General features: G+C 60.0%; 57 protein-coding genes (2 of these 57 running past the window's edge). 30 read left to right on the top strand and 27 right to left on the bottom strand.

Annotated features, from left to right (window positions below):
• From AB3G35_RS22735 to AB3G35_RS22700, 8 genes are all read right to left on the bottom strand, one after another.
• Nucleotides 1–16 carry the 5' portion of a cyclopropane-fatty-acyl-phospholipid synthase family protein gene (locus tag AB3G35_RS22735; protein ID WP_016781761.1) on the bottom strand. 1,256 nt of this gene lie to the left of the window's left edge, so the window shows 16 of its 1,272 coding nt (coding positions 1–16); it begins with the start codon at nucleotides 14–16; its stop codon lies beyond the left edge, outside the window.
• Complete coding sequence (locus tag AB3G35_RS22730; RefSeq protein WP_169846220.1) at nucleotides 3–803, bottom strand: DUF1365 domain-containing protein; 801 nt, start codon at nucleotides 801–803, stop codon at nucleotides 3–5. The genes AB3G35_RS22735 and AB3G35_RS22730 overlap by 14 nt, the downstream gene beginning before the upstream one ends.
• A complete protein-coding gene (locus AB3G35_RS22725; protein ID WP_095040399.1) occupies nucleotides 800–2,047 on the bottom strand; it encodes an NAD(P)/FAD-dependent oxidoreductase in 1,248 nt (415 codons plus the stop codon). Before AB3G35_RS22725 ends, AB3G35_RS22730 begins: the two co-directional genes overlap by 4 nt.
• The gene (locus AB3G35_RS22720) at nucleotides 2,044–2,814 is read right to left on the bottom strand and encodes an SDR family oxidoreductase (protein ID WP_086798682.1); all 771 of its coding nucleotides are present in this window, start codon (nucleotides 2,812–2,814) and stop codon (nucleotides 2,044–2,046) included. Before AB3G35_RS22720 ends, AB3G35_RS22725 begins: the two co-directional genes overlap by 4 nt.
• Complete coding sequence (gene phrB, locus AB3G35_RS22715; RefSeq protein ID WP_369782155.1) at nucleotides 2,807–4,252, bottom strand: deoxyribodipyrimidine photo-lyase; 1,446 nt, start codon at nucleotides 4,250–4,252, stop codon at nucleotides 2,807–2,809. The genes AB3G35_RS22720 and phrB overlap by 8 nt, the downstream gene beginning before the upstream one ends.
• Before the next feature lie 8 nt (nucleotides 4,253–4,260).
• Complete coding sequence (locus tag AB3G35_RS22710) at nucleotides 4,261–5,199, bottom strand: MerR family transcriptional regulator (protein ID WP_369782154.1); 939 nt, start codon at nucleotides 5,197–5,199, stop codon at nucleotides 4,261–4,263.
• A 2-nt stretch (nucleotides 5,200–5,201) separates the two neighbouring features.
• Nucleotides 5,202–6,170: a YbgA family protein gene (locus AB3G35_RS22705; protein WP_369782153.1), complete on the bottom strand. Its 969-nt coding sequence runs from the start codon at nucleotides 6,168–6,170 to the stop codon at nucleotides 5,202–5,204.
• Nucleotides 6,171–6,456: 286 nt separating this feature from the next.
• Nucleotides 6,457–7,443, bottom strand: a complete 987-nt coding sequence (locus AB3G35_RS22700; RefSeq protein WP_016781768.1) for an NAD(P)/FAD-dependent oxidoreductase — start codon at nucleotides 7,441–7,443, stop codon at nucleotides 6,457–6,459.
• A 192-nt stretch (nucleotides 7,444–7,635) separates the two neighbouring features.
• Here AB3G35_RS22700 and AB3G35_RS22695 point away from each other — a divergent pair, with 192 nt between their 5' ends.
• Complete coding sequence (locus tag AB3G35_RS22695) at nucleotides 7,636–8,544, top strand: TIGR01777 family oxidoreductase (RefSeq protein WP_016781769.1); 909 nt, start codon at nucleotides 7,636–7,638, stop codon at nucleotides 8,542–8,544.
• Nucleotides 8,545–8,552: 8 nt separating this feature from the next.
• Nucleotides 8,553–9,578 (top strand): ferrochelatase, encoded by a 1,026-nt coding sequence (gene hemH, locus AB3G35_RS22690; protein WP_169845213.1) that lies wholly within the window; start codon nucleotides 8,553–8,555, stop codon nucleotides 9,576–9,578.
• A gap of 130 nt (nucleotides 9,579–9,708) precedes the next feature.
• On the opposite strand, the gene AB3G35_RS22685 is transcribed toward hemH, so the two are convergent.
• Nucleotides 9,709–10,986, bottom strand: a complete 1,278-nt coding sequence (locus AB3G35_RS22685; protein ID WP_016781771.1) for a uracil-xanthine permease family protein — start codon at nucleotides 10,984–10,986, stop codon at nucleotides 9,709–9,711.
• A 1-nt stretch (nucleotide 10,987) separates the two neighbouring features.
• Entirely contained in the window at nucleotides 10,988–11,626 is a 639-nt protein-coding gene (gene upp, locus AB3G35_RS22680; RefSeq protein WP_016781772.1) for a uracil phosphoribosyltransferase, read from the bottom strand.
• Between the two features lie 165 nt (nucleotides 11,627–11,791).
• Between upp and AB3G35_RS22675 the strand changes: the two genes are divergently transcribed.
• Together AB3G35_RS22675 and AB3G35_RS22670 are read left to right on the top strand one after the other, a co-directional pair.
• Complete coding sequence (locus AB3G35_RS22675) at nucleotides 11,792–12,349, top strand: hypoxanthine-guanine phosphoribosyltransferase (protein ID WP_016781773.1); 558 nt, start codon at nucleotides 11,792–11,794, stop codon at nucleotides 12,347–12,349.
• A gap of 64 nt (nucleotides 12,350–12,413) precedes the next feature.
• Entirely contained in the window at nucleotides 12,414–13,355 is a 942-nt protein-coding gene (locus AB3G35_RS22670) for an AEC family transporter (RefSeq protein ID WP_086798674.1), read from the top strand.
• Here AB3G35_RS22670 and AB3G35_RS22665 read toward each other — a convergent pair.
• The 5 genes from AB3G35_RS22665 to gatC form a co-directional block, all read right to left on the bottom strand.
• Entirely contained in the window at nucleotides 13,352–14,392 is a 1,041-nt protein-coding gene (locus AB3G35_RS22665) for a calcium/sodium antiporter (RefSeq protein WP_029611532.1), read from the bottom strand. The two genes, AB3G35_RS22670 and AB3G35_RS22665, sit on opposite strands and share 4 nt — an antisense overlap.
• A gap of 50 nt (nucleotides 14,393–14,442) precedes the next feature.
• Entirely contained in the window at nucleotides 14,443–14,814 is a 372-nt protein-coding gene (locus AB3G35_RS22660) for a septal ring lytic transglycosylase RlpA family protein (RefSeq protein WP_016781776.1), read from the bottom strand.
• 137 nt (nucleotides 14,815–14,951) lie between these two features.
• Nucleotides 14,952–16,397, bottom strand: coding sequence for an Asp-tRNA(Asn)/Glu-tRNA(Gln) amidotransferase subunit GatB (gatB, locus tag AB3G35_RS22655; protein ID WP_016781777.1), 1,446 nt, complete (start codon nucleotides 16,395–16,397; stop codon nucleotides 14,952–14,954).
• Nucleotides 16,398–16,407: 10 nt separating this feature from the next.
• Nucleotides 16,408–17,859: an Asp-tRNA(Asn)/Glu-tRNA(Gln) amidotransferase subunit GatA gene (gene gatA / locus AB3G35_RS22650; RefSeq protein WP_083369631.1), complete on the bottom strand. Its 1,452-nt coding sequence runs from the start codon at nucleotides 17,857–17,859 to the stop codon at nucleotides 16,408–16,410.
• Between the two features lie 15 nt (nucleotides 17,860–17,874).
• Nucleotides 17,875–18,162 carry an Asp-tRNA(Asn)/Glu-tRNA(Gln) amidotransferase subunit GatC gene (gene gatC / locus AB3G35_RS22645; protein ID WP_016781778.1) on the bottom strand — a complete coding sequence of 96 codons (288 nt, stop codon included), beginning with the start codon at nucleotides 18,160–18,162 and terminating at the stop codon, nucleotides 17,875–17,877.
• 210 nt (nucleotides 18,163–18,372) lie between these two features.
• Between gatC and mreB the strand changes: the two genes are divergently transcribed.
• From mreB to tldD, 8 genes are all read left to right on the top strand, one after another.
• Nucleotides 18,373–19,410 carry a rod shape-determining protein MreB gene (gene mreB / locus AB3G35_RS22640; protein WP_002555108.1) on the top strand — a complete coding sequence of 346 codons (1,038 nt, stop codon included), beginning with the start codon at nucleotides 18,373–18,375 and terminating at the stop codon, nucleotides 19,408–19,410.
• Between the two features lie 143 nt (nucleotides 19,411–19,553).
• Nucleotides 19,554–20,618 carry a rod shape-determining protein MreC gene (gene mreC, locus AB3G35_RS22635; RefSeq protein ID WP_086798672.1) on the top strand — a complete coding sequence of 355 codons (1,065 nt, stop codon included), beginning with the start codon at nucleotides 19,554–19,556 and terminating at the stop codon, nucleotides 20,616–20,618.
• Nucleotides 20,619–21,107: a rod shape-determining protein MreD gene (gene mreD, locus AB3G35_RS22630; RefSeq protein WP_016781780.1), complete on the top strand. Its 489-nt coding sequence runs from the start codon at nucleotides 20,619–20,621 to the stop codon at nucleotides 21,105–21,107. It abuts the gene before it with no gap.
• A 51-nt stretch (nucleotides 21,108–21,158) separates the two neighbouring features.
• Entirely contained in the window at nucleotides 21,159–21,764 is a 606-nt protein-coding gene (locus AB3G35_RS22625) for a nucleoside triphosphate pyrophosphatase (protein ID WP_086798670.1), read from the top strand.
• A gap of 56 nt (nucleotides 21,765–21,820) precedes the next feature.
• The gene (gene rng, locus AB3G35_RS22620; RefSeq protein WP_016781782.1) at nucleotides 21,821–23,278 is read left to right on the top strand and encodes a ribonuclease G; all 1,458 of its coding nucleotides are present in this window, start codon (nucleotides 21,821–21,823) and stop codon (nucleotides 23,276–23,278) included.
• A 75-nt stretch (nucleotides 23,279–23,353) separates the two neighbouring features.
• Nucleotides 23,354–27,166, top strand: a complete 3,813-nt coding sequence (locus AB3G35_RS22615; protein WP_369782152.1) for a YhdP family protein — start codon at nucleotides 23,354–23,356, stop codon at nucleotides 27,164–27,166.
• A 153-nt stretch (nucleotides 27,167–27,319) separates the two neighbouring features.
• Nucleotides 27,320–28,147, top strand: coding sequence for a carbon-nitrogen hydrolase family protein (locus tag AB3G35_RS22610; protein WP_134049646.1), 828 nt, complete (start codon nucleotides 27,320–27,322; stop codon nucleotides 28,145–28,147).
• 155 nt (nucleotides 28,148–28,302) lie between these two features.
• Nucleotides 28,303–29,745 (top strand): metalloprotease TldD, encoded by a 1,443-nt coding sequence (gene tldD / locus AB3G35_RS22605; RefSeq protein ID WP_016781785.1) that lies wholly within the window; start codon nucleotides 28,303–28,305, stop codon nucleotides 29,743–29,745.
• Nucleotides 29,746–29,792: 47 nt separating this feature from the next.
• Here the strand turns inward: tldD and yjgA are convergent, their stop codons facing one another.
• The gene (yjgA, locus tag AB3G35_RS22600; RefSeq protein ID WP_016781786.1) at nucleotides 29,793–30,314 is read right to left on the bottom strand and encodes a ribosome biogenesis factor YjgA; all 522 of its coding nucleotides are present in this window, start codon (nucleotides 30,312–30,314) and stop codon (nucleotides 29,793–29,795) included.
• A 107-nt stretch (nucleotides 30,315–30,421) separates the two neighbouring features.
• Between yjgA and pmbA the strand changes: the two genes are divergently transcribed.
• The 6 genes from pmbA (at nucleotide 30,422) to AB3G35_RS22570 (ending at nucleotide 35,687) form a co-directional block, all read left to right on the top strand.
• Complete coding sequence (gene pmbA, locus AB3G35_RS22595; RefSeq protein WP_016781787.1) at nucleotides 30,422–31,768, top strand: metalloprotease PmbA; 1,347 nt, start codon at nucleotides 30,422–30,424, stop codon at nucleotides 31,766–31,768.
• A gap of 142 nt (nucleotides 31,769–31,910) precedes the next feature.
• Nucleotides 31,911–32,306, top strand: a complete 396-nt coding sequence (locus AB3G35_RS22590) for a hypothetical protein (RefSeq protein WP_016781788.1) — start codon at nucleotides 31,911–31,913, stop codon at nucleotides 32,304–32,306.
• Nucleotides 32,299–33,675, top strand: coding sequence for an aspartate ammonia-lyase (locus AB3G35_RS22585; RefSeq protein WP_086798663.1), 1,377 nt, complete (start codon nucleotides 32,299–32,301; stop codon nucleotides 33,673–33,675). Before AB3G35_RS22590 ends, AB3G35_RS22585 begins: the two co-directional genes overlap by 8 nt.
• A gap of 28 nt (nucleotides 33,676–33,703) precedes the next feature.
• Nucleotides 33,704–34,153: a DUF2753 family protein gene (locus AB3G35_RS22580; RefSeq protein WP_369782151.1), complete on the top strand. Its 450-nt coding sequence runs from the start codon at nucleotides 33,704–33,706 to the stop codon at nucleotides 34,151–34,153.
• Nucleotide 34,154: 1 nt separating this feature from the next.
• Entirely contained in the window at nucleotides 34,155–34,766 is a 612-nt protein-coding gene (locus AB3G35_RS22575; RefSeq protein WP_016781791.1) for a superoxide dismutase, read from the top strand.
• A 27-nt stretch (nucleotides 34,767–34,793) separates the two neighbouring features.
• On the top strand, nucleotides 34,794–35,687 hold the full coding sequence (locus AB3G35_RS22570) for a ZIP family metal transporter (protein WP_083369629.1): 894 nt from the start codon (nucleotides 34,794–34,796) through the stop codon (nucleotides 35,685–35,687).
• A gap of 281 nt (nucleotides 35,688–35,968) precedes the next feature.
• Here the strand turns inward: AB3G35_RS22570 and AB3G35_RS22565 are convergent, their stop codons facing one another.
• From AB3G35_RS22565 to AB3G35_RS22520, 10 genes are all read right to left on the bottom strand, one after another.
• A complete protein-coding gene (locus AB3G35_RS22565; RefSeq protein ID WP_016781793.1) occupies nucleotides 35,969–36,241 on the bottom strand; it encodes an HPr family phosphocarrier protein in 273 nt (90 codons plus the stop codon).
• 15 nt (nucleotides 36,242–36,256) lie between these two features.
• Nucleotides 36,257–37,114, bottom strand: a complete 858-nt coding sequence (gene rapZ, locus AB3G35_RS22560; protein WP_016781794.1) for an RNase adapter RapZ — start codon at nucleotides 37,112–37,114, stop codon at nucleotides 36,257–36,259.
• A gap of 2 nt (nucleotides 37,115–37,116) precedes the next feature.
• The gene (gene ptsN, locus AB3G35_RS22555; protein ID WP_016781795.1) at nucleotides 37,117–37,581 is read right to left on the bottom strand and encodes a PTS IIA-like nitrogen regulatory protein PtsN; all 465 of its coding nucleotides are present in this window, start codon (nucleotides 37,579–37,581) and stop codon (nucleotides 37,117–37,119) included.
• 12 nt (nucleotides 37,582–37,593) lie between these two features.
• The gene (gene hpf, locus AB3G35_RS22550; RefSeq protein WP_016781796.1) at nucleotides 37,594–37,902 is read right to left on the bottom strand and encodes a ribosome hibernation-promoting factor, HPF/YfiA family; all 309 of its coding nucleotides are present in this window, start codon (nucleotides 37,900–37,902) and stop codon (nucleotides 37,594–37,596) included.
• Between the two features lie 75 nt (nucleotides 37,903–37,977).
• Entirely contained in the window at nucleotides 37,978–39,471 is a 1,494-nt protein-coding gene (locus AB3G35_RS22545) for an RNA polymerase factor sigma-54 (RefSeq protein ID WP_029611533.1), read from the bottom strand.
• A gap of 237 nt (nucleotides 39,472–39,708) precedes the next feature.
• Nucleotides 39,709–40,434 (bottom strand): LPS export ABC transporter ATP-binding protein, encoded by a 726-nt coding sequence (gene lptB / locus AB3G35_RS22540; protein WP_016781798.1) that lies wholly within the window; start codon nucleotides 40,432–40,434, stop codon nucleotides 39,709–39,711.
• Nucleotides 40,434–40,979, bottom strand: a complete 546-nt coding sequence (gene lptA / locus AB3G35_RS22535) for a lipopolysaccharide transport periplasmic protein LptA (RefSeq protein WP_016781799.1) — start codon at nucleotides 40,977–40,979, stop codon at nucleotides 40,434–40,436. Before lptA ends, lptB begins: the two co-directional genes overlap by 1 nt.
• The gene (gene lptC, locus AB3G35_RS22530; RefSeq protein ID WP_016781800.1) at nucleotides 40,966–41,538 is read right to left on the bottom strand and encodes an LPS export ABC transporter periplasmic protein LptC; all 573 of its coding nucleotides are present in this window, start codon (nucleotides 41,536–41,538) and stop codon (nucleotides 40,966–40,968) included. Before lptC ends, lptA begins: the two co-directional genes overlap by 14 nt.
• Before the next feature lie 8 nt (nucleotides 41,539–41,546).
• Nucleotides 41,547–42,071, bottom strand: coding sequence for an HAD family hydrolase (locus AB3G35_RS22525; RefSeq protein WP_016781801.1), 525 nt, complete (start codon nucleotides 42,069–42,071; stop codon nucleotides 41,547–41,549).
• The gene (locus AB3G35_RS22520; protein WP_016781802.1) at nucleotides 42,071–43,045 is read right to left on the bottom strand and encodes a KpsF/GutQ family sugar-phosphate isomerase; all 975 of its coding nucleotides are present in this window, start codon (nucleotides 43,043–43,045) and stop codon (nucleotides 42,071–42,073) included. Before AB3G35_RS22520 ends, AB3G35_RS22525 begins: the two co-directional genes overlap by 1 nt.
• Before the next feature lie 292 nt (nucleotides 43,046–43,337).
• Between AB3G35_RS22520 and AB3G35_RS22515 the strand changes: the two genes are divergently transcribed.
• From AB3G35_RS22515 to hisC, 10 genes are all read left to right on the top strand, one after another.
• Nucleotides 43,338–44,147, top strand: coding sequence for an ATP-binding cassette domain-containing protein (locus tag AB3G35_RS22515; RefSeq protein WP_016781803.1), 810 nt, complete (start codon nucleotides 43,338–43,340; stop codon nucleotides 44,145–44,147).
• Complete coding sequence (gene mlaE, locus AB3G35_RS22510; protein ID WP_029611534.1) at nucleotides 44,147–44,944, top strand: lipid asymmetry maintenance ABC transporter permease subunit MlaE; 798 nt, start codon at nucleotides 44,147–44,149, stop codon at nucleotides 44,942–44,944. Before AB3G35_RS22515 ends, mlaE begins: the two co-directional genes overlap by 1 nt.
• Nucleotides 44,944–45,411, top strand: coding sequence for an outer membrane lipid asymmetry maintenance protein MlaD (gene mlaD / locus AB3G35_RS22505; RefSeq protein WP_016781805.1), 468 nt, complete (start codon nucleotides 44,944–44,946; stop codon nucleotides 45,409–45,411). Before mlaE ends, mlaD begins: the two co-directional genes overlap by 1 nt.
• 11 nt (nucleotides 45,412–45,422) lie before the next feature.
• Nucleotides 45,423–46,082: a phospholipid-binding protein MlaC gene (locus tag AB3G35_RS22500; RefSeq protein ID WP_016781806.1), complete on the top strand. Its 660-nt coding sequence runs from the start codon at nucleotides 45,423–45,425 to the stop codon at nucleotides 46,080–46,082.
• On the top strand, nucleotides 46,079–46,384 hold the full coding sequence (locus AB3G35_RS22495; RefSeq protein WP_016781807.1) for a lipid asymmetry maintenance protein MlaB: 306 nt from the start codon (nucleotides 46,079–46,081) through the stop codon (nucleotides 46,382–46,384). Before AB3G35_RS22500 ends, AB3G35_RS22495 begins: the two co-directional genes overlap by 4 nt.
• 114 nt (nucleotides 46,385–46,498) lie before the next feature.
• Entirely contained in the window at nucleotides 46,499–46,738 is a 240-nt protein-coding gene (locus AB3G35_RS22490) for a BolA family protein (RefSeq protein ID WP_003439919.1), read from the top strand.
• Between the two features lie 31 nt (nucleotides 46,739–46,769).
• Nucleotides 46,770–48,035 (top strand): UDP-N-acetylglucosamine 1-carboxyvinyltransferase, encoded by a 1,266-nt coding sequence (gene murA / locus AB3G35_RS22485; protein ID WP_016781808.1) that lies wholly within the window; start codon nucleotides 46,770–46,772, stop codon nucleotides 48,033–48,035.
• 181 nt (nucleotides 48,036–48,216) lie between these two features.
• A complete protein-coding gene (gene hisG, locus AB3G35_RS22480) occupies nucleotides 48,217–48,852 on the top strand; it encodes an ATP phosphoribosyltransferase (RefSeq protein WP_016781809.1) in 636 nt (211 codons plus the stop codon).
• Nucleotides 48,853–49,000: 148 nt separating this feature from the next.
• Nucleotides 49,001–50,326: a histidinol dehydrogenase gene (gene hisD / locus AB3G35_RS22475; RefSeq protein ID WP_106115787.1), complete on the top strand. Its 1,326-nt coding sequence runs from the start codon at nucleotides 49,001–49,003 to the stop codon at nucleotides 50,324–50,326.
• 2 nt (nucleotides 50,327–50,328) lie between these two features.
• The gene (hisC, locus tag AB3G35_RS22470; protein WP_106115786.1) at nucleotides 50,329–51,384 is read left to right on the top strand and encodes a histidinol-phosphate transaminase; all 1,056 of its coding nucleotides are present in this window, start codon (nucleotides 50,329–50,331) and stop codon (nucleotides 51,382–51,384) included.
• Between the two features lie 126 nt (nucleotides 51,385–51,510).
• Here hisC and algW read toward each other — a convergent pair whose 3' ends face one another.
• On the bottom strand, nucleotides 51,511–52,668 hold the full coding sequence (gene algW / locus AB3G35_RS22465) for a Do family serine endopeptidase AlgW (protein WP_083369628.1): 1,158 nt from the start codon (nucleotides 52,666–52,668) through the stop codon (nucleotides 51,511–51,513).
• Nucleotides 52,669–52,768: 100 nt separating this feature from the next.
• On the opposite strand from algW, the gene AB3G35_RS22460 reads away from it, so the two are divergent.
• Complete coding sequence (locus tag AB3G35_RS22460; RefSeq protein ID WP_083369627.1) at nucleotides 52,769–53,527, top strand: Nif3-like dinuclear metal center hexameric protein; 759 nt, start codon at nucleotides 52,769–52,771, stop codon at nucleotides 53,525–53,527.
• A 247-nt stretch (nucleotides 53,528–53,774) separates the two neighbouring features.
• Nucleotides 53,775–54,660, top strand: partial view of a sulfate adenylyltransferase subunit CysD gene (gene cysD, locus AB3G35_RS22455; RefSeq protein ID WP_003439932.1) — the 5' portion only. The gene runs 32 nt beyond the window's last position; 886 of the gene's 918 nt are visible here — the first part of the coding sequence; its start codon is at nucleotides 53,775–53,777; the stop codon falls past the right edge of the window.

Raw genomic sequence — 54,660 nt, 5'->3', positions numbered from 1 at the left:
GGCTAGGGCTCTTCATGGCGTTGATCCTTGGGTTGCAGGGCGGCAATGCGAAAGGCGCCGTCGGCGGCCTGGTGGGAAAAAATCGGGGTGCGCTTAAGAAACAGGCGCAAGGCTTGCCAGTAGATGGCCAGACAAGTTTTGGCGGTCATCCACGGGAACTGCCGCAAGTAGCGATGCAGGCCCGGGCGGTCCAGCACTGTGCGCTGCAGGTTGAGGGTGGCGTCGAACAGTTTGAGGTCGCCCTGCCAGTCCGCCATATGCACCCCGAGCCGGGCCTGGGGCGGGCTGAAACTCATGCGGTATTCCAGATCCCGTGGCAGAAACGGCGACACATGGAAGGCCTTGGCCACGGCAACGTGGGCAAAACCGTCTCCCTTGGCGGGAAGCACATAGTGATAACGTTCGCGCCAAGGGGTATTGGTGACTTCGCACAGGACGGCGGCCAGTTTTCCGTCAGCTTCGTAGCAATAGAAGAAACTCACCGGGTTGAAGGACAGCCCCCAGCTACGGGCTTGTGTGAGCAAGCAGATCGGGCCTTGCGGGGAATAACCCAAAGCGCTGGAAACTTGCTGGCGCACCGCATCAATCAGGCGCATGCCGGTTGCGGTGAAGGTTTTCAGGTAATCGGTTTCGCGAAAGGAGAAGGGCGCAAAGCGGCTTTTTCCTGCCAGCGGTGAAAGCCCCAGTACAGCGTCTTGCTCATCCAGATCCAGATATAACAGGCCGATCTGATAGCGAAAGGCATGGGGCTTTGGGGCAAAGCGTCGATGGCCGATCCAGCCGCTGTACAGGGCGCTGTTCATAATGGCTGGCCAAAGGCCTGGGCCACGCGCAAGGCGCTGACCACGCCGTCTTCATGAAAACCGTTGGCCCAATAGGCGCCACAAAAGTAGCTGTGTTGCGCGCCCAGCAGTTCTTGCCAGCGCGCTTGTGCGGCAATGGCGGCCAAACTGTATTGCGGGTGGGCATAGGTGTAGCTGGCCAGCACCTTGAGTGGATCAATGGCCGGGGTTTGGTTGAGGCTGACGCAGAATGTGGTCTCGCTCTGAATCCCTTGCAGGATGTTCATATCGTAGGTCACGGCCGCCCGTTTTTGCCCTTCGCCACCGAGGCGATAATTCCAGCTGGCCCAGGCCAGTTTTCGGTCGGGCAGCAAGCGGGTATCGGTATGCAGCACCACATCATTGTCGGCGTAGGGCATGGCCCCCAGGATCTGTTGTTCTGCGGCTGTAGGTTTTGCCAGCAACCTGAGGGCCTGGTCGCTGTGGCAGGCAAAGATCACCTTGTCGAAGGATTCAGTACCGCCAACGCTATGCACCAGAACGCCTTCGGCATTGCGCGCGACCTGGATCACCGGGCAGTTGAGACGAATCCTGTCGGCAAAGCCTGCGCTCAAGGGTTTGATGTAAGCACTGGAGCCACCCTCAATCACACGCCATTGCGGGCGATTGCTGACGCTGAGCAAACCGTGATTCTTGAAAAAACGCACAAAGAATTGCAACGGGAAGGCGAGCATGTCGGCCAGGGACATGGACCAGATAGCAGCCCCCATCGGCACAATGTAGTGCTCGATAAAGCGCGAGCCATAGCCGCGTTGCTGCAGGTAGTCGCCCAACCGGGTATCGCTGGCAATACGTTGCTCGTCCAGGTCGCGAATGGCTTCGCGATTGAAGCGCAGGATATCGCGCAACATGCCCCAGAACCTCGGCGACAGCAGGTTGCTGCGCTGGGCAAACAGGCTGTTGAGGGTGTTGCCGTTGTATTCGAGGTTGCTGTCTGTGTCGTGGACGGAAAAGCTCATTTCAGTGGCTTTGGAGCGCACCCCCAATTGATCCATCAACTTGATGAAGTTGGGGTAAGTCCAGTCGTTGAATACGATAAAGCCGGTGTCCACAGCATAAGCCTGGCCTTTGACGCTTACATTGACGGTATGGGTATGGCCGCCGACCCAGTCGCTGGCCTCGAACACGCTGATATCGTGTTCTTTATGCAGCAAGTAGCCGCAGGTCAGCCCTGAAATCCCGCTGCCAATGATCGCGATTTTCATGATGGCTTACCGTCGGATGTGCGTGCCAGACGCTTGCCGAGCGCCACTTGCAAACGTTTTGGCAGGTTGGCCAGCAGCCGCAGGATGGCAATGAACGGTGTGGGAAAGGCGATTTCCAGCGGGCGTTTTTCCAGTCGCTGGCAAATATGCTGCGCCGCTTTTTGCGCTGGCCAGCGCATGGGCATCGGGAAGTCGTTGTGTTCGGTCAAGGGCGTGTCAACAAAGCCCGGGCTGACGAGGGTCACGTCAATGTTCTCCTGGGCCAGATCGATACGCAGCGATTCAAGCAAGTAGCGCAGCCCCGCTTTCGATGCTCCATAAGCCCCGGCCCGGGGCAGTGGCCAATAGGTGACCGAACTGACCACGCCCACCAGATGCGGCTGTAAGCCTGCGCGCAACAGTGGCAGTGCGCTCTCAAGGCAATAGCTGCTGGCCAGCAGGTTGGTGCGCACCACGCGTTCGACCAGTGCCGCGTCGAACTGGCGGGCGTCGACATACTCACAGGTGCCGGCATTGAGGATTACGGTATCCAGCGCGCCCCAGGCCTGGGCGATGCGTTTGCCGATCTCGCGTACCTGTACGCTGTCGGTCAGGTCGCCGGGCACCAGCAAGACTTGTCCGGGGTAACGATCGGACAAGACTCTCAAGGGCTCCAGGGTGCGAGCGGTCAACGCCAGCCGGGCGCCGCCGCTGAGCAATACCTCGGCCATCTGCGCGCCAATGCCGCTGCTGGCGCCCGTAAGCCAGATCCGCCGCCGATCAACCATGGCTGGCCTCCAGCATTTGCCGTGACGGCAGGTTTTTGAATGCACTCAAGGCCCGGTCGCGGCTTTGGCTCAGGTTGACGATGGGCGCCGGGTAATTGGCCACGCCAAACAGACCACCCAGGGAGGCAGGGTTATGGACCTGTTTTTTGTTCAGGTCTTTCAGCTCGGGTAACCAGTGCTTGATGAATTTGCCCTCGGGATCGAAGCGCTCTGACTGGGTGACCGGGTTGAAAATACGGAAGTACGGCACGGAATCGGTACCCGTCGATGAACTCCACTGCCAGCCGCCGTTGTTGGCGGCCAGATCGCCGTCGATCAGGTGCTGCATAAAGAAGCGTTCGCCTTCGCGCCAGTCGATCAACAGGTTCTTGGTCAGGAACATCGCCACCACCATGCGCAGGCGATTGTGCATCCAGCCGGTTTCCAGCAGCTGCCTGATGGCCGCGTCGATAATCGGGAAGCCGGTGCGCCCCTGTTTCCAGGCGCTCAGTTCATCCGGCGCGTTGCGCCAAGGCAGGTATTCGGTTTCCGGGCGAAAGGCGCGATGACGTGAGACCCGTGGGTAGCCCACCAGGATATGTTTATAAAACTCGCGCCACAGCAGCTCGGTGATCCAGGTAAAGACCCCCGGGCTGCCGCTTTCAAACTCGCCGTTGTTGCTGTGCAATGCTGCGTGCAGGCACTGGCGGGGGGACAGCACGCCTGCTGCAAGGTAGGGCGAAAGCTGGCTGGTGCCGGGTTTGGCGGGCAGGTCGCGTTCGTCCTGGTAATAGTGGATTTGCTCGTCGGCAAACTGTGCCAGGCGCTGGTGAGCCTGATCTTCGCCTGCCGGCCACAGTGCTCGCAGTGATTCGCTGGGCACTGTGAAACCGCTGACAGACTCGGGTATGGCGTCGCTCTCAATATTCAGCAAAGACTGCTTCTCAGGCTTGGCAACCTGCTTGGGCAAGGCCATATGCAGGCGGTTGTAGCAGATCCGGCGAAACTGGCTGAAGACCTGGAAGTACGAACCCGACTGCGTGAGGATGCTGCCCGGCTGGAACAGCAACTGGTCGAGGTAGCTGTGAAACTCGATGCCCTGGGCTTCAAGCGCCCGGGCCACCGCCTGGTCGCGGCGGGTTTCGTGGATGCCGTATTCCTGATTGGTGTGAACCGCCTCGACACTGTGTTGCCGGCACAGCTCAAGAAGCACCGCAGGGGCCTGGTCCCAGGTGGGCGCGGTACGAATCAGCAAAGGAATATTGAGCTGTTGCAGGCTGTCGCTCAGGGTGCGCAGGTTGCGCAGCCAGAAGTCGACCTTGCACGGCGCATCGTCATGGGCCAGCCATTGCTCGGGGCTGATCAGGTACACGGCCAGGGTGGGGCCGCGTTTGGCGGCGGCGCTCAGGGCGGTGTTGTCGTCGTGGCGCAAGTCGGTGCGCAGCCAGATCAGTTGCATGTCATTTCCTAGCGATAAAGGCCGAGTTGGCTGAGGCGTTGATGGGCCTCTACCGGGTCGTGGGCCAGATACAATCCTGCGATCTCGGTTGTAGTTACGGACAACTGGTCGAAGTGGATGCATACCGTTGGTCCGGCGATCAGGGTCGGGCAGTCGATATCCTGCAACAGCCGGGGCAATTGCTGGGTATTAAGGGTTTTACTGGAGTACAGCACCACGGCGCGGGGCTGCAAATGCTCGACAGCCAGGCCCAGTTCGCCGCCGGGTACAGAGGCGTCGAAGACTTCGACCGGGCAGTGGCTGCTGCTGATCAGCAAGGCGGTCAGCCACAGTTGTGGCTCGAAGGGCAGGTCCGAATGATTGATCAGCAGCACCGGCGCGCCCTTGAGCGAGCGGTTGTTGTGATAAATCCGCGCGCCCAGTTTGCTGCGCAGCCAGGAGTGGAAAAACACCCGCTCCAATTGCGCACCGAACTGCCCTTGCCAGCGTTGTTCCAGCTCGTTCAAAAGGGGCAGCAGCAGTTGCTCGCAGAGCGGGCGGGCAGGGTAGAGCGACATTGCCTGGTTGAAACAGTCATCGAGGCGGCGTTCGGCCAGCTCACTGATGGCTTCAATCATGGTTTGCCGCCACGCCTGCCAGTCGCTGTCAGGAGCCGGGGCCAGTGCAGCTGGCGCGTTGAGCAACGGCTTGATCTGGCTGACCGACACGCCACGGTTGAGCCACAACAAAATCTGCTGGATACGCTGGATATGTTCGGTCGAGAACAGGCGATGGCCCTTGGCCGTGCGGTGCGGCACGATCAGGCCGTAGCGGCGTTCCCAGGCACGCAGGGTCACGGCATTCACGCCGGTGATGCGTGACACTTCGCGGATCGGCAACCAGCCTTCGGCCAGCGCCTGGCTGTAGTCCGTATCAGGGGTGTTGGACATGATCAGGTCATCATTCATGGTCAGATGGCATTACGCAGGCTGAGGTCTTCCGGATGCGGCTGCAGGTAAACCTGGCGCGAGATATAAGCGTGCGGGTGCAGGCGAAAGTGATGCTTGAGCAGGGTCAGCGGCACGACCAGTGGCACGATGCCGCGCAGGTACTGGCCAATCAGTTGCTGGACTTCCTGCTTGTCTTGCGCACTGATGGATTGCTTGAGGTAGCCGCTGATATGTTGCAGCACGTTGGTGTGGGTGCGGCGGGTGGCGCATTTTTTCAGGGCTTTCATCAGCTCGCTGAAGTAGTGCGGGGCAATGGCTCGCGGGTCTTGCTTGCCGAGGTTGCCGAGCAGAGCGCCGAGGGTTTTGTATTGCACCGGGTGATGGGCCATCAGTTGGTATTTGTAGCGAGCATGGAACTCGGTCAGTGAGCGGCGGGTGATGCCCTGTTTGAGCAATGCCTGCCAGGCGCTGTAGGCGTAAACCCGGGTCATGAAGTTTTCGCGCAGCACCGGGTCGTTCAAACGGCCGTCTTCTTCCACCGGCAAGTCGGGGTTGGCGTCGCAGAAGGCCCGGGCGTAGATACCACGCCCGGCAAGCTCGGCAGGGCGGCCGCCATCCTGATACACCTTGACCCGCTCCAGTCCGCAGGACGGTGACTTCTGCATAAAAATGTAGCCACAGATGTCAGTGTGCACGGCGGCCATTTCCATACCGTAGTCGTGCAACGGGCGGGTTACGTTCAAGGTGCTGTCGACAGTGCCTACCGCCTGGGGCGCTGCTGGGTCGCCAACCAGGCGCACTGGCTGGCGCGGAATGCCAAGGCCGATGGCAACCTCGGGGCACAGCGGGACAAACTCGAAGTGCTGGCTTAACGCCTGGCTGCACAACCGCGATTCTTTATGCCCGCCGTTGAAGCGCACCTCAGCCCCCAGCAAGCAGGCGCTGATGGCGATTTTCGGTTTGTGTTGAGCGGATGCGGTGCTGGCCATGTGACGAACCTCCAAGAATTACTTGTACATCTTTCTGTTGATGTACAACTTGAGTTCATCATATGCCGGATGTTGTACAAGTCAAATTTCTTGTACAGGTATTTGCAGGATTATTAATTCCCCGTAGCAGCTGCCGAAGGAACGAGGCTGCGTTCGGCGGCGAAGCCGTCGCGAAAGCTGAAAACGATATCTGTCTGACACACTGCACAACCGGACTTTACGACGGCTGCGCCGCCGAACGCAGCCTCGTTCCTTCGGCAGCTGCTACGGCAAGTTTTGTGTCAATTCAATCCAGATGCTCGATCAGCCGCCGCGCTGCCTCCTGGCCGCTGAGCCAGGCGCCTTCGACGCGGCCTGACAGGCACCAGTCGCCGCAGGCATACAGGCCCAGGTCGGAGTCCGCCAGTGCGCCCCATTCATGTGCCGCCGCAGGCCGGGCGTAAAGCCAGCGGTGGGCCAGGCTGAAAATCGGTGCGGGGGTCGGGAAGTGCATCAATTCGGCAAAGGCACCGTGCAAATGCTCGATGACCGATTCCTTGGTGCGGTCGAGGTTCTGTTTGCTCCAGGCGCTGGTCGCATGCAACACCCAGGTGTCGGGCTGGCTGTCACGCCCGGGTTTGCTGCGGTTGCGGGCCAGCCAGTCGAGCGGGCTGCCTTGTACAAAACAACCTTCCATCGGCGTATCGAGGGGGGACTCGAAGGCCAGGGCAACAGCCCACGCAGGCTCCATTTTTACCCCAGCAGCGGTACTGGCCAGTTTGGGCGCGCTGGACAGCAGGGAGGTGGCCTGTGGCGCCGGTGTGGCGATGATGACGTGGCTGAAGGGGCCGTGCTCCTCGCCTTCGGCATCGAGCAGGTGCCAGTGTTTTTCACCCCGGATCAGGTCGGTGATCTGGCAGGTAAAGCTGATCGGCAACTGGCCCAGCAAGCCGCGGGTAATGGCGCTCATGCGCGGCGTGCCCACCCAGCGGGTCTGTTCGTCCGGGGAGGGGGTCAGCTGGCCATTTTTATAGTGGTACAGATGGGGTTCCCACTCGACGGCCCAGCCGTTGGCCTGCCATTGCTGGACTTCATCGACAAAACGGCGGTCGCGAGCGGTGAAATACTGAGCCCCCAGGTCCAGTACCCCGACATCGCTGCGCTTGCTCGACATGCGTCCGCCGCTGCCACGGCTTTTATCGAACAGATGAATCACATGCCCCGCCTTGTGCAGGAAATTTGCTGCTGCCAGCCCGGCTATGCCGGCACCGATAATTGCGATGGGTACAGTCATTAGGGCCCCCGATCTCTGTTTGCACAGACTACGCCGTCGGCAATACCTGTACAATTCTGATTTTTAGTATAAGTTTTAGCGTTTCTTCCGGATCCATGTGGCCTATTCTTAAGTTAGCTCAACGACTGGTTAAAGGTCTTTCTATAAAAATAGACCAGTGCTACCGATAAAACTCCTTGCGAGGATCAACTCATGCACATTTTGCTGACCGGCGGTACAGGCTTGATCGGGCGTCAGCTCTGTCGTCACTGGCTGGCGCAGGGCCATCGACTCAGTGTGTGGAGTCGGCGCCCTGAGCAAGTGGCCCGATTGTGTGGTGCCCAGGTGAAGGGAGTCGCACTGCTTGAAGAACTTGGCGAGGAGCCGATCGATGCCGTGGTCAACCTCGCCGGTGCGCCCATTGCTGACCGGCCCTGGACGCGCAGCCGCAAGGCGTTGTTGTGGAGCAGCCGCATTACCCTGACTGAAACCCTGGTGGCCTGGCTACAAAGCCGCGAGCAAAAGCCTGCTGTACTGGTGTCCGGTTCGGCCGTGGGCTGGTATGGCGACGGCGGCGAGCGTGAGCTGACAGAAGAATCGCCACCCGTGAGTGAAGATTTCGCCAGTCACTTGTGTATCGCCTGGGAAGAAACCGCACAGCGTGTTGAGGCCTTGGGCATGCGTGTGGTGCTGGTGCGCACGGGGCTGGTGCTGGCAGCCGAAGGCGGCTTTTTGTCGCGCCTGTTATTGCCTTTCAAGCTGGCGTTGGGCGGGCCGATAGGCAATGGTCGGCAATGGATGCCGTGGATTCATATCAAGGATCAAATCGCCCTGATTGATTTTCTTGTGCATGAGAATGCCGCCAGCGGTCCTTATAATGCCTGCGCGCCGCAGCCGGTACGCAATGCCGAGTTTGCCCGGACCCTGGGTCAGGTGTTGCACCGCCCGGCGTTTATGCCCATGCCCGCTTTTGTATTGCGCGTGCTGCTGGGCGAAATGTCCGGTTTGTTGCTGGGTGGCCAGCGAGCGAGACCTGCAAGGTTGCTGGCAGCCGGTTTTACTTTTCAGTTCACCGATTTGCGTGCGGCGCTCGATGATGTGGCCCGCCCGCCCCTGAAATAGGAAGTTGCATGACCGACCACGCGCTGTTGCTGGTTAACCTGGGTTCGCCGGCATCTACTTCGGTAGCGGATGTACGCAGTTACTTGAACCAGTTTTTGATGGACCCCTATGTAATCGATCTGCCGTGGCCGGTGCGACGCTTGCTGGTGTCGCTGATCCTGATCAAGCGGCCCGAACAGTCAGCCCATGCCTATGCCTCGATCTGGTGGAAGGAGGGGTCGCCACTGGTGGAACTCAGCCGCCGCTTGCAGCAGGCCATGACCAAGGAGTGGACCCAGGGGCCGGTGGAACTGGCCATGCGCTACGGCGAGCCATCGATCGAAACCGTGCTCACCCGCCTGGCTGCGCAGGGGATTAAAAAGGTCACGCTGGCGCCGCTTTATCCGCAGTTTGCCGACAGCACCGTGACCACGGTGATTGAAGAGGCCAAGCGGGTGGTAAAGGCCAAAAAACTGCCGGTTCAGTTCTCCATCCTGCAGCCATTCTACGACCAGCCCGAGTACCTCGATGCGCTGGTGGCCAGTGCCAAACCGCATCTGGAGCAGGATTACGATCACTTGCTGCTGAGCTTTCACGGCTTGCCCGAGCGGCATTTGCACAAGCTGGACCCCACCGGTAACCACTGCTTCAAGAATGAAGATTGTTGCCAGAACGCTTCGCCTGCGGTGCTTGCTACCTGTTATCGGGCACAGTGCCTGCGCACGGCCCAGGCCTTTGCCGAGCGCATGGGCCTGCCGGAGGGCAAGTGGTCGGTGGCGTTCCAGTCCCGTCTGGGGCGGGCCAAGTGGATCGAACCCTACACCGAGGCGCGGCTGGATGCGTTGGCCAAGCAAGGGGTGAAGAAGATTCTGGTGATGTGCCCGGCGTTTGTGGCCGATTGCATCGAAACCCTGGAAGAGATCGGCGATCGCGGACGCGAGCAGTTTATCGAGGCGGGGGGCGAGGAGTTGGTGCTGGTGCCGTGTCTTAATGACCACCCGCAGTGGGCGCAGGCGTTGAACACGTTGTGTGAGAGGGCGCCGCTGGCGCTGTAGGGCTAAACCTGAAACCCACTTGTGGGAGCGGGCTTGCTCGCGATGCAGACAACGCGGTCTATCTATTGGATAGAGGTGATGCCATCGCGAGCAAGCCCGCTCCCACGGGGATTACAGGTGGTTCATGGGCTCAGATAACCGGCCCGTCACCTTTTTTCTTGTGCTTCCAGCTGTCATTGCCCGGCAGGATCAGGTTCAGCGCAATCGCCACAATGGCGCACAGCGCGATGCCTTTGAGACCGAAGTCCTCAGGCCCCATCCCTGTACCGATCAGTACGCCGCCAATCCCGAATACCAGGGTCACCGAGACGATCACCAGGTTGCGTGCTTCGCTCAGGTCGACTTGATGGCGGATCAGGGTGTTCATGCCCACCGCTGCAATCGAACCGAACAGCAGGCACAGAATCCCGCCCATCACCGGCACCGGAATGCTTTGCAGCAGTGCGCCGAACTTGCCGATAAATGCCAGGCTGATGGCAAAGATTGCCGCCCAGGTCATGATTTTCGGGTTGTAGTTCTTGGTCAGCATCACTGCGCCCGTCACTTCGGCGTAGGTGGTGTTGGGTGGTCCGCCCAGCATGCCAGCAGCCGTGGTGGCGATACCGTCACCGAACAGCGTGCGGTGCAGGCCCGGGTTTTTCAGGTAGTCACGACCGGTCACGCTGCCTACGGCAATCACGCCGCCGATATGTTCAATGGCCGGGGCCAGTGCCACGGGGACGATAAACAGAATCGCCTGCCAGTTGAACTCGGGCGCGGTGAAGTGCGGCAGGGCAAACCACGGTGCGGCAGCGATCTTGGCAGTGTCGACAACACCGAAGTAGAACGCCATGCCAAAACCTACCAGCACACCGGCAATGATCGGCACCAGACGGAAAATCCCTTTGCCGAATACGGCCACGATCAGGGTGGTCAGCAGTGCTGGCATCGAGATCAGCATGGCCGTCTGATAGTGAATCAGCTCGGTGCCATCTTCAGCGCGGCCCATGGCCATATGCGCCGCAATCGGCGCCATCGCCAGGCCGATCGAGATAATCACCGGGCCAATCACCACGGGTGGCAGCAGGCGGTCAATAAAACCGGTGCCCTTGAGCTTTACCGCGAAACCGAGAAAGGTGTACACGAAACCGGCTGCCATCACGCCGCCCATGGTCGCAGCCAGGCCGAACTGGCCCTTGGCGAGAATGATCGGGGTAATGAAAGCGAAACTCGAAGCCAGAAAGACCGGCACCTGGCGCCGGGTCACGATCTGGAACAGCAGAGTCCCGAGACCCGCCGTGAACAGCGCAACGTTAGGGTCCAGGCCTGTAATCAAAGGCATCAACACCAACGCGCCAAAGGCCACGAAGAGCATCTGCGCGCCAGAGATGATCTGGCGCCAGAGCGGGTCGTTGAACTCGTCCTGCATGTTAAATGTCCTTTTGCTTGGTGCCGAAGATCTTGTCGCCGGCATCGCCCAGGCCCGGAATGATGTAGCCGTGCTCGTTCAAACGCTCATCAATGGAAGCGGTGTAGATGGTCACGTCCGGGTGAGCGGCTTCAACCGCAGCAATCCCTTCTGGCGCGGCAACCAGCACCATCGCGCGGATTTCCTTGCAGCCGGCTTTTTTCAGCAGATCAATGGTGGCAACCATCGACGAGCCGGTGGCCAGCATCGGGTCGATAATCATCGCCAGACGCTCGTTGATTTCCGGAACCAGTTTTTCCAGGTAGGTGTGGGCCTGGAGGGTTTCTTCGTTGCGGGCAATGCCGACAGCGCTGACTTTGGCGCCCGGGATCAGGCTCAGGACACCTTCAAGCATGCCGATACCGGCGCGCAGGATCGGTACGACGGTAATTTTCTTACCGGCGATTTTTTCAACTTGAACAGTGCCGCACCAACCGTCGATATTGTAGGTTTCGAGGGTCAGGTCACTGGTGGCTTCATAGGTCAGCAACGCGCCGACTTCCTGAGCGAGCTCGCGGAAATTCTTCGTGCTAATGTCAGCACGGCGCATCAGGCCGAGTTTGTGACGGATCAGCGGGTGGCGTATCTCACGGATAGGCATAGGGAAAAAACTCCGGGGGCAGGCAAAAAAACCGGCCTAGATTAATCTAATCCGGGGTGATGTCCTACAGACATTACTGCACGTTAGTCCATAAATGCTTGATCTGAGCCAAGCGGATGCGTACCTTTGCCCGCTTTTCTTGCACAACCCCCCCTGGAGAGCGTCATGTCTGCTGATCTCGAGCATATCCGTCAAATCATGCGAGAGGCTGACTGCCTGTACACCGAAGCTGAAGTCGAGGCGGCCATTGCCCGCGTTGGCGCGCAAATCACGGCTGAAATGGCCGAGACCAATCCAGTGGTATTTTGTGTGATGAACGGCGGCCTGATTTTCTCCGGCAAGCTGCTGACCCATCTGCAATTTCCGCTTGAAGCGTCGTATTTGCACGCGACGCGCTATCGCAATGAAACCACGGGCGGTGACCTGTTCTGGAAAGCCAAGCCGGAAGTGTCATTTATCGACCGTCATGTGCTGATCATCGATGACATCCTCGATGAAGGTCACACCCTGAGCGCGATTGTTGATTTCTGCAAACACGCCGGTGCCCGTCAGGTGCATACCGCGGTGTTGATCGACAAGGAACATGAGCGCAAGGCGCGTCCTGACCTGAAGGCCGACTACATGGGCTTGCCGTGCGTTGACCGTTACGTGTTTGGCTATGGCATGGACTACAAAGGCTACTGGCGTAATGCTGCCGGTATTTATGCCGTCAAAGGTATGTAAAAAATATCGTTGAAGCTTTCTTCCAGAGAGCTTCAACCCGCTGTTCCCCCACGAGTGGGCTGACATGCTGGCTATTTTCCTTCAGACGCTCACGATTACCGCCCCGGTGTTTGCCATGCTGTTTTTAGGCGTGGTGCTCAAGCGTGTGGGCTGGATCAACGACAACTTTATCCATACTGCGTCGGCACTGGTGTTTAACGTCACCATGCCGGCGTTGTTGTTTCTGGGTATTTTGCACGCCGACCTCAGGGCGGCCTTGCAGCCCAAGGTACTGGCGTATTTTGTCGTGGCGACCTTGCTCAGCTTTGCGCTGGCGTGGGGCTGGTCGATCTGGCGCTGCCCGCGGGAAGATCGCGGCATCTACACCCAGGGCGCCTTTCGCGGCAATAACGGGGTGGTCGGCCTGGCCCTGGCAGCCAGCATGTACGGCGACTACGGGATTTCGCTGGGGGCGGTGCTCGCCGGGCTGGTGATTTTGCTCTACAACACCCTGTCGACCATTGTGCTGGCGGTGTACAGCCCGGTGATCAAGTCCGATCCGTGGAGCATCTGCAAAAGTGTGGTCAAGAACCCGCTGATCATCAGTGTGCTGGCGGCCGTGCCGTTTGCGGTGTTCAAGATCGGCCTGCCTGGCTGGTTGCAGGCATCGGGCGAGTACCTGGCAGCGATGACCCTGCCGTTGGCACTGATTTGCATCGGCGGCACGCTGTCATTGGCCAGCCTGCGCAAAAGTGGCGATATGGCACTGAGCGCCAGCCTGGTGAAAATGGTCAGCATGCCGTTGCTGGCAACCCTGGGTGCCTGGCTGTGCGGCTTTCGCGGGCCGGAGTTGGGGATTCTGTTCCTGTACTTCGCCAGCCCCACGGCGGCGGCCAGTTATGTCATGGCCCGGGCGGCCAATGGCAATCACGAGTTGGCAGCTGCAATCATCGTGATCACCACCTTGATGGCGGCGCTCACCACCAATCTCGGCATCTTTGTGCTGCAGTGGGGTGGCTGGATCTAGTGCTGCCTACGCCACGCACGCAAGGTGCTGAGCAGCAGGAACAGCAGCAGCGCCGGCAGTACAAAGAACAGCATCAAATGCTCAAGCTTGCCCGCTAGCGGCATCCCGGTGGTAAACGACACCACATGCAGGCCATAGGCCAGGTACAGTCCCAGAAAGAGCAACCCTTCGCCCCGGGTGACGCGGTAGCCGGTGTAGAACACCGGCAGGCACAGTGCCGCGACTCCCAGCATCACCGGCAGATCGAACGCCAGGGCATTGGGTGATACCGACAGGGGCGCAGGTGCTACCAGGGCGGTCAGCCCGAGCACGCCCAGCAGGTTGAATACATTGCTGCCGATCACATTGCCCACGGCAATTTCGCGCTGGCCGCGAAAGGCGGCGATCAGCGAGGTAGCCAACTGCGGCAGCGACGTGCTGACAGCAATGATGGTCAGGCCGATGATCCGCTCCGACAGCCCCAGCTCGGTGGCGAGCGTGACTGCGGCGCCGAGCAACAGGTGCCCGGCAAGCCCCAGCAGCAGCAGGGCGGCCAGCATCAGTACGAGGTTGTGCAGCCAGGAGGTGCGCGGCAGGTCGTGGCGGGGGTGATGATGGCCGCTGTGGCGCGACTGGCGCAGCAGCAGGGCCAGGTAAACCAGCAGGCCGCCCAGCAGGACGACGCCGTCCAGGCGGTCGAGCTGCTTGTTCAGGGCCAGGGCAAACACCAGGCCGCTGGCGAGGATCATCAGCGGGATGTCCAGGCGCACCAGTTGGCGGGACACCCGCAAGGGGATGATCAGTGCCGAAAGGCCCAGGGTGACCAGAATATTGAAGATATTGCTGCCGATTACGCTGCCTACGGCAATGTCTGCCGTGTCATTGAGGGCGGCCTGCAGGCTGACGGTCAGTTGCGGTGCGCTGCTGCCCACGGCCACGAGGGTCAAGCCGATCAATAGCGGGCGCACCTTCAGGTTGGCGGCCATGCGCACGGCGCAACGCACCAGCAGTTCGGCCCCGGCGACCAGCAGCGCGAGGCCGCAGAGCAGTTGCAGCAGGTTCCACGGTGACAGCGTGCTCAAAGCCAAAATGGCGACCACTCCCTCAATTAATCATTCATGCCCTGGACCCGCACTTTGGCCGTGCCGCTGCGCAGCATGCCCAGTTGCTCGGCGGCCTGGCGGGAAAGATCTATCAGGCGGCCACGGGTGTGCGGTCCGCGATCATTGATGCGCACCACGACAGATTTGTTGTTGCTCAGGTTGGTGACCAGGACGCGCGTGCCGAAGGGTAGCTGACGATGGGCGGCCGTGAGGCCGTGCTGGTCGAAAGGCTCGCCACTGGCGGTACGTTTACCGTGGTGACGGGCGCCGTAATAAGAGGCGGTGCCGGTTTGATCATAGCCGCGGGGGTCTATGTCATGGCTGGCGCAGCCGGCGAGCAAGCTGAGCAGGGCGCAGGCGCCGAGTAGCCGCTTCATGGGGGGATCCTTATGTTGCGGGAAAAAACCACAAAACCCTGTGGGAGCGGGCTTGCTCGCGATGCGGGCGGCGCGGTGTTTCAGTAAGGTCCGCATCGATCCCATCGCGAGCAAGCCCGCTCCCACAGGTGTGTGGCTTAGCCTTCGAGCTTGCTCTTGAGCAATTCGTTGACCTGTTGCGGGTTGGCTTTGCCTTTGGAGGCTTTCATCGCCTGGCCCACGAAGAAGCCGAACATCTTGCCGCGCTTGGCTTCGTCTGCCGCACGGTATTGCTCGACCTGCTCGGCGTTGGCCGCCAGCATTTCATCCAGCACCTTTTCAATGGCGCCGCTGTCGGTCACTTGCTTGAGGCCACGTTTTTCAATGACTTCGTCGGCAGTGCCTTCGCCATTGGCCATCGCTTCAAGCACTACCTTGGCGATTTTGCCGGAGATGGTGTTGTCCTTGATGCGCTGCAGCATGCCGCCCAATTGCTCGGCGCTGACCGGCGACTGGTCGATGTCCAGGCCTTGCTTGTTAAGCAGGCTGCCCAGCTCAACCATCACCCAGTTGGCCGCCAGCTTGGCGTCGCCACTGATGCTCACGACTTTTTCGAAGTAGTCCGCCTGTTCGCGGCTCGAAGCCAGAACGCTGGCGTCGTAGGCCGACAGGCCGAACTGCGACTGGAAACGCTCGCGCTTTTGCGGTGGCAGTTCCGGCAGGGTGGCGCGCACGTCTTCGATGAACGAGTCCTCGATCACCACCGGCAGCAGGTCAGGGTCGGGGAAGTAACGGTAGTCGTTGGCTTCCTCCTTGCTGCGCATGGCGCGGGTTTCGTCTTTGTTCGGGTCGTACAGGCGAGTTTGCTGGATGACCTTGCCACCGTCTTCGATCAGCTCGATCTGGCGCTGGATTTCGCTGTTGATCGCCTTCTCGATAAAACGGAACGAGTTGACGTTCTTGATCTCGCAGCGCGTGCCGAACTCGGCCTGACCCACCGGGCGTACCGACACGTTGCAGTCGCAACGCAGCGAGCCTTCGGCCATATTGCCGTCACAGATGCCCAGGTAGCGTACCAGGGCGTGCATGGCCTTGACGTAGGCCACGGCCTCCTTGGCGCTGCGCATGTCCGGCTCGGAAACGATTTCCAGCAGCGGGGTGCCCGCGCGGTTCAGGTCGATGCCGGTGGAGCCGCTGAAGTCTTCGTGCAGGCTTTTGCCGGCGTCTTCTTCAAGGTGCGCACGGGTAATGCCGACACGTTTGACCGTGCCATCTTCCAGGGTGATGTCCAGGTGGCCCTTGCCGACAATCGGCAGCTCCATCTGGCTGATCTGGTAGCCCTTGGGCAGGTCGGGGTAGAAGTAGTTCTTGCGGGCGAACACGTTGTGCTGGCCGATTTCGGCGTCAACGGCCACGCCGAACATGACGGCCATGCGCACGGCTTCCTGGTTCAGCACCGGCAGTACGCCGGGCATGCCCAGGTCTACCAGGCTGGCCTGGGTGTTCGGTTCAGCGCCAAACGTGGTGGCACTACCGGAGAAAATCTTCGATTGGGTGGCGAGCTGGGAGTGAATTTCCAGTCCGATCACAACTTCCCATTGCATGTGTTTCTCCTCAGAAGCCGGCAGGTGAGCGCGTGTGCCAGTCAGTGTGCAACTGATACTGGTGAGCGACGTTGAGCAAGCGACCTTCCTGGAAGTAAGGCGCAAGCAGCTGCACGCCTACTGGCAAGCCATCGACAAAACCGGCTGGCATCGACAGGCCCGGCAGGCCCGCGAGGTTGGCGGTAATGGTGTAGACGTCTTCCAGGTAGGCCGAAACCGGGTCGCTGTTTTTAGCGCCGATTTTCCAGGCCGGGTTAGGCGTGGTTGGGCCGAGGATGATGTCGACTTCGTTGAACGCAGTCATGAAGTCGTTTTTGATCAGGCGACGGATTTTTTGCGCTTGCAGGTAGTAAGCGTCGTAGTAACCCGCCGACAGGGCGTAGGCACCGACCAGGATCCGGCGCTGTACTTCCGGGCCAAAGCCTTCGGCGCGCGAACGCTTGTACAGGTCGGTGAGGTCTTTCGGGTTTTCGCAGCGGTGGCCGAAGCGCACGCCGTCGAAACGCGACAGGTTGGACGAGGCCTCGGCAGGTGCGATGACGTAGTACGCAGGGATCGCGTGCTGCATGTTCGGCAGGCTGATCGGCTTGATCACGGCACCGAGCTTCTCCAGCTCTTTGATGCTGTTGTGGATCAGCTCGGCGATGCGCGCGTCGAGGCCTTCGCTGAAGAACTCCGCAGGCACGCCGATACGCAGGCCTTGCAGCGAACCGTTGAGGTTGGCGCTGAAGTCCGGTACGGGCTCGTCAATGCTGGTGGAGTCTTGTGGGTCGAAACCGGCCATGCCCTGCAGCAGGATGGCGCAATCTTCGGCAGTACGCGCTAACGGTCCAGCCTGGTCGAGGCTGGACGCGTAAGCGATCATGCCCCAGCGCGAAACGCGACCGTATGTCGGTTTCAGGCCTGTGAGGTTGGTCAGGGCTGCCGGCTGTCGGATAGATCCGCCAGTGTCGGTGCCCGTTGCCGCAGGCAACAGACGGGCGGCAACGGCTGCAGCCGAACCACCCGACGAACCGCCGGGTACGTGCTCAAGATTCCACGGGTTTTTGACCGCGCCGTAGTAGCTCGATTCGTTGGCCGAGCCCATCGCGAACTCGTCCATGTTGGTCTTGCCCAGGCTTACGGCGCCGGCTGCGGCCAGCTTGGCAACCACAGTGGCGTCGTAGGGTGCCTTGAAGTTGTCGAGCATCTTCGAGGCACAGCTGGTGCGCACGCCCAAGGTGCAGAACAGGTCCTTGTGAGCGATCGGCGCGCCCAGCAGGGCCCCGGTTTCACCGTTGGCGCGACGTGCGTCAGCGGCCCTTGCCTGCTCTAGCGCAAGGTCTTCGGTGAGGGTGATGAAGCTGTTGAGCTGAGGATCGAGCTGGGCGATACGCGCCAGCAGGGTCTTGGTCAGCTCTTCGGAAGAAAACTTTTTATCGGCGAGTCCGCGGGCGATCTCGGCCAGAGTCAATTGATGCATGCAGGCTCTTTCCCTTTACTCGATGACTTTCGGAACCAGATAAAGGCCGTTTTCGACCGCTGGTGCGATGGACTGATAAGCCTCGCGATGATTGCTTTCAGTCACGACGTCGGCACGCAGGCGCTGGCTGGCTTCCAGTGGGTGGGCCAGAGGCTCGATACCGGTAGTGTCAACGGCCTGCATCTGATCAATCAGCCCCAAAATGCTGTTAAGGGCTTCGGTGGTGCGTGGAATATCGGCATCATTGAGGCCAAGACGGGCCAAATGTGCGATTTTTTCCACGTCGGAGCGGTCTAGCGCCATGGGATTCTCCAGTGGAAAACAGGACGGATGCTATCCGTGTGTTAGATTGTCGGAACACTACCGCATTTCTACGGTCATATGGCCGCGATTATGGGAGTTGGTGCTCAGAAAAGCGCCCAATTTAACATATTGGCGCCTTGCCCAAAATCCCTGTCGTTGTTAGAGTTTGCCGCACTTTTTTACCCACGCGTTGCCTAGGGTCCCTTTCCCATGTTCAAGAAACTGCGTGGCATGTTTTCCAGCGATCTTTCCATCGACCTGGGCACTGCCAACACCCTTATTTACGTGCGTGAGCGCGGTATTGTCCTGAATGAACCATCGGTTGTGGCCATTCGGACACACGGTAACCAGAAAAGTGTCGTTGCCGTCGGCACCGAGGCCAAGCGCATGCTCGGCCGTACACCGGGCAACATTGCTGCCATTCGTCCGATGAAGGACGGCGTTATTGCCGATTTCAGCGTTTGCGAAAAAATGCTGCAGTACTTCATCAACAAGGTGCATGAAAACAGTTTCCTGCAGCCAAGCCCGCGAGTGCTGATTTGCGTGCCTTGCAAATCGACTCAGGTAGAGCGTCGCGCCATCCGTGAATCGGCACTCGGTGCCGGTGCGCGTGAAGTGTTCCTGATCGAAGAACCAATGGCTGCGGCCATCGGTGCGGGCCTGCCGGTTGAAGAAGCCCGCGGTTCGATGGTGGTCGATATCGGTGGCGGTACCACAGAAATCGCACTCATCTCCCTCAACGGTGTGGTTTACGCTGAATCCGTTCGGGTTGGCGGCGACCGTTTCGACGAGGCGATCATCACTTATGTGCGTCGCAACTACGGCAGCCTGATCGGCGAGTCGACGGCGGAGCGCATCAAGCAGGAAATCGGTACAGCCTACCCGGGCGGTGAAGTGCGTGAAGTCGACGTGCGCGGCCGTAACCTGGCAGAAGGCGTGCCGCGTGCCTTCACCCTGAACTCCAATGAAGTGCTCGAGGCTCTGCAAGAGTCCCTGGCAACCATCGTTCAGGCCGTGAAAAGTGCGCTGGAGCAGTCCCCGCCAGAGCTGGCTTCGGACATCGCCGAGCGTGGCCTGGTACTGACCGGTGGTGGCGCCTTGCTGCGTGACCTCGACAAGCTGCTGGCCCAGGAAACCGGCCTGCCGGTGATTGTTGCCGAAGACCCGCTGACCTGCGTTGCGCGTGGCGGTGGCCGTGCGCTGGAAATGATGGATAAACACACGATGGATCTGCTCTCCAGCGAATAAGATCGCCGGGTGCAGTCCTTTGGTTATCATCAAAAGGTAGCACTTTGCAGTGCTGCCTTTTGGCGTTTATCTTTTGTCAATCTTCATCCAGGCCGCTTGAAGCCGCATGAATAAATTGAACACTTGCCCCGGAGGAGCGGCTTATTAAACCGCTCTTTTCCAAAGGCCCCTCATTGGGCGTGCGCTTTCTGGTGCTGGTCGTGCTATCGGTCACGCTGATGGTAGTGGACGCTCGCTTCACGTTGCTCAAGCCCGTGCGCAGTCAAATGTCGCTGGTGCTGATGCAGTCCTACTGGATCACCGATTTGCCGCAGCGCTTGTGGCAGGGCGTGGCCAGTCAGTTCGGCAGCCGTACCGAACTGGTGGCCGAGAACGAAAAACTCAAGACCGAAAACCTTCTGCTTCAAGGCCGCATGCAAAAGCTGGCCGCCTTGACCGAGCAGAACGTGCGCCTGCGCGAGTTGCTCAACTCTTCTGCGCTGGTCAACGAAAAGGTTGAAGTGGCCGAGTTGATCGGCATGGACCCCAACCCCTTCACTCATCGCATCATCATCAACAAGGGTGAGCGCGATGGCGTTGTATTGGGGCAGCCGGTGCTTGATGCACGCGGGCTGATGGGCCAGGTGGTCGAGTTGATGCCCTACACCTCGCGTGTGTTGCTGCTGACCGATACCACCCACAGTATTCCGGTACAGGTGAACCGTAATGGCTTGCGGGCGATTGCCAGCGGTACAGGCAACCCTGAAAGCCTTGAATTGCGTCATGTCGCCGACACGGCCGATATCAAGGTGGGCGACCTGCTGGTCAGCTCGGGTCTGGGGCAGCGTTTCCCTGCCGGTTACCCGGTGGCAACGGTCAAGGAAGTGATTCACGACTCCGGCCAGCCTTTTGCCATTGTGCGCGCCGTGCCGACCGCAGCCCTGAACCGCAGCCGCTACCTGTTGCTGGTATTCAGTGACAGCCGCACTCCTGAAGAGCGGGCCAACGACGCGGCCAAGGCGCAACAGGCCGAGCAGAATGGTGAACCGGCGCCGATCATTCCGGCCACCGTGCCCAAGCCGGCGCCAACGGTTGCCCCGGCGGCCGTCCCTGCCGTTCCTGCACCTGCGGTGACCGAACCCAAGGCCGTTAAAAAGCCTGTGCCAGCTGCAACCCCTGCCGCCAAGCCGCCAGCCGCCGTGCCGGCCACTACCCGGGAGAGGCAATAAATGGCGAGTACCCGTTCGCGTAACGGCTGGATGATCTGGCTGACGTTTGCCATCGGCCTGTTGCTCAGCATTTCACCGATGCCACAGTTCATGGAAATCCTGCGCCCGCTCTGGCTGGCCTTGTTGCTGGCCTTCTGGGCCTTGTACATGCCGCATAAAGTGGGCATGGTCACCGCGTTTTGCCTGGGCCTGGCCGAAGATGTGCTGTATGGCACGCTGCTGGGGCAGAATGCCCTGACGCTGACCCTGATCACTTTCCTGGTTCTGTCCCTTCAGCAACGCCTGCGGGTGTTCCCGATGTGGCAGCAATGCCTGGTGTTGTTGGTGATCTTCGGTCTGGCCCAGCTTGCCCAGTTGTGGCTCAGTGCCTTGACTGGCAATCGCCAGCCGACCCTGGCGCTGGTATTGCCGGGCGTGGTCAGTGCCTTGCTGTGGCCGTGGATCAGCTACGGGCTGCGCGGGCTGTGCCGACGTTTCAAAATCAATTAACTGGATACGAGCCATTTCCTGGTTTGTTCACCTCGACAGGGAGATGTCTTGATGACTTCACTTTATCTGGCTTCCGGCTCACCGCGGCGGCGTGAGCTGCTGACGCAAATCGGCGTGCCGTTTGAAACGGTCAGTGCCGCCATTGACGAAACGCCCCTGCCGAATGAATCCCCGGTGGCCTATGTCGAGCGTCTGGCGCTCGAAAAGGCCCGGGCCGGGCACCAACACTTGTCAAACACTCCACCCAACGGCGCGTTCTGCGTGCTGGGTGCCGACACGGCCGTGGTGCTGGATGAACGCATTCTGGGCAAACCGGTCGACGAGGCCGATGCCTTGGCTATGCTCATGGCGCTGTCCGGGCGCGAGCATGAGGTGTTGACTGCCATCGCGATCATGGACGCCGGGCGCTGCGAAACCCGCGTGGTGCGCAGCCAGGTGCGCTTTCGTAACATCAGTACACAAGAAGCCCGCCTGTACTGGGCCAGCGGCGAACCCCAGGACAAGGCCGGTGGTTATGCTATCCAGGGGCTGGCCGCGGTGTTTGTCGCGGGGCTCAATGGCAGCTATTCCGCTGTAGTGGGGCTGCCCGTGTGCGAAACCGCAGAACTGCTCGGGCATTTCGGCATACCCTGTTGGCAAAACCTTACCGTGCGCTGAATACGGCACCTACGAGACGTGGCACTACTGTGATGACGCCTGAACGAGACCCAGCCATGAGTGAAGAGATCCTGATCAACATCACGCCGATGGAATCGCGCGTGGCGGTGGTAGAGAACGGTGTTCTGCAAGAGGTGCATGTCGAGCGTACCCAGCGCCGGGGCATTGTCGGCAATATCTACAAAGGCAAGATTGTCAGGGTTTTGCCCGGTATGCAGGCTGCCTTTGTCGATATTGGCCTGGATCGTGCGGCTTTTATCCATGCCTCCGAAATTTCCCTGCGTGAAGGCCAGGCCGTTGAGAGCATCGGTACCCTGGTGCATGAAGGCCAGAGCCTGGTGGTGCAAGTCACCAAAGACCCGATTGGTTCCAAAGGCGCACGCCTGACCACGCAACTGTCGATTCCTTCGCGCTACCTGGTGTACATGCCGCGTACCGCCCATGTCGGCATCTCCCTGAAGATCGAAGACGAAGCCGAGCGTGAACGCCTCAAGCAGGTGGTCAGCGATTGCGTGGCCCAGGAAGGTATCAAGGAAGCCGGCGGTTTTATCCTGCGCACGGCGGCCGAAGGGGCCGGCGCGGATGAGATCCTCATGGACATCCGCTACCTGCGGCGCTTGTGGGATCAGATCGGTGCCCAGATCAAGACTGTTGGTGCGCCGACGGTGATCTACGAAGACCTGGGCCTGGCACTGCGCACCTTGCGCGATCTGGTCAGCCCCAAGATCGAGAAAATTCGCATCGATTCGCGGGAAACCTTCCAGCGGACCACGCAGTTTGTGGCCGAACTGATGCCGGAAATCGCCGACCGCCTTGAGCACTACCCGGGCGAACGGCCGATTTTCGATTTGTACGGCGTTGAAGACGAAATCCAGAAAGCCCTGGACCGCAAGGTGCCGCTCAAGTCCGGCGGTTATCTGGTGGTGGACCCGGCTGAAGCCATGACCACCATCGACGTCAACACGGGCGCGTTTGTGGGGCATCGCAACCTTGAAGAAACCATCTTCAAGACCAACCTCGAAGCCGCCACCGCCATTGCCCGTCAACTGCGCCTGCGCAACCTGGGCGGTATCATCATCATCGACTTCATCGACATGGAAGATGAAGAGCACCAGCGCCAGGTGATTCGCACCCTGGAAAAACAGCTGGAGCGCGACCACGCCAAGACCAACATCATCGGCATCACCGAGCTGGGCCTGGTGCAGATGACCCGCAAGCGTACCCGCGAGAGCCTGGAGCAGGTCTTGTGCGAGCCGTGCGTGTGCTGCCAGGGCCGGGGCAAGCTGAAAACCCCGGAAACCATCTGCTACGAGATTTTCCGCGAAATCCTGCGTGAGGCCCGGGCCTATCAAGCCACCGGTTATCGGGTCCTGGCCAACCAGCGGGTGGTCGACCGCCTGCTGGACGAAGAGTCGGGCAATGTCGCGGAACTCGAAGGCTTTATCGGGCGCACGATTCGCTTTCAGGTCGAAACCATGTATTCCCAGGAACAATACGACGTGGTGCTGCTCTGAAGTATCAAGCGTCGTATAGCGTTACAAAGGGGCTGAACCCGGCTCCTTCGATCATTACTGAAGGGGCCACCTGACATGGAGCGTCTGACACGCTTTTTTGCCGCGCTGACCCGTTGGGGGTTGGGCGCATGCGCTCTGGTTTTGGTGCTGACGGCGTTGTACGTCAGCATCGGCCGTGAATTGACCCCGCTGATTGCCGAATACCGCGTAGAGGTTCAGAACAAAGCCCGTGACGCCCTGGGCATGCCATTGACCATTGGCAGCCTTGAAGGAAGCTGGAGCGGCATGGTGCCGGTACTGAAGGCCCACGATGTGATGGTCGGCGAGGGTAACAGCGCCCTGCGCCTTGACGAAGTGCAGGTGGTGCCCGATGTGTTGGCCAGCCTGTTGAACCGCGATATCCGCATTGCCCGCGTGCAGCTTAATGGCCTGCAACTGAGCCTGCGCCAGGATGAGCACGGCCACTGGACCCTCGAGGGGCTGCCAGTGCAGGACGACCAGCCGCTGGACCCTGAGCAGTTGCTCACCCAGTTGCAGCATGTGGCGCGATTGTCGGTGCTCGACAGCCAGGTGACCCTGGAACCCTACAAGCAAGCCCCGCTGACCCTGACCTATGTAGGGCTGACCCTGGACGTCGGCGCCTCGGACCAGCGCCTCGATGCGCGCCTGACCTTGCCCGATGGCCAGCCCGTGGCGTTGAGCCTCAGCACCCAGGTCCAGGCCAGCCATTGGCGTGACGGCGCGGCCCAGGCCTATGTAAGCCTGCCGCAAAGTGACTGGGCCAAGTGGCTGCCGGCCTCGCTGATTGCGCCGTGGAAAGTCTCTGAGCTCAAGGCGGGTGGCGAACTCTGGTTCAACTGGAGCCAGGGCTCGGTGCAGAGCGCCGTGGCGCGCCTGAATGCGCCCAAACTGAGCGGCGCCTATGCCGGGCGCAAACCCGAGACCATCGAAAACCTGGCCCTGCATGCCTGGGCCGAGCGCGGCAAGCAGGGCTTCAAGGTGGTGCTCGATTCATTGGCCATGAACCTGGGCAAGACCCGTTGGGAAACCCGTCTGCAATTGCAGCAGTTCGCGGCCACCGACAAGGAGCAGGAGCGCTGGCACCTGCAGGCCGACCGCCTGGACCTGACCCCGATCACGCCGCTGATGGACTCGCTGGCCCCCGTGCCGGAGGCCGTCGCCACCGTTATCGACCAGTTGAGCGTGACGGGCACATTGCGCAAAGTACTGGCCGACTATCGTCCGGCCGCCACGGACGATCAAAAAATCAGTTTCGCGGCCAATCTGGAGCAGGTCGGCTTCAATGCCACCCACGGTGCTCCGGCGGCACGCAACGTCAGTGGCCTGATCAGCGGTGACCTGGGCAAGGGCGAACTGCGCCTGGACAGCAAGGACTTCATGCTGCACCTGGACCCGATCTTCGCCAAGCCCTGGCAGTACCTGCAAGCCAATGCCCTGCTGACCTGGACGCTGAACAAGGACAGCTTCACCCTGGTTGCCCCCTACATCAAAGTGCTGGGAGAAGAGGGCAAGATCGCGGCTGACTTCTTGATCCGTATTCACCTCGACCATTCCCAAGAAGACTACATGGACCTGCGGGTTGGTCTTACGGATGGCGACGGCAGTTTTACTCCCAAGTACCTGCCTGAAGTGCTGAGCCCGGCCCTGACCGAATGGCTGAGCACGGCGATTATCAAGGGTGCGGTCGAAGAAGGGTTTTTCCAGTACCAGGGCTCCCTGAGCCACGACGCCGTCGCGGCGGCGCGCAATATCAGTTTGTTTTTCAAGGTGCATGGCGCCGAACTGGCGTTCCAGCCTGGCTGGCCCCATGTGCGTGATGTCTCGGGCGACGTGTTTATCGAAGACAGCGGCGTGCGGATCATGGCCAGCAAAGGCCAGTTGCTCGACACCCAGGTGCGCAACGTGGCCGTCAACATCCCGCATGTGCCAGCAGGCAAGGTCAGCCATCTGTTTCTGGACGGGAATTTTGATGGCGGGCTGGGCGACGGCCTGAAAATCCTTCAGGAAGCCCCCATTGGCACCGCCGAAACCTTTGCTGGCTGGCAGGGCGAAGGTTCGCTCAAGGGCCGCGTTGATCTGGATATCCCGCTGGAAAAAAGCGTGGAGCCGAAAATCCTGGTGGACTTCAGCACCGACAAGGCCCGCCTGAAAATCAGTGAACCCGAGCTTGAGCTGACCCAGCTCAAGGGCGATTTTCGCTTCGACAGTGCCAAGGGCCTGAGCGGCAAAGGCATCAGTGCGCGGGCGTTCGATCGCCCGATCACCGCGCAGATTTTTGCCGATGGCAAGCCCGGTCGTATCAGCACCCGGGTAGTGGCCAGCGGTCAGGTGGGGGTGAAAAAGCTCACGGACTGGCTCAAGTTCAATCAACCGATCCCTATAAGCGGCGATTTGCCATATCAATTGCAACTCACCCTCGACGGTGCCGACAGCCAGTTGCGGGTCAGCTCCAGCCTCAAGGGGGCGGTGGTTGATCTGCCTGCGCCCTTTGGGCTGGCGGCCAATGAAAGTCGCAACAGTGTGTTCCGTATGACCCTGCAAGGAGCCGAACGGCGTTACTGGTTTGACTACGGCGACCTGGCCAACCTGACCTTTGCCGCGCCCGACGGCAAGTTCGAAGACGGGCGCGGCGAGCTGTTTTTGGGCAGTGGTGCCCCGGTATTGCCGACTACCAAGGGCCTGCGTATTCGCGGTGTGCTGTCGGAACTCGACGTAGCCCCCTGGCAGGCGCTGGTGGAGCGTTATGCCGGCAATGACCCGGGCGGCAGTGCCAAGCAACTGCTCAGCAGTGCGGACTTTAAAGTCGGCAAGTTGATTGCCTTCGGCACCCAATTGGATCAGGTGCGTCTGGTCATGAAGCGCGTTGCCGCCTCCTGGGCGCTGCAAATCGACAGCAAGCAGGCCATTGGTGCAGTGACCCTGCCGGATGCGAAAAACGCGCCGATTGTGGTCAATATGCAGACCATTCGCCTGCCGGCCCCCGACCCCAAGGTGGTGGCGGATGACAACGCCCCCGATCCGCTGGCGGCGGTCGACCCGCGTAAAATACCGGCGCTGGACATCATTATTCGCCAGCTTTACCAGGGCTCTGAGTTGCTGGGTGCCTGGTCGCTCAACATTCGGCCCAACAGCCGCGGCATCAGCCTGACCAGCCTCAACCTGGGGCTCAAAGGCATGCTGCTTGAAGGTTCGGGCGGTTGGGAAGGGGTGGCGGGTAACAGCAAGAGCTGGTATCAGGGGCGCCTGGGTGGCGGCAACCTGGCCACGGTGCTGAAGAACTGGGGCTTTGCCCCCAGCGTCACCAGCGACAACTTTCATGTGGACATCGATGGCAGCTGGCCCGGTTCGCCAGCGTGGATTGGCCTCAAGCGTTTCTCCGGCACACTGGACGCCTCGCTCAACAAGGGGCAGTTTGTGGAAGTCGACGGCAGCGCCCAGGTGCTGCGCATTTTTGGCTTGCTCAACTTCAACGCCATTGGCCGTCGCCTGCGCCTGGACTTCTCCGACCTGTTCGGCAAGGGCCTGAGCTATGACCGGGTCAAGGGCGTGCTCAATGCCCGCAGCGGCGTGTACAGCACAGGCAAGCCGATCCTGATGACCGGGCCGTCCACCAATCTGGAACTTAACGGTACATTGAACATGGTCACCGACCGGGTCGACGCCAAGCTGCTGGTGACCTTGCCCGTGACTAACAACCTGCCTCTTGCCGCCTTGCTGGTGGGCGGGCCGGCAGCGGGCGGGGCGATGTTCCTGCTCAACAAGCTGATCGGTGACCAGGTGTCGCGCTTCGCCAGCGTGCAATACAGCATCCAGGGCCCGTGGAACGATCCGAAAATCACCTTCGACAAGCCTTTTGAAAAAAACTAGGCGTAGCATTGTCCTCAGATCCGGCTCCCACAAAACCAGTGGGGGCTGGCTTGCCTGCGATGCGGGCGCCGAGATATGTCAGGCAAATCGCGGCGATGCCCTCGCGGGCAAGCCCGACTCCCACAAAAGGGTTTTTTCGATCAGGAATACGTCATGTCGCTAGCAGTGATTCAAATGGTCAGCCAGAGCGATGTGCTGGCCAATCTGGCCCAGGCCCGTCGCCTGCTGGAGGAGGCTGCCCAAGGCGGTGCGCAACTGGCCGTGTTGCCCGAGAACTTTGCCGCGATGGGCCGTCGCGATACAGCCGCCATCGGCCGTGGCGAGGCCTTGGGCGAGGGCCTGATCCTGCCCTGGTTGAAACAGACCGCCCGCGACCTCAAGTTATGGATAGTTGCCGGCACTTTGCCTCTGCCGCCAGAGGGTCAACCTCAAGCCAAGGTCAATGCCTGTTCACTGCTCATCAATGCCGAGGGTGAATGCGCTGCCCGATACGACAAACTGCACTTGTTTGACGTGGATGTGTCCGATAACCGTGGCCGCTACCGTGAGTCTGATGACTATGCTCATGGGGGGCGTGTGGTCGTGGCGGATACCCCGGTCGGCAAGTTGGGCCTGAGCGTATGTTATGACCTGCGCTTCCCGGAGCTGTACAGTGAGCTACGCGCCGCTGGCGCTGAACTGATTACCGCGCCCTCGGCCTTTACTGCGGTCACGGGCGAGGCCCATTGGGAGGTACTCATTCGCGCCCGCGCCATTGAAACCCAGTGCTACATCCTCGCAGCGGCCCAGGGCGGCATTCACCCCGGCCCGCGGGAAACCTGGGGGCATGCAGCCATTATCGACCCCTGGGGGCGGGTGCTGGCCGAGCAGGCGCAAGGCGAGGGCGTATTACTGGCCCGCCGCGATGCCGCTGAGCAAGCGGATATCCGGGCACGCATGCCGGTGGTGAGCCATCGGCGGTTTAACGCCCAGCTAATTTAGGTGGGAGCGGGCTTGCTCGCGATGCAGACGACGCGGTGTCACCGTTGCACCGTATTGATGCCATCGCGAGCAAGCCCGCTCCCACAGAACTGATTTTTCAGGCCCGTGGGTTCAGCACTCAAAGATGCTGAAGCAGGGGCCAAGACGGAGTGAATATGAGCGAGTTGTTGACCTCAGTCAGCGAACACCTGTTGGCACCGGGCGGTGTCACCATCGAAAGCCTGCAAAGCGTATTGGGCGACCTGGCCGGGCCGGGCATCGACGCCGCAGACCTGTACTTCCAGGGCCAGATCTCCGAATCCTGGGCGCTGGAAGACGGTATCGTCAAAGAAGGCAGCTTTAACCTCGACCAGGGTGTAGGCGTTCGTGCCCAGTCTGGCGAGAAGACCGGCTTTGCCTACAGCAATGCCATCACCCTGGACGCATTGGGTCAGGCCGCCCGCGCCGCCCGTTCGATCTCCCGTGCCGGGCAAAACGGCACGGTGCAGGCGTTCACCACTCAGGACGTGGCTCAGCTGTATGGCCCGGACAACCCGCTGGAAGTCATCAGCCGCGCTGAAAAAGTCGAACTGCTCAAGCGTGTCGATGCCGCTACCCGCGCCCTCGACCCGCGGATCCAGCAAGTCACCGTGAGCATGGCCGGGGTCTGGGAACGCATTCTGGTGGCCTCCACTGACGGTGGTCTGGCTGCCGATATCCGCCCGCTGGTGCGCTTCAATGTCAGCGTCATCGTCGAGCAAAATGGCCGTCGCGAGCGCGGCGGGCATGGCGGCGGCGGGCGTACCGACTACCGTTATTTCCTCACCGATGATCGTGCAATGGGGTATGCGCGTGAAGCATTGCGCCAAGCACTAGTCAACCTTGAAGCCGTACCGGCTCCGGCAGGCACCATGCCGGTGGTGCTGGGCTCGGGCTGGTCCGGCGTGCTGTTGCACGAAGCCGTGGGCCACGGCCTGGAAGGCGACTTCAACCGCAAGGGCAGCTCTGCCTACAGCGGGCGCATGGGTGAAATGGTCGCCTCGAAGCTGTGCACCATCGTCGATGACGGCACCCTGGCCGGCCGCCGTGGCTCGCTGAGCGTGGATGACGAAGGTACCCCGACCGAGTGCACCACCCTGATTGAAAACGGCGTGCTCAAGGGCTACATGCAGGACAAGCTCAATGCCCGCCTGATGGGCGTGGCCCGCACCGGCAACGGCCGTCGCGAATCCTATGCGCACTTGCCGATGCCGCGCATGACCAACACCTACATGCTGGGTGGCGAGAGCGATCCGGCCGAGATCATCGCCTCGGTGAAAAAGGGCATCTACTGCGCCAACCTGGGCGGTGGTCAGGTCGATATCACCAGCGGCAAGTTTGTGTTCTCCACCAGCGAAGCCTATTTGATTGAAGACGGCAAAATCACTCGCCCAGTCAAAGGCGCGACCCTGATTGGCAACGGACCGGAAGCAATGAGCAAGGTGTCGATGGTCGGCAACGACCTGTCGCTGGACAGCGGCGTGGGAACGTGTGGCAAGGACGGGCAGTCGGTGCCGGTAGGTGTCGGCCAGCCAACCCTGAAGATTGACGCGATCACTGTGGGTGGTACGGGCGGTTGAGGGGAGGTCCCGTGAAGGTTGCCAGGCAACCTTCACGGGTACGAGGCTTAACGCAGACCGCGTTGAGTCTCGTCCAACCCACGGATGTACTTGAACAATTTGCGGCTTGAAGCCGGTGCCTTGTTATGAGCCAGCTCGTGTTTGGCCTGACGTATCACCGAACGCATTTGCTGGCGGTCGGCTTCAGGGAACTCGGCAACAAACTTTTCCAGTACAGCGTCATCACCCTCGATCAGGCGATCACGCCAGCGCTCGAGGTTGTGAAAACGTTCGTTGTACTGGCGAGAAGAGGCATCGACTTGATCGATCAAGGCAAGAATTTCGTCAAGCGGTTGATCGCGCATCAGTTTGCCGATGAACATCATATGGCGCTTGCGCGCAATATGAGCCGTGTGTTTTGGAGCATCTGCCAAAGCCTTACGCATAGCGTCAGTCAGGGGCATTTTGTTCAGCAAGTCAGGCTTGAGTGTCGTGAGACGCTCGCCCAGATCAACCAGAGCATGAAGCTCGCGTTTGACCTGCGATTTGCTTTTTTCGCCGTCGAAGGCGTCGTCGTAAGAATCAACCATGGTGGCAGTCCGCAAAGAAACGCCGCCATGATAACCAGTCGGGGGCCGCTTGTCCGGCCCGGTCGCTCGGCGGCCCTGCCGAAAACAGAATTTGAGTGGAGAAAACCATGAGTGCAGTTCAAAGCGTCGGCCCGCAGGCCTTGCCGGCACTGCAGGAACAGGTCGAGCAAATCATTGCCGAAGCCAGGCGCCAGGGCGCCAGCGCCTGTGAAGTCGCTGTGTCGCTGGAGCAGGGTTTGTCGACCTCGGTACGTCAGCGCGAAGTTGAAACCGTAGAGTTCAACCGTGACCAGGGTTTTGGCATCACCCTCTATGTAGGCCAGCGCAAAGGCTCGGCCAGCACTTCGGCCACCGGCCCGGAGGCCATCCGCGAAACCGTCGCTGCTGCCCTGGCGATCGCCAAACACACTTCGGAAGACGAAAGCTCGGGTTTGGCCGATGCCAGCCTGATGGCGCGTGAACTGAAAGACTTTGATGTGTTCCACACCTGGGACATCACCCCCGAGCAGGCCATTGAAAAGGCCCTGGCCTGTGAAGCGGCAGCATTTGATGCCGACAGCCGGATCAAGAACGCCGATGGCACCACCCTCAGCACCCATCAGGGCTGCCGTGTATACGGCAACAGCAATGGCTTTATCGGTGGCTCGGCTTCCACCCGGCATAGCCTCAGCTGCGTGATGATCGCCGAAGGTGACGGCCAGATGCAGCGTGACTACTGGTATGACGTCAATTGCCAGGGCGAGTTGTTGATGGACGCCGTGAGCATTGGCCAGCGCGCCGCCGAGCGCGCTGCCCGCCGCCTGGGCTCGCGCCCGGTACCGACGTGCGAAGTGCCGGTGCTGTTCTCGGCCGAACTGGCTGGCGGTCTGTTCGGCAGCTTCCTGGGTGCCATCTCGGGCGGCAACCTGTACCGCAAGTCGTCGTTCCTGCTTGATGCAATGGGCCAGCAGATTTTCCCTGAATGGTTGACCCTGGATGAGCGCCCGCACCTGATGCGCGCCATGGGCAGCTCATCGTTCGACAACGACGGCCTGGCCACCTACGCCAAGCCGTTTATCAAGGATGGCGAGCTGGTTTCGTACATCCTCAGCACCTACTCCGGACGCAAGCTGGGCATGCCGAGCACCGCCAACGCCGGCGGCGTGCATAACCTGTTCGTGACCCACGGCGACGAAGACCAGGCGGCATTGATCCGGCGCATGGGCCGTGGTTTGTTCGTCACGGAGCTGATGGGCAGCGGCCTGAACATGGTCACCGGCGACTACTCCCGTGGCGCGGCGGGTTTCTGGGTCGAGAATGGCGAAATCCAGTTCCCGGTTCAGGAAGTGACCATTGCCGGCAATATGCGCGACATGTTCAAACAGATCGTGGCCGTGGGCAACGACCTGGAACTGCGCAGCAATATCCGCACCGGCTCGGTGCTGATCGAACGCATGATGGTGGCGGGTAGCTAAACGCTGCTCTGTTCCATGCCAAGGCGTATCACTGAATCGGTGATACGCCTTTTTTGTGTTTGTGCATCCCATCCTTTAGCAGGCTTGTTTTGATAATCAATATCGCTTAATAATGAATCTCATTATCGAGTGAGCCTGGGTCATGAGTTCTGCGTTGCGTGAAGGGCCGTATCTAGAAAGCTGGCGCTGGATGAGCCGCCAGATCCGTTGCGCGCTGGCACCGAACGAGCCGCGCCTGATCGAGCATTACCTGGCCGAAGGCCGCTATCTTGCCGGCTGTACGGCCACCTCCCCGTGGTTGATTGCCGTGACCACCTTCCGGCTGTTGCTCGACACCGCCACCGACACCGCGCTGCCGTGGCACTGGCGCACCCTGTGTCTGGACAACGCGTGGCGCCCGCTGCGCGACCTCGAAACCCAAGCCCTGTGCAACTGCCGGCTCAAGCGCTGGCAAAGCTTTGCCTGGCAGTTGGCAACCTGCGAGCTCGAACCTTCAATTTCTTTAACAGAACTGGTGCAAGGATTTCCCGATGAGTAACACTCGTATCGAACGCGACAGCATGGGTGAGTTGCGTGTACCTGAGGCCGCGCTATACGGCGCGCAAACCCAGCGTGCGGTCGACAACTTCCCGATCAGCCATCAACGCATGCCTGCGCAATTCATCCGCGCGCTGATCCTCGCCAAAGCCGCCGCAGCCCAAGCCAACGTCGAGCTCAAGCAAATCACGGCGGCCCAGGGCGAGGCCATTGTCGAAGCGGCACAAATCCTGCTGACCGGCGATTACATGGAGCACTTTCCGGTGGATATTTTCCAGACCGGCTCGGGCACCAGTTCCAACATGAATGCCAATGAAGTGATTGCCACCCTGGCCACGCGGTTGCTGGGCGAGCCGGTGAACCCCAACGATCACGTCAACTGCGGGCAAAGCAGTAACGACATTATCCCGACCACCATCCATGTCAGCGCTGCACTGGGCCTGCACGAGCAGTTGCTGCCGGCGCTGAGCCATCTGGTGCAGGTTATCGAGCGCAAGGCGATCGAGGTTCATGCCTATGTCAAAACCGGGCGCACCCATTTGATGGACGCCATGCCGGTACGCATGAGCCAGGTGCTCAATGGCTGGGCGCAGCAACTCAAGGCCAATATCGACCATTTGCACAACCTGCAGCCGGCGCTGCAATCCCTGGCCCAGGGCGGTACCGCAGTGGGCACCGGGGTTAACGCCCACCCGCAGTTTGCTGCGTTATTCAGTCAGCAACTCAGCGAGCTGACCGGGGTGGTCTTCACGCCGGGCAAGGACCTGTTTGCCCTGATTGGGTCGCAGGACACCGCAGTGGCTGTTTCTGGTCAGTTGAAGGCCACGGCAGTGTCACTGATGAAAATCGCCAACGACCTGCGCTGGATGAACTCCGGCCCCCTGGCCGGCCTGGGCGAGATCGAACTTGAGGCGTTGCAGCCGGGCTCGTCGATCATGCCGGGCAAGGTCAACCCGGTGATACCGGAAGCCACGGCGATGGTCGCAGCGCAGGTGATCGGCAATGACGCGGTGATCACCGTGGCAGGCCAGTCCGGCAACTTTGAGTTGAACGTGATGCTGCCGGTCATTGCGCAAAACCTGCTCAGCAGCATCGAGCTGATGGCCAATTCAAGCCGCCTGCTGGCCGACAAGGCCATTGCCAGTTTCAAGGTCAACGAAGCCAAGCTGAAGGAAGCGCTGTCGCGCAATCCGATCCTGGTCACGGCGCTGAACCCGATCATCGGCTATCAAAAGGCCGCCGAAATCGCCAAGACCGCCTACCAGCAGGGGCGCCCGGTAATAGACGTGGCCCTCGAATACACCGACCTGTCGCGCAGCCAGCTCGAGGTCCTGCTGGATCCCGAAAAACTGACCGCCGGCGGCGTTTAACCCGATAAACACTGCTTTGGAGGTTCACATGGAGCACTGGAAACGCACGATCGAAAGAGCCAACCGCTGTTTCGCCGAAGGCGAGCTGGTCGATGCCCGCGAACACTACCTGCAGGCACTGGCGCTGGCCCAGGTGTTGTTCGAGCGCGGGAGTGATGCCGACGAAGCAGTGGCCGCCTGTGTCATTTCACACCACAACCTGGCGGATCTGCACTTGCGCCTCAACCAGCCGGAAGAGAGCGTCGAATACCTCTGCGCAATTCACCAGCGGTTGCTGCAAACCATGCAGAGCCCGCGCCTGCCGACCGCATTGCGCGAAGCGGCGCTGCGTCAGAGCAGCAAGACCTATGTAGAGCTTTTGAACTTTATCAGCGAGCACGGCGAATACCCGCGCTCCAATCTGTTGCTCAAAAGCAACGTGGCTCAAAGCAGCCATGAGTTCTCGACCGTTAGCGGCCATCACTTAGGAGCACATTGATATGACTTATACCTTGCCTGCCTTGCCTTACGCCTACGACGCGCTTGAGCCGCATATTGACGCGCAAACCATGGAAATCCACTACACCAAGCATCACCAGACCTATATCAATAACCTCAACGCGGCCGTCGAGGGCACCGAATGGGCCAAATGGCCGGTGGAAAAACTGGTGGCCAGTGTTAACCAGTTGCCCGAAAAACTGCGAGCGGCAGTCATCAACCAGGGTGGCGGGCATGCCAACCACTCGTTGTTCTGGGAAGTCATGAGCCCCAAAGGCGGGGGCAAGCCCGAAGGTGCGCTGGCCAAGGCCATTGACGAGCAGTTGGGCGGACTGGAGACGTTCAAGGAGAACTTCACCAAGGCGGCACTGACGCGTTTTGGCAGTGGCTGGGCCTGGTTGAGCGTGACCCCGCAAAAAAAACTGGTGATCGAAAGCAGCGGTAACCAGGACAGCCCGCTGATGAACGGCAATACGCCGATTCTGGGGCTGGACGTGTGGGAACACGCTTATTACCTGCGTTATCAAAACCGTCGCCCGGAATACATCAATGCGTTCTACAACGTGATCAACTGGCCCGAAGTAGCTCGACGCTATCAAGCGGCGATTGGCTAAGCCCACCGAAAAGGATTCAGGCGGATTATGGGCACGCAAATTTTAGCGGTCGGGGGCGTGCGGATGTTTCGCTATGCCTTCGGTACGCTCTTGTTGTTGGCGGGCACGGCCTTGCTGGTTGCCAAGGGGCTGGTCTGGCTGGATCTGGAACCCAGGCTGCTGCGGGCGCTGCAGGGAGGTGCGTTGTGTGCGTTGGGCACGGCGCTAGGTGCAGTGCCGGTACTGGTTATTCGAAAAATGCCGGTGGCGGTCAGCGATACCTTGTTGGGCTTTGGGGCCGGGGTAATGCTGGCGGCTACCGCCTTTTCGCTGATCGTGCCGGGCATTGCGGCCGCGCAAAGCCTGGGTTTGTCGCCCTGGTCCGCCAGCGGGCTGATCAGCGTGGGGATCCTGCTGGGCGCATTTTGCCTGTTCCTGGTAGACCGCAAGGTGTCCGGCGCCGGGCCTGAGGTCTTTGTCAGTCGCCCCGGCGAGCCGGTCATTGCACCGCGCATCTGGTTGTTTGTGATTGCGATTGTGGCGCACAACATTCCTGAGGGCATGGCGGTGGGGGTGTCGGCAGGTGGCGGCATGCCAGATGCCGATAGCCTGGCGATGGGGATTGCCTTGCAGGATGTGCCGGAGGGGCTGGTAATTGCCCTTGTGCTGGCTGGGGCGGGCATGTCGCGGGTCAAGGCGTTCTTGATTGGCGCGGCTTCAGGGCTGGTTGAACCGGTGTTTGCGGTGCTGTGTGCCTGGCTGGTCAATCTGGCCGAAGTATTGTTGCCGTTGGGGTTGGCATTGGCGGCCGGGGCGATGCTGCTGGTGGTCACCCAGGAAGTCATCCCCGAGTCGCGGCGCAATGGCCACGAGAAGCTGGCAAGCCTGGGCTTGTGCGTCGGCTTTTGCCTGATGATGGTGATGGATACGGCGCTGGGCTGAGCAGGGGGGGGATTAACCTGTAGATACTCTATTGCCGGTCAAGGGGCCTTTGTAGCAGCTGACTCGCGGAGCGAGGCTGCGTCGCAGTGGCGCACCAAACCGGACGTAGCCTCGTTCTACTCGTCAACTGCTACAGGTGGGAGGGTGATATGGGTGTGAAGTCTGTAGCCGCTGCCGCAGGCTGCGATCGAGCGCGAAGCGGTCGCGCTTTTGTGGGCATGAAGACCCTTCGGGCCTTATCGCAGCCTTCGGCAGCGGCTACAGGTTGATGCACGGTTCGGTTATTCGCCTTCATCAAAATAGTTGTTGATCAGCGCGACCAGTGCGTCCAGTGCTTCCTGTTCCTTCTCACCCTCGGTTTTGAGGTGGATGGTGGTGCCCTTGCCGGCAGCCAGCATCATCATGGCCATGATGCTTTTGCCATCGACCATCGACTCAGGGGTGCGACCCGCCTGGATCTGACATGGAAACTGCCCTGCGATGCCGACAAACTTTGCCGATGCACGGGCGTGCAAGCCCAGTTTGTTGATGATTTCAATTTCCACTGCAGGCATCGCGGGGTAGATCCTTCAAGTAAGGTCGCGGTGGCGAACCTGGACGTTCTTCAGAGTTTCTTGCAGGCATTTGCCCAGGCGTTCGGTCAGGTACACGGAACGGTGATGCCCGCCCGTGCAGCCGATCCCGATGGTCACATAGGCGCGGTTGCTGGCCGCAAAGCGTGGCAGCCATTTAAGCAGGTAGCTGGAGATGTCCTGGTACATTTCTTCGACATCAGGCTGTGCCGCCAGGTAGTCGGCAACCGGCTGGTCCAGCCCTGACTGCTCGCGCAGCTCGGGTTTCCAGTACGGGTTGGGCAGGCAGCGCACGTCAAATACCAGGTCGGCATCCACCGGCATCCCGCGCTTGAAGCCAAACGACTCCACCAGAAAGGCAGTACCGGGTTCCGGCTTGTTCAGCAGGCGCAGCTTGATCGTGTCACGCAGCTGGTACAGGTTCAGGTTGGTGGTGTTGATGGTCAGGTCGGCGAGGTCGGCAATCGGTCCCAGCAGCTGGGTTTCATCGCGAATGGCCTCGGCCAGCGAGCGGCTCGCACTGCTGAGCGGGTGGCGCCTGCGGGTTTCCGAGAAGCGTTTGAGCAGGGTTTCTTCGTCGGCATCCAGGTACAGCACATCGCACTGAATATGTCGGCTGCGAACCTCTTCAAGCAACTGGGGGAAGCGGGACAGGTGGCTGGGCAGGTTGCGCGCATCGATCGATACGGCCACCAGCGGTTGCGCCAGCTCGGTGTGAATCAACGCCCGCTCGGCCAGTTCCGGCAGCAGGCCGGCTGGCAAGTTGTCGATGCAATAGAAACCGTTGTCTTCAAGGACGGCGAGGGCAGTGCTTTTACCGGAGCCGGAGCGTCCGCTGACTATGACTAAGCGCATGATTAATGACCGTTCTGTACGTCCAGAACAACCTGGTACAACGCTTCGTTGCTAGGTGCACTGCGCAGTCTTTCGCGCACGTCTTTACGATCGAGCATGCTGGCAATCTGCCGGAGCAGTTCCAGGTGTGCATCGGTTGCCGCTTCTGGCACCAGCAAAACGAAAAGCAGGTCGACCGGCGCGCCATCGATGGCGTCGAAATCTATGGGGGCGTCGAGGTGCAGCAAGGCGCTCACAGGCGACTCGCAACCCTTGAGGCGGCAATGGGGTATGGCAATGCCGTTACCGAAACCGGTGGAACCCAGTTTTTCACGGGCAATAAGGCTCTCAAAAACATCCTGCATTTCGAGACCAGGCACTTCGCGGCTGATCAGGTTGGCAATATGTTCGAGTGCGCGCTTTTTACTGCCGCCCGGCGCGTTCACCAGGGAACGGCCGGGGGTCAGGATACTTTCAAGTCGGATCATGGGTAGGGAGTATTAACGACCGGTCGCGCCCTGGAGCAGGCTTTGGGTCTTTTCCTTATGCTTTTTCAGTTGGCGATCAAGCTTGTCAGTGAGCAGATCAATGGCGGCATACATGTCGTCATGCTCGGCGTTGGCAACGACTTCTCCTCCATGGATGTGCAAGGTGGCCTCGATTTTCTGTTTCAGTTTTTCGACCGCCATCGTTACCTGTACGTTGGTAATCTTGTCGAAGTGACGCTCCAGTCGGTCGAGTTTTTCGCCGATGTATGCGCGTAGCGGTTCGGTGACTTCCAGTTGGTGTCCACTGATGTTGACTTGCATACAGTTTCTCCTTTGATGCCATTGCATAAAGCGGCAGGCCGAGCAGCCTGCCACTGAAACGCCGGGGTCCGTGGCTTACATCAAACGCTTGCGTTCGCTCGAAGGCGCTATCCCGAGGGATTCGCGGTACTTGGCGACGGTGCGACGGGCTACCTGAATACCTTGTGCCTCCAGTAAACCAGCGATCTTGCTGTCACTCAACGGCTTTTTCTGATTTTCCGCAGCAACCAGTTTTTTGATGATGGCACGGATCGCGGTAGAGGAGCATTCGCCGCCTTCAGAGGTGCTGACGTGGCTGGAGAAAAAGTACTTCAGTTCATAAATACCCCGTGGGGTATGCATGAATTTTTGCGTGGTCACCCGGGAAATGGTGGATTCGTGCATGCCGACGGCTTCGGCGATGTCGTGCAGAACCAGGGGCTTCATGGCCTCGTCGCCATGCTCCAGAAAACCGCGCTGATGCTCGACGATCTGGGTCGCCACTTTCATCAGGGTTTCGTTGCGGCTTTGCAGGCTTTTGATAAACCAGCGTGCTTCCTGCAACTGGTTACGCATAAAGGTGTTGTCGGCGCTGGTGTCGGCCCGGCGGACGAAACCTGCATATTGTGCGTTCACCCGCAGGCGCGGCACGGACTCCTGGTTTAGCTCCACCAGCCAGCGCTCGTTGTCCTTGCGCACGATCACGTCTGGAACAACATATTCAGCTTCGCTGGATTCGATTTGCGAGCCCGGGCGCGGGTTGAGGCTCTGTACCAGCTCGATCACCTGGCGCAGCTCGTCTTCCTTGAGCTTCATGCGGCGCATCAACTGGCTGTAGTCGCGTGCGCCCAGCAGGTCGATATAGTCGCTGACCAGGCGCTTGGCTTCGTTCAGCCAGGGCGTCTTGGCTGGCAACTGACGCAATTGCAGCAGCAGGCATTCGCCCAGGTTGCGCGCGCCGATGCCGGCGGGTTCGAATTGCTGGATGCGGTGCAGGACGGCTTCGATTTCGTCGAGCTCGATGTCCAGTTCCGGATCAAAGGCTTCGAGGATTTCTTCGAGGCTTTCGTCCAGGTAGCCCTGGTTATTGATGCAGTCGATCAGGGTGACACCGATCAGGCGATCGGTGTCGGACATCGGTGCCAGGTTCAGTTGCCACAACAGGTGGCTTTGCAGGCTTTCGCCGGCCGAGGTGCGGGTGGTGAAGTCCCACTCGTCATCGTCGTTGCTGGGCAGGCTGCTGGCGCTGGTCTGGTAGATGTCTTCCCAGGCCGTGTCCACGGGCAGTTCGTTGGGAATGCGTTCGCCCCAGTCACCGTCTTCCAGGTTGTCTACGGTCTGCGCAGTTTCCTGGTAGGTGGGTTCCTGGACGTCGGTATTGGGCTTTTGCTCAATGTTGTCGGCAAGGGGGTCTGCATTGTCGAAGTCGTCGCCTTCTTCCTGGCGTTCGAGCATCGGGTTGGACTCCAGAGCCTCCTGGATTTCCTGTTGCAGGTCGAGGGTCGACAATTGGAGCAGGCGGATGGCCTGTTGCAGCTGAGGTGTCATTGTCAGCTGCTGGCCCATTCTCAGGACTAGCGATGGTTTCATGGCAGGGGCTTAACACCTTATTCGCCGGCGCACATGGCGCCATCCACTACAGGGCGCGTGAGCGCCAAACATAAGCAAATTATATGCCTGAAACTGGTGCGTTTGCCTAGGGGGCGGTCTAAATTAGTTTGTGGGAGATGAGCTGATCGAGAGCGCCCCTGGCGAGCATTCGGGCAATAAAAAGCTGGCGCATTTTTTACTGCCCGGATGCCATGGCGGCCCTTGGTGTATCCGGGCTTACAGACGGAACTCGTGGCCCAGGTAAACTTCCCGCACCAACTTGTTGGCCAGAATCGTTTCAGCATCGCCTTCGGCGATCAGTTGCCCGTCATTGACGATATAGGCGGTTTCGCAGATATCGAGGGTCTCACGGACATTGTGGTCGGTGATCAGCACGCCGATGCCCTTGGCCTTGAGGTGGTAGATGATTTGCTTGATATCGCCCACCGAGATCGGGTCGACACCGGCAAAGGGTTCGTCGAGAAGGATGAACTTGGGGGCCGTGGCCAGTGCGCGGGCGATTTCTACCCGGCGACGCTCACCACCCGACAGGCTCATGCCCAGGTTGTCGCGAATGTGGTTGATATGGAATTCCTGCAGCAGGCTTTCCAGCTCCTTGCGACGCCCGGCCTTGTCCAGCTCCTTGCGGGTCTCGAGGATCGCCATGATGTTGTCGGCCACCGACAGCTTGCGAAAGATCGAGGCTTCCTGCGGCAGGTAACCGATACCGGCGCGTGCACGGCCGTGCATGGGCTCATGGCTGACGTCCAGGTCGTCGATCAGGACGCGGCCCTGGTCGGCATGCACCAGGCCCACAATCATGTAGAAGCAGGTGGTTTTGCCTGCGCCGTTAGGGCCGAGCAGGCCGACGATCTGCCCGCTGTCGATGGACAGGCTGACATCACGCACGACCTGGCGGCTCTTGTAGCTTTTGGCCAGATGCTGGGCTTTCAGAGTTGCCATTACTGGGCCTTCTGCTGGTCGGTTTTCTTCTTGGGCTGGATCACCATGTCGATGCGCGGGCGTGGCGCAGTGACATTGGCACCATTGGCCCGGCCGGCATTGGCGACCTGCTTGACCGTGTCGTAGACGATTTTCTCGCCTTCGGTGGTGTTGCCGTCGTTGATGACCTTGGCCTTGTCGATCAGCACGATGCGGTTTTGTGGCGCATGGTATTGAATGGTGACGGCATAAGCCTGAACCGGTTTGGGGTCGGTGGCTTTCTGCAGCTGTTCGAAGTAGGCCAGGTTGCCGACGGATGTAACCACGTCGATTTCGCCCGCAGCATTACGGGTAATGGTGACGGTGTTGCCGGTGATTTTCATCGAGCCCTGGGTGATGATGACATCGCCCTTGTAGGTGGCAACACCTTGCTTGTCATCCAGTTGCGCCTCGTTGGCCTGGATGCGGATAGGTTGTTCGTTGTCGTTTGGCAGAGCCCAGGCGCTCACGCTTCCCAGTGCGGCGCTCAAACTGAGCAATAAAGGGAGGGTTTTAACGAGACTCATACTGTCCTCTTACGTTGGACAGCAGGTCCATCCTGCCGTCTTTCAAATATGCTTTCATTCCCTTGCCAGTCGTTACGCCGCCAGCACCGTCGATTCTAACGTCTCGCTCGGTCTGCGCATATTCCTTCTGGGGGAATACAGTCATGCGGGTACTGGTAATAATGGTGGTGCGGTTTTTCTCGTCGGTACGCGCGATACGCACCGCGTCGATCAGCTCGACCTCGGTGCCGTCCGGGTTGACTTCACCGCGCTCGCTCTGCACATGCCACGGGTAAGCCGTGCCGCGGTAGAGCTGCATTTTAGGTTGGGTTAATTGAGTGACCTCGGAAGCCTTCAAATGTTCAAGCTTCTCGGACGTCATGTCGTACTGCAGCTTGCCGTCGGGCAGAAACTGACGGCTGTGTGCATTGGTGGCGTAGTAGTCGATAGCGCTTTCATCCACCGCCAGGGTAGGGGTGTTGAGAAAACGTTCCGGCCTGATATTCCAGTAGCCAACCGCTGCAAACAGCGAAGCAATCACTGCAAACAGCACTATTTGGCGAATCTTTTTGCTCAGCATAGAAAGCTCTATAGGTAGGCGGCGTGGGCTGCGTCCAGGCTGCCCTGGGCACGCAGAATCAGCTCGCAGAATTCGCGGGCGGCACCTTCGCCGCCTCGTGCCTGGGTTACCCCGTGGGCGTGTTCACGGACAAAGCTCGCGGCGTTGGCCACGGCCATGCCCAAACCTACCCGGCGGATAACCGGCAAGTCCGGCAAGTCATCGCCCAGGTAGGCAACCTGTTCATAGCTTAGGTTGAGTTGGCCAAGAAGCTCGTCCAGTACCACCAATTTGTCTTCACGACCCTGGTACAGGTACGGGATGCCCAGGTTTTGCGCACGACGTTCGACCACCGGGGTTTTGCGGCCGCTGATGATTGCCGTTTGCACACCGGCGGCCATCAGCATCTTGATGCCCTGGCCGTCGAGGGTGTTGAAGGTCTTGAATTCGCTGCCATCTTCGAGGAAGTACAGGCGACCGTCGGTCAACACGCCATCAACGTCGAAAATGGCCAGCTTGATGCCCTTGCCGCGCTTGAGAAGTTCCTGGGTCATTACATTACTCCTGCGCGTAGCAGATCGTGCATGTTCAGGGCGCCCACCGGGCGGTCCTGCTTGTCGACCACCACCAGCGCGCTGATTTTGTGGTCTTCCATGATTTTAAGGGCTTCAGCCGCCAGCATGTCGGCGCGGGCGGTTTTGCCGTGCGGGGTCATGACCGTGTCGATGGTGGCGTTGCGGATATCGATTTCGCGGTCCAGGGTGCGACGCAGGTCGCCGTCGGTAAAGATCCCTGCCAGGCGTCCGTCTTCTTCTATGACCACGGTCATGCCCAGGCCCTTGTGGGTCATTTCCATCAGCGCTTCTTTAAGCAGTGTGCCGCGCACCACTTGTGGCAGCTCATCGCCGGAATGCATGACGTTTTCCACTTTCAGCAGCAGCCGACGGCCCAGTGCACCACCCGGGTGGGAGAAGGCGAAGTCTTCAGCGGTAAAACCGCGGGCTTCGAGCAGGGCGATGGCCAATGCATCGCCCAGCACCAGGGTGGCGGTGGTGGAGGAAGTCGGTGCCAGGTTCAGCGGGCAGGCTTCCTGGGCCACGCGGGCATCCAGGCTGACATCGGCGGCCTTGGCCAGCGGCGACTCGGGGTTGCCGGTCATGCTGATCAACTTGATGCCCAGGCGCTTGATCAGTGGCAGCAGGGTGACGATTTCGGCGGTGGAACCGGAGTTGGACAGCGCGAGGATGATGTCATCGCGGGTAATCATGCCCATGTCGCCGTGGCTGGCTTCTGCCGGGTGAACAAAAAAAGCCGTGGTGCCGGTGCTGGCCAGGGTGGCGGCAATCTTGTTGCCGATATGTCCTGACTTGCCCATGCCGACCACGACCACCCGGCCTTTACTGGCCAGAATCATCTCGCAAGCGCGTACGAAATCTGCGTCGATATGCGACAGCAAGCCCTCTACGGCTTCCAGTTCGAGGCGGATGGTGCGTTGGGCGGATTGGATCAGGTCGCTGGATTGGCTCATGGTTGAAGTCGGGTAGCCTGAGAAAAGGCAAGGATTATAGCGGTTATGTAGGATTCCCTCACGCATGATCGCTGTGCTTTATGGTCTGTGTTTGCAAAGTGCTCGTGTGTTTGCAGAAAAAACCGCTTTATTTCTCTGTACTGAGACTTAACCGGCACTCCTTCGGTCTTGGGCGGTCACTATGAGCAGTGGTATAGTTCGCCGCCAGTTCGGCCCGCCAGGGAACGCGTGCTTCTTCACAAGAAGTTTGGTGTCCGGGTGAGAGGCAGAGGCTGCATCGCAAGGAGTTTAGATGAGCGCCGATAACGCCTACGCGGTCGAGCTGAAGGGAGTGTCCTTCAAGCGCGGCACGCGCAGCATCTTCAATAATGTCGATATTCGTATCCCGCGTGGCAAGGTCACGGGGATCATGGGCCCGTCGGGCTGCGGCAAGACCACACTTTTGCGCCTTATGGGCATGCAACTGCGTCCCAGCAGCGGTGAAGTGTGGGTCAACAATCAAAACCTGCCGGCCCTGTCGCGCAGTGATTTGTTTGATGCCCGCAAGCATATGGGCGTGTTGTTTCAGAGCGGTGCGCTGTTTACCGATCTGGACGTGTTCGAGAACGTTGCTTTCCCGCTGCGGGTGCATACCGAGCTGCCGGAAGAAATGATCCGTGACATCGTGCTGCTTAAATTGCAGGCGGTGGGCTTGCGCGGGGCCATCGACCTGATGCCCGACGAGTTGTCCGGCGGCATGAAGCGCCGGGTGGCACTGGCGCGGGCGATTGCCCTGGATCCGCAGATCCTGATGTATGACGAGCCCTTTGTGGGCCAGGACCCGATTGCAATGGGGGTGCTGGTACGCCTGATTCGTCTGCTCAACGATGCGCTGGGCATTACCAGTATCGTGGTTTCTCACGATCTGGCTGAAACCGCGAGCATTGCCGACTATCTGTATGTGGTGGGTGATGGTCAGGTGCTGGGGCAGGGCACGCCTGAAGAATTGATGAACGCCGATAACCCGCGCATTCGCCAGTTCATGACCGGCGATCCGGATGGCCCGGTTCCGTTTCACTTTCCGGCGTCGGACTACCGAACCGATCTACTGGGGAAGCGCTGATGCGCAAGATTTCATTAATGGACCGTATCGGCCTGTTCGGCCGGGCCGGGATCGATACCGTGGCGGTACTGGGGCGCTCGGCAGTGTTCCTGTTTCATGCCCTGCTGGGGCGTGGCGGTATCGGCGGCGGGTTTGGCTTGCTGATCAAGCAGCTGCACTCCGTGGGCGTCATGTCGCTGGTGATTATCGTCGTGTCCGGCATATTTATCGGCATGGTGCTGGCCTTGCAGGGCTTCAGCATCCTGTCCAGCTATGGTTCCGAACAGGCCGTGGGGCAGATGGTGGCCCTGACCCTGTTGCGCGAGCTGGGGCCGGTGGTGACCGCCTTGCTGTTCGCCGGGCGCGCGGGGTCGGCGCTAACTGCCGAAATCGGCAACATGAAGTCGACCGAGCAGTTGTCCAGTCTGGAAATGATCGGTGTCGACCCGCTCAAGTACATCATCGGGCCACGGTTGTGGGCCGGTTTCATTTCCCTGCCCGTGCTGGCAATGATTTTCAGCGTGGTCGGGATCTGGGGTGGTTCGTGGGTGGCTGTGGACTGGCTGGGCGTCTATGACGGTTCCTACTGGGCCAATATGCAAAACAGCGTAACCTTCAGTGGTGACGTCGTTAACGGGATCATCAAAAGCATCGTCTTTGCCTTTGTGGTGACCTGGATTGCCGTGTTTCAAGGTTATGACTGTGAGCCCACTTCAGAGGGGATCAGCCGTGCCACTACCAAGACCGTGGTGTATGCCTCACTGGCAGTCCTCGGGCTGGACTTTATTTTGACCGCCTTGATGTTTGGAGATTTCTGATGCAAAACCGCACCATGGAAATCGGTGTCGGCCTGTTCCTGCTGGCTGGCATCCTGGCTTTGCTGTTGCTTGCCCTGCGGGTCAGCGGGCTGTCCCCGACGGCGAGCACCGACACCTACAAGCTCTATGCCAATTTCGACAATATTGCCGGCCTGACCGTGCGCGCCAAGGTCACTATGGCTGGCGTGACCATCGGCAAGGTGACGGCAATCGACCTGGACCGTGACAACTACATGGCCCGCGTCACATTGCAGCTCGAAAAAGCGGTGGATAACCTGCCTGTGGATTCGACAGCGTCTATTCTCACAGCTGGCCTGCTGGGCGAGAAGTACATCGGCATCAGCGTGGGTGGCGAAGACGCCATCCTCAAGGATGGTGGCACCATTCACGACACGCAGTCGTCGCTGGTCCTTGAAGACCTGATCGGCAAATTCCTGCTCAATACCGTTAGCAAAGACGCCAAATAAGGAGCTTTTAGATGATTTCTCTCTTGCGCCGTGGCCTGCTGGTAATACTGGCCGCAGCCCTGCCTCTGGTGGCGAATGCCGCGCCGGGGCAGTCGGCCCATGACATCGTTTCAGATACCACGACCCGCTTGCTGGCCGACCTTGCGGCCAACAAGGAGCAATACAAGCAAAGCCCGAGCAAGTTCTACGATGCCCTGAACGAAATCGTCGGCCCTGCGGTAGATGTCGATGGCATCTCCAAAAGCATCATGACGGTCAAGTACTCGCGCAATGCAACGCCTGCCCAGATGCAGCGCTTTCAAGAGAACTTCAAGCGCAGCCTGATGCAGTTCTATGGCAATGCCTTGCTTGAGTTCAAGAACCAGGGCATCACCGTTGGCCCGGCCAAGGACGAAAGCGGCGATCGCACCAGTGTCGACATGACCGTCAAGGGTGACAACGGCGCCATTTACCCGCTGTCCTATACCCTTAACAAGGTCAACGGCGAGTGGAAAGTGCGCAACGTGATCATCAATGGCATCAATATCGGCAAGCTGTTCCGTGATCAGTTCGCCGATGCCATGCAGCGCAACGGCAACAACCTGGACAAAACCATCGACAACTGGGCGGGTGAAGTGGCCAAGGCCAAGCAGACCACTGATGCGGCTTCGCCCAAGGCAGCTGCGCAATGAGTGAAGCGGCCATCACCCTGGCCGGCGAGAGCGAGTTGCGCCTCAGTGGCGTGCTCGATTATCAGACTGGCCCGCGCTTGCGCACAGAAGGCCAGGCCCTGATCAACAAAGCCCTGGCCAAAGAGCTGGTGGTTGATTGCTCGGGCGTCACCAAATCCAGCAGTGTCGGTTTGTCGCTGCTGCTGTGTTATATCCGTGATGCCCAGGCCCTGAACAAGCCATTGAGCATTCGTGCCATGCCCGAAGACATGCGTGAAATCGCCCAGGTCTCGGGTGTGACCGAGCTGCTGGCACATCATTAATCGCCACTTACACAAAGCCCCCCCGTCAGAGTCCTGTTATGCGGGGTTCGCAGGCGCGGGGCTTTTTTGTATGATGGCCGACCCGCGCGCGTTAGGCGCCGATTGAGGTTGAGCATGCAGGCCGTAGAAGTGAAGAGCTTTCTTGAGGGAAAGCTGCCTGGTACCCAGGTAGAAGTTGAGGGCGAAGGCTGCAACTTTCAGCTGAACGTGATTAGTGACGAACTGGTGGCCTTGAGCCCGGTTAAACGTCAACAAAGCATCTATGCCCATTTGAACCCGTGGATCGCTGATGGCAGCATCCATGCGGTCACTATGAAATTCTTCAGCAGCGCGGCCTGGGCCGAGCGCACCTGAGCCCCCTGAGCCCATTGGCGTCGAGATTGTTATGGATAAATTGATTATTACCGGCGGTGCCCGTCTTGATGGCGAAATCCGCATTTCCGGGGCGAAGAACTCCGCCCTGCCGATCCTGGCAGCGACCTTGCTGTGCAACGGCCCGGTGACTGTAGCCAACCTGCCGCACTTGCATGACATCACCACCATGATCGAACTGTTCGGTCGCATGGGCATTGAGCCGGTGATCGATGAAAAGCTCAGCGTCGAAATCAACCCGAATACCATCAAGACCCTGGTAGCGCCGTACGAACTGGTGAAAACCATGCGTGCGTCGATCCTGGTGCTGGGCCCGATGGTTGCGCGCTTCGGTTATGCCGAAGTTGCCCTGCCAGGCGGTTGCGCCATCGGTTCGCGCCCGGTTGACCTGCACATCCGCGGCCTTGAAGCCATGGGCGCAGTGATCGACGTCGAAGGTGGCTATATCAAGGCCAAGGCGCCAGAAGGCGGCCTGCACGGTGCCAACTTCTTCTTCGATACCGTCAGTGTGACCGGTACCGAAAACATCATGATGGCTGCAGCGCTGGCCAATGGCCGCAGCGTCTTGCAGAACTCTGCACGCGAGCCTGAAGTCGTTGACCTGGCCAACTTCCTGAACGCCATGGGCGCCAAGGTCAGCGGTGCCGGCACCGATACCATCACCATCGATGGCGTCAAAGAGCTGCATCCGGCGACCTACCGCGTCATGCCGGACCGTATTGAAACCGGTACTTACCTGGTTGCAGCTGCCGTGACCGGCGGCCGTGTGAAGGTCAAGGACACGGATCCGACCATCCTTGAAGCCGTACTGGAAAAACTCAAGGAAGCGGGTGCAGAAATCACCACGGGTGAAGACTGGATCGAGCTGAACATGCACGGCAAGCGCCCGAAAGCGGTGAACGTGCGTACCGCTCCGTACCCGGCGTTCCCGACCGACATGCAGGCGCAGTTCATCTCGCTCAACGCCATTGCCGAAGGCACCGGTGCCGTGATCGAGACGATCTTCGAAAACCGCTTCATGCACGTCTACGAGCTGCACCGCATGGGCGCCAAGATCCAGGTCGAAGGCAACACTGCCATCGTCACTGGCACCGAGACCCTCAAGGGCGCGCCAGTCATGGCCACCGACCTGCGTGCTTCGGCCAGCCTGGTGATTTCGGCCCTGGTGGCTGAAGGCGATACCCTGATCGACCGCATCTACCACATCGACCGTGGTTACGAGTGCATCGAAGAAAAACTGCAAATGCTGGGTGCCAAAATCCGCCGCGTTCCGGGCTAGTTTTTGCTGTTTGGCATCATGGGCACAGGGATAGTGTCCAGCCGCCAGGTGACGTAACGGCTTGCAAGCGTTACCTTACCTGGCCTCGAATCGTTCAAGTCGAGCCTGATATCAGGCTCGATGCTTGTCCGGCGCCGATTGCGCACGGGCAAAAGTACCCTGATAAGGACTTACGTTTCCCATGTTGACCATTGCACTGTCCAAGGGCCGTATCCTGGACGACACCCTGCCGCTTCTGGCTGAAGCAGGCATTGTGCCGACCGAGAATCCGGACAAAAGCCGCAAGCTGATCATCCCGACCTCTCAGCCGGATGTACGCCTGCTGATCGTTCGTGCCACCGACGTGCCGACTTACGTTGAGCATGGTGCCGCCGACCTCGGTGTAGCTGGTAAAGACGTGCTGATGGAGTACGGTGGCCAGGGCCTGTACGAGCCGCTGGACCTTCAGATTGCCCAGTGCAAGCTGATGACTGCCGGTGCCATCGGTGTTGCCGAACCCAAGGGCCGCCTGCGCGTGGCCACCAAGTTCGTCAATGTCGCCAAGCGCTACTATGCCGAACAAGGCCGTCAGGTCGATATCATCAAGCTGTACGGCTCGATGGAGCTGGCGCCACTGATTGGCCTGGCCGACAAGATCATTGACGTGGTCGACACCGGCAACACCTTGCGCGCCAATGGCCTGGAACCCCAGGAATTCATTGCCGCCATCAGCTCCCGCCTGGTGGTTAACAAGGCTTCGATGAAAATGCAGCACGCCCGTATTCAAGCCCTGATCGATACCCTGCGCAAAGCAGTGGAATCTCGACACCGCGGCTGACTCACCTGCGCGGCTTCTTGCCGCGCCCATCTATCCGCGTAATAGCCAGAAATCTCAGGTACCCACGCGGATGGCTTGGTAGTCTTGTGGTGCCTGAGCTGTGCAAAACCCCTATTCCAAGCATTCGCCCATTACCGAGGCCCTCGCTATGACCGCTCCCACTGCAATTCGCCGACTCAACGCTGCTGACCCGGACTTCGCGCAGCATCTGGATCATCTGCTGAGCTGGGAAAGTGTGTCTGACGACTCGGTCAACCAGCGTGTGCTCGACATCATCAAGGCCGTGCGCGAGCGCGGGGATGCCGCCCTGGTCGAATTCACCCAGCGCTTCGACGGCCTTGAAGTGGCCTCGATGGCTGACCTGATCCTGCCGCGCGAGCGCCTGGAACTGGCCCTGACCCGTATCACTGCGCCACAGCGTGAAGCCCTGGAAACAGCGGCACAGCGTGTGCGCAGCTACCACGAAAAACAGAAACAGGACTCCTGGAGCTACACCGAAGCTGATGGCACGGTGCTAGGCCAGAAAGTCACGCCACTGGATCGCGCCGGTCTGTATGTACCGGGTGGCAAGGCGTCGTACCCGTCGTCGGTGCTGATGAACGCGATTCCGGCCAAGGTTGCCGGCGTGACCGAAGTGGTGATGGTCGTGCCGACCCCGCGCGGTGAAATCAATGAGCTGGTGCTGGCTGCCGCCTGCATCGCGGGTGTTGACCGGGTGTTCACCATCGGCGGCGCACAAGCGGTTGCAGCACTGGCCTATGGCACCGAAAGCGTGCCTAAAGTCGACAAGGTGGTTGGCCCGGGCAATATCTATGTTGCCACCGCCAAGCGCCATGTGTTTGGCCAGGTGGGTATCGACATGATCGCCGGCCCTTCGGAGATTCTTGTGGTGTGCGACGGCCACACCGACCCGGACTGGATTGCCATGGACCTGTTCTCCCAGGCCGAGCACGACGAAGACGCGCAGGCGATTCTGGTCAGCCCTGACGCCGAATTCCTCGACAAGGTAGCGGCCAGCATCGCCAAACTGCTGCCGACCATGGAGCGGGCCGAAATCATTGAAACCTCGATCAATGGTCGCGGCGCGCTGATTCTGGTCAACGACATGCAGCAGGCTATCGACGTCGCCAACCGCATTGCCCCGGAACACCTGGAGCTGTCGGTGGCTGACCCGCAGGCCTGGTTGCCGCAGATCCGCCACGCCGGCGCGATCTTTATGGGCCGTCACACCTCCGAGGCGCTGGGCGACTACTGCGCAGGCCCTAACCATGTATTGCCGACGTCCGGTACGGCGCGCTTTTCGTCGCCGCTGGGGGTGTATGACTTCCAGAAGCGCTCCTCGATCATTTTCTGCTCCGAGCAGGGTGCTTCCGAACTGGGCAAAACCGCTTCGATTCTCGCCCGTGGCGAGTCGCTGACCGGTCACGCCCGCAGTGCCGAATACCGCATCCTCGCCGACAAACAGGGGCAATAAGCATGAGCAAGTTCTGGAGTCCATTCGTAAAAGAGCTGGTGCCTTATGTGCCGGGTGAGCAACCGAAGCTGACTAAACTGGTCAAGCTCAACACCAACGAAAACCCCTACGGGCCTTCGCCTAAAGCGCTGGCAGCGATGCAGGCCGAGATCAATGACAACCTGCGTCTGTACCCGGACCCCAACAGCGACCTGCTCAAGCAGGCGGTGGCCGAGTACTACGGTGTGCAGACCGATCAGGTGTTCCTGGGCAACGGTTCGGATGAAGTGCTGGCCCATGTGTTCAACGGCCTGTTCCAGCACGACAAGCCGCTGCTGTTCCCGGATATCAGCTACAGCTTCTATCCGGTTTACTGCGGCTTGTACGGCATCAAATTTGATGCCGTGCCGCTGGATGAGCAGTTCCAGATCCAGCCTGCAGACTATGCCCGGGCCAATGGCGGGATCATCTTCCCGAACCCCAACGCCCCGACGGGTTGCCTGCTGGCGCTGGACGCCATCGAGCAGATCCTCAAGGCCAACCCTGATTCAGTGGTGGTCGTGGATGAAGCGTATATCGACTTTGGCGGCGAGACCGCCATCAGCCTGGTGGATCGCTACCCCAACCTGCTGGTGACCCAGACCCTGTCCAAGTCACGCTCCCTGGCCGGTTTGCGGGTCGGCCTGGCGGTGGGCCACCCGGATCTGATCGAAGCGCTGGAGCGGATCAAGAACAGCTTCAACTCCTACCCGCTGGACCGCATCGCCATTGCTGGCGCGGCGGCGGCGTTTACCGATCGTGAGTACTTTGAGCACACCTGCCAGTTGGTGATCGACAGCCGTGAACAGGTGATCGGGCAATTGCAGGCGTTGGGTTTTGAAGTGCTGCCGTCGGCGGCGAACTTTATCTTCGTCCGTCACCCGGAGCACGATGCGGCGGCGCTGGCGGCCAAGTTGCGCGAGCAGGGCGTGATTGTGCGTCACTTCAAGCAACTGCGCATTGCCCAGTTCCTGCGCATCAGCATCGGCACGCCGGAGCAGAATGCGGCGTTGATTGAAGGGTTGTCGGATATCGAATAGAGGTTGACCACAGCTGTTGTGGGAGCGGGCTTGCTCGCGATGCAGGCGCCGCGGTAGCTCAGGCAAACCGCGGCGATACCCTCGCGAGCAAGCCCGCTCCCACATCAGGTGGGGAGGGCGCGCTGCTTACTCATCCTGCTGCGGCGGCTGCTCTTGCGGCGGTCGCAGGCCCACTGCGGCGGTGAGCTTGAGCTCTTTGCCGTTGCGCATGACCTGGATCGTGATCTTGTCCGAAGGCTTGATCCTTGCCACCTGGTTCATCGAGCGACGACCATCGCTGGCAGGCTCGCCATCAATGCTCAGAATCACGTCCCCCAGTTGCAAACCGGCTTTTTGCGCCGGGCCATCACGGAAAATCCCCGCCACCACAATCCCCGGGCGACCGCTCAGGCCAAACGATTCGGCCAGTTCCTGGGTCAACGGCTGCACCTCGATCCCCAGCCAGCCGCGAATCACCTGGCCGTGCTCGATAATCGACTTCATGACTTCCATGGCCAGGTTGATCGGAATCGCAAAGCCGATGCCCTGCGAACCACCGGACTTGGAGAAGATTGCGGTGTTGATCCCGGTCAGGTTGCCGTTGGCATCCACCAGCGCGCCGCCCGAGTTGCCAGGGTTGATCGCGGCATCGGTCTGGATAAAGTCTTCGTAGTTGTTCAGGCCCAACTGGTTGCGCCCGGTGGCGCTGATGATGCCCATGGTGGTGGTCTGGCCCACGCCAAACGGGTTGCCGATCGCCAGGGCGATATCACCGATGCGCAAGGTGTCCGAACGACCAATGGTGATGGCCGGCAAGTTCTTCAGGTCGATCTTCAGTACCGCGAGGTCGGTTTCCGGGTCGCTGCCGATGACCCGGGCGTGGGTTTCACGACCGTCCTTGAGCGCTACTACAATCTGGTCGGCCCCCGCGACCACATGGTTGTTGGTCAGCAAATAGCCTTCCGGGCTCATCAGCACCGCCGAACCCAGGCTGGACTCCATACGACGCTGTTTAGGCTCGTTGTTGCCGAAAAAGTGACGGAACTGCGGGTCTTCAAACAGGGGGCGGGCGTTTTTGTTCACCACCTTGGTGGTGTACAGGTTGGCCACGGCTGGCGCGGCACGCACCACGGCGTCGGCATAAGTCACCGGGCCCTGCTGCACGTAACTGGTTTGCGGGGCTTGTTGCAGATTGACGTCCAGGCTCGGCAGCCCAACCCATTGCGGGTAACGCTGAATAATCAGCAAAGCGATAAGCACGCCAGCCAGCAGTGGCCAGCCAAAGAAACGCAAAGCCTTAAACATTGAACTCAGTCCTGAAGGTTGCAGAGCCATTCTGACGGCCCATAATGGCGCCATTATACGAGGGCCGCCCGGCTCTGAACGCTATATTTAGGAGTCTTTTATGGCTGTCGCCTTGAGCACGCTGGTAGAAGAAGCAAATCGTTACCTCAACAGTGCCGCCATCAGTGATTATTGCCCCAATGGCCTGCAGGTCGAAGGTCGCCCGCAGGTGATGCGTATCGTCAGTGGCGTGACCGCCAGCCAGGCCTTGCTGGATGCTGCCGTCGAGGCCCAGGCTGATCTGATACTGGTGCACCACGGTTATTTCTGGAAGGGCGAAGACCCTTGCGTCACCGGCATGAAACAGCGCCGCCTGAAAACCCTGCTCAAGCACGATATCAGCCTGCTGGCCTATCACTTGCCTTTGGACCTGCACCCTGAAGTGGGTAACAACGTGCAATTGGCCCGGCAGCTGGACATCACCGTCGAAGGCCCGCTGGAACCGGGCAATCCGAAAGTGGTGGGGCTGGTGGGCTCTTTGGCCGAGCCGATGACGGCTCGCGATTTTGCTCGCCGTGTGCAAGAGGCGCTGGGGCGCGAGCCGTTGCTGATTGAAGGCAGCGAGATGATCCGCCGCGTGGGCTGGTGTACCGGAGGCGGGCAGGGTTATATCGACCAGGCGGTATTGGCCGGGGTTGACCTGTATTTGAGCGGCGAGGCCAGCGAGCAAACGTTCCATAGTGCCCGCGAAAACGACATCAGCTTTATTGCCGCCGGCCATCACGCCACTGAGCGTTATGGTGTGCAGGCCCTGGGTGATTACCTGGCACGGCGATTTGCCCTGGAGCATCTGTTTATCGATTGCCCGAATCCGATTTGAACCCACCTTACTCCTCTCTGTGGGAGCGGGCTTGCTCGCGATGCAGGCAACGCGGTTTGCCTGCATCTGTGCGGCGCATTCATCGCGAGCAAGCCCGCTCCCACAGGGCTTGATCGCCAAACTCCGGGATCTATTCTTAGACCTTTTCGATCTAGTTGGCGCCATCTATAGAAGAGGGCGCTGTGCTAGCATTCGAGCCTCGAACACGGCCCGCAGGCCGTTCATAAGATAGCTTTCGTGAGTAGCCATGGTCGACAAACTGACGCACCTGAAACAGCTGGAGGCGGAAAGCATCCACATCATCCGCGAGGTGGCCGCCGAGTTCGATAACCCGGTGATGCTGTACTCGATCGGTAAAGATTCCGCCGTGATGCTGCACCTTGCACGCAAGGCGTTTTTCCCTGGCAAGCTGCCGTTTCCGGTGATGCATGTCGATACCCAGTGGAAATTCCAGGAGATGTACCGCTTTCGCGACAAGATGGTTGCCGAGCTGGGCCTGGACCTGATCACTCACGTCAACCCGGACGGCGTGGCGCAAGGGATCAACCCCTTCACCCACGGCAGCGCCAAGCACACCGACATCATGAAAACCGAGGGCCTGAAGCAGGCTCTGGACAAATACGGCTTCGATGCAGCCTTTGGTGGCGCGCGTCGCGACGAAGAGAAATCCCGGGCCAAAGAGCGCGTGTACTCCTTCCGTGACAGCAAGCACCGCTGGGACCCGAAAAACCAGCGCCCCGAGTTGTGGAACGTCTACAACGGTAACGTCAACAAGGGCGAATCCATCCGTGTGTTCCCGTTGTCGAACTGGACCGAGCTGGACATCTGGCAGTACATCTACCTCGAAGGCATCCCGATCGTGCCGCTGTACTTCGCTGCCGAGCGCGACGTGATCGAGAAGAACGGCACGCTGATCATGATCGACGACGAGCGTATCCTTGAGCACCTGTCTGACGAAGACAAGGCGCGCATCGTCAAGAAAAAGGTCCGCTTCCGTACCCTGGGCTGCTACCCGCTGACCGGTGCGGTGGAGTCCGAGGCTGAAACCCTGACCGACATCATCCAGGAAATGCTCCTGACGCGAACTTCCGAGCGCCAGGGCCGAGTCATCGATCACGATGGCGCCGGCTCAA

Source organism: Pseudomonas sp. WC2401 (genome assembly GCF_041200115.1).
GTDB classification, from domain to species: Bacteria; Pseudomonadota; Gammaproteobacteria; order Pseudomonadales; family Pseudomonadaceae; genus Aquipseudomonas; species Aquipseudomonas fragi.
Note: the sequence above shows the minus strand (reverse complement) of the source record. Positions and strands in the feature narration are given on the sequence as shown.

What these genes read in the sequence shown, in the direction of transcription:
- AB3G35_RS22730 (WP_169846220.1), bottom strand. Translation starts at nt 803, where the DNA reads ATGAACAGCGCCCTGTACAGCGGCTGGATCGGCCATCGACGCTTTGCC.
- AB3G35_RS22725 (WP_095040399.1), bottom strand. Translation starts at nt 2,047, where the DNA reads ATGAAAATCGCGATCATTGGCAGCGGGATTTCAGGGCTGACCTGCGGC.
- AB3G35_RS22720 (WP_086798682.1), bottom strand. Translation starts at nt 2,814, where the DNA reads ATGGTTGATCGGCGGCGGATCTGGCTTACGGGCGCCAGCAGCGGCATT.
- phrB (WP_369782155.1), bottom strand. Translation starts at nt 4,252, where the DNA reads ATGCAACTGATCTGGCTGCGCACCGACTTGCGCCACGACGACAACACC.
- AB3G35_RS22710 (WP_369782154.1), bottom strand. Translation starts at nt 5,199, where the DNA reads ATGAATGATGACCTGATCATGTCCAACACCCCTGATACGGACTACAGC.
- AB3G35_RS22705 (WP_369782153.1), bottom strand. Translation starts at nt 6,170, where the DNA reads ATGGCCAGCACCGCATCCGCTCAACACAAACCGAAAATCGCCATCAGC.
- AB3G35_RS22700 (WP_016781768.1), bottom strand. Translation starts at nt 7,443, where the DNA reads ATGACTGTACCCATCGCAATTATCGGTGCCGGCATAGCCGGGCTGGCA.
- AB3G35_RS22695 (WP_016781769.1), top strand. Translation starts at nt 7,636, where the DNA reads ATGCACATTTTGCTGACCGGCGGTACAGGCTTGATCGGGCGTCAGCTC.
- hemH (WP_169845213.1), top strand. Translation starts at nt 8,553, where the DNA reads ATGACCGACCACGCGCTGTTGCTGGTTAACCTGGGTTCGCCGGCATCT.
- AB3G35_RS22685 (WP_016781771.1), bottom strand. Translation starts at nt 10,986, where the DNA reads ATGCAGGACGAGTTCAACGACCCGCTCTGGCGCCAGATCATCTCTGGC.
- upp (WP_016781772.1), bottom strand. Translation starts at nt 11,626, where the DNA reads ATGCCTATCCGTGAGATACGCCACCCGCTGATCCGTCACAAACTCGGC.
- AB3G35_RS22675 (WP_016781773.1), top strand. Translation starts at nt 11,792, where the DNA reads ATGTCTGCTGATCTCGAGCATATCCGTCAAATCATGCGAGAGGCTGAC.
- AB3G35_RS22670 (WP_086798674.1), top strand. Translation starts at nt 12,414, where the DNA reads ATGCTGGCTATTTTCCTTCAGACGCTCACGATTACCGCCCCGGTGTTT.
- AB3G35_RS22660 (WP_016781776.1), bottom strand. Translation starts at nt 14,814, where the DNA reads ATGAAGCGGCTACTCGGCGCCTGCGCCCTGCTCAGCTTGCTCGCCGGC.
- gatB (WP_016781777.1), bottom strand. Translation starts at nt 16,397, where the DNA reads ATGCAATGGGAAGTTGTGATCGGACTGGAAATTCACTCCCAGCTCGCC.
- gatA (WP_083369631.1), bottom strand. Translation starts at nt 17,859, where the DNA reads ATGCATCAATTGACTCTGGCCGAGATCGCCCGCGGACTCGCCGATAAA.
- gatC (WP_016781778.1), bottom strand. Translation starts at nt 18,162, where the DNA reads ATGGCGCTAGACCGCTCCGACGTGGAAAAAATCGCACATTTGGCCCGT.
- mreB (WP_002555108.1), top strand. Translation starts at nt 18,373, where the DNA reads ATGTTCAAGAAACTGCGTGGCATGTTTTCCAGCGATCTTTCCATCGAC.
- mreD (WP_016781780.1), top strand. Translation starts at nt 20,619, where the DNA reads ATGGCGAGTACCCGTTCGCGTAACGGCTGGATGATCTGGCTGACGTTT.
- AB3G35_RS22625 (WP_086798670.1), top strand. Translation starts at nt 21,159, where the DNA reads ATGACTTCACTTTATCTGGCTTCCGGCTCACCGCGGCGGCGTGAGCTG.
- rng (WP_016781782.1), top strand. Translation starts at nt 21,821, where the DNA reads ATGAGTGAAGAGATCCTGATCAACATCACGCCGATGGAATCGCGCGTG.
- AB3G35_RS22615 (WP_369782152.1), top strand. Translation starts at nt 23,354, where the DNA reads ATGGAGCGTCTGACACGCTTTTTTGCCGCGCTGACCCGTTGGGGGTTG.
- AB3G35_RS22610 (WP_134049646.1), top strand. Translation starts at nt 27,320, where the DNA reads ATGTCGCTAGCAGTGATTCAAATGGTCAGCCAGAGCGATGTGCTGGCC.
- tldD (WP_016781785.1), top strand. Translation starts at nt 28,303, where the DNA reads ATGAGCGAGTTGTTGACCTCAGTCAGCGAACACCTGTTGGCACCGGGC.
- yjgA (WP_016781786.1), bottom strand. Translation starts at nt 30,314, where the DNA reads ATGGTTGATTCTTACGACGACGCCTTCGACGGCGAAAAAAGCAAATCG.
- pmbA (WP_016781787.1), top strand. Translation starts at nt 30,422, where the DNA reads ATGAGTGCAGTTCAAAGCGTCGGCCCGCAGGCCTTGCCGGCACTGCAG.
- AB3G35_RS22590 (WP_016781788.1), top strand. Translation starts at nt 31,911, where the DNA reads ATGAGTTCTGCGTTGCGTGAAGGGCCGTATCTAGAAAGCTGGCGCTGG.
- AB3G35_RS22585 (WP_086798663.1), top strand. Translation starts at nt 32,299, where the DNA reads ATGAGTAACACTCGTATCGAACGCGACAGCATGGGTGAGTTGCGTGTA.
- AB3G35_RS22580 (WP_369782151.1), top strand. Translation starts at nt 33,704, where the DNA reads ATGGAGCACTGGAAACGCACGATCGAAAGAGCCAACCGCTGTTTCGCC.
- AB3G35_RS22575 (WP_016781791.1), top strand. Translation starts at nt 34,155, where the DNA reads ATGACTTATACCTTGCCTGCCTTGCCTTACGCCTACGACGCGCTTGAG.
- AB3G35_RS22570 (WP_083369629.1), top strand. Translation starts at nt 34,794, where the DNA reads ATGGGCACGCAAATTTTAGCGGTCGGGGGCGTGCGGATGTTTCGCTAT.
- AB3G35_RS22565 (WP_016781793.1), bottom strand. Translation starts at nt 36,241, where the DNA reads ATGCCTGCAGTGGAAATTGAAATCATCAACAAACTGGGCTTGCACGCC.
- rapZ (WP_016781794.1), bottom strand. Translation starts at nt 37,114, where the DNA reads ATGCGCTTAGTCATAGTCAGCGGACGCTCCGGCTCCGGTAAAAGCACT.
- ptsN (WP_016781795.1), bottom strand. Translation starts at nt 37,581, where the DNA reads ATGATCCGACTTGAAAGTATCCTGACCCCCGGCCGTTCCCTGGTGAAC.
- hpf (WP_016781796.1), bottom strand. Translation starts at nt 37,902, where the DNA reads ATGCAAGTCAACATCAGTGGACACCAACTGGAAGTCACCGAACCGCTA.
- AB3G35_RS22545 (WP_029611533.1), bottom strand. Translation starts at nt 39,471, where the DNA reads ATGAAACCATCGCTAGTCCTGAGAATGGGCCAGCAGCTGACAATGACA.
- lptB (WP_016781798.1), bottom strand. Translation starts at nt 40,434, where the DNA reads ATGGCAACTCTGAAAGCCCAGCATCTGGCCAAAAGCTACAAGAGCCGC.
- lptA (WP_016781799.1), bottom strand. Translation starts at nt 40,979, where the DNA reads ATGAGTCTCGTTAAAACCCTCCCTTTATTGCTCAGTTTGAGCGCCGCA.
- lptC (WP_016781800.1), bottom strand. Translation starts at nt 41,538, where the DNA reads ATGCTGAGCAAAAAGATTCGCCAAATAGTGCTGTTTGCAGTGATTGCT.
- AB3G35_RS22525 (WP_016781801.1), bottom strand. Translation starts at nt 42,071, where the DNA reads ATGACCCAGGAACTTCTCAAGCGCGGCAAGGGCATCAAGCTGGCCATT.
- AB3G35_RS22520 (WP_016781802.1), bottom strand. Translation starts at nt 43,045, where the DNA reads ATGAGCCAATCCAGCGACCTGATCCAATCCGCCCAACGCACCATCCGC.
- AB3G35_RS22515 (WP_016781803.1), top strand. Translation starts at nt 43,338, where the DNA reads ATGAGCGCCGATAACGCCTACGCGGTCGAGCTGAAGGGAGTGTCCTTC.
- mlaE (WP_029611534.1), top strand. Translation starts at nt 44,147, where the DNA reads ATGCGCAAGATTTCATTAATGGACCGTATCGGCCTGTTCGGCCGGGCC.
- mlaD (WP_016781805.1), top strand. Translation starts at nt 44,944, where the DNA reads ATGCAAAACCGCACCATGGAAATCGGTGTCGGCCTGTTCCTGCTGGCT.
- AB3G35_RS22500 (WP_016781806.1), top strand. Translation starts at nt 45,423, where the DNA reads ATGATTTCTCTCTTGCGCCGTGGCCTGCTGGTAATACTGGCCGCAGCC.
- AB3G35_RS22495 (WP_016781807.1), top strand. Translation starts at nt 46,079, where the DNA reads ATGAGTGAAGCGGCCATCACCCTGGCCGGCGAGAGCGAGTTGCGCCTC.
- AB3G35_RS22490 (WP_003439919.1), top strand. Translation starts at nt 46,499, where the DNA reads ATGCAGGCCGTAGAAGTGAAGAGCTTTCTTGAGGGAAAGCTGCCTGGT.
- murA (WP_016781808.1), top strand. Translation starts at nt 46,770, where the DNA reads ATGGATAAATTGATTATTACCGGCGGTGCCCGTCTTGATGGCGAAATC.
- hisG (WP_016781809.1), top strand. Translation starts at nt 48,217, where the DNA reads ATGTTGACCATTGCACTGTCCAAGGGCCGTATCCTGGACGACACCCTG.
- hisD (WP_106115787.1), top strand. Translation starts at nt 49,001, where the DNA reads ATGACCGCTCCCACTGCAATTCGCCGACTCAACGCTGCTGACCCGGAC.
- hisC (WP_106115786.1), top strand. Translation starts at nt 50,329, where the DNA reads ATGAGCAAGTTCTGGAGTCCATTCGTAAAAGAGCTGGTGCCTTATGTG.
- algW (WP_083369628.1), bottom strand. Translation starts at nt 52,668, where the DNA reads ATGTTTAAGGCTTTGCGTTTCTTTGGCTGGCCACTGCTGGCTGGCGTG.
- AB3G35_RS22460 (WP_083369627.1), top strand. Translation starts at nt 52,769, where the DNA reads ATGGCTGTCGCCTTGAGCACGCTGGTAGAAGAAGCAAATCGTTACCTC.